The organism is Methylotuvimicrobium sp. (genome assembly GCF_050611805.1).
Classification (GTDB): domain Bacteria; phylum Pseudomonadota; class Gammaproteobacteria; order Methylococcales; family Methylomonadaceae; genus Methylotuvimicrobium.
The window spans coordinates 1-57671 of the sequence record NZ_JBNGHF010000004.1 but is presented as its reverse complement, the minus strand read 5'-3'; the positions used below and the strand labels follow the sequence as shown (position 1 = coordinate 57671).

Sequence of the window (57671 nt, the reverse complement as noted above, 5' to 3'; positions counted from 1 at the left end):
CGTGGAAGCGATCAATACGGTCAGCCGCTACAACGTGTCCCGCTCGATTTCGGCTTTCATCCTGAACGGCGTATTCAACCGCCTGCCCACGCGCGGTAATCGAAAATTTCACCAAGCGCTCGATGACATCGATCGGACCCTGACGAATTTACGGCTCAAGGCCGAGCAGGCCGGCGATGACGGCAGTTTGATCGCCCAATTGGCGCCGCATTTCGATGCTCAAGAACTGCGTGATCATTTATTCACGTTGTTTTTCGGCGGACAAGATACCACCGTCAACGCCATTGCCTTTACGCTCTATTATTTGGGTAAGCATCCGATGATACAGCAACGGGCTGCGGCCGAGGTCGAGTCCGTCTTGGGAGCAACGGGGCCATTGGCCTATCAAGACTTGAAACGGCTTCCCTATACCGATAGCGTCATCAATGAATCGATGCGATTGGCGCCGCCGGCCTATGCCGCCTACCGCGATGTCATCGGCGACCGGCAACTGAGGGATGCGCGAATCCGCGACCGGTCACTGGTCGTATTCTCGCCCTATCTGACCCATCGCCACCCGGAATTCTGGCCGGATCCGGAGCGCTTCGACCCGGAACGCTTCATGAGCGGTTCCGCGCAGGAACGATTCGCCTTTATGCCCTACGGCGGCGGCATGCGCACCTGTCTGGGCATGAACCTGGCGCGCGTGGAAATTCTGACCGTGGTGGCTTTATTGCTGCAACATTTTCAATGGACCTTGCCGGAAAACTACCCGGTGAAGTTCGTTCCGCACATGACACTGAAAGCCCGCAAGGGCATCACGATCCAATGCTCAAAAAGAACATGAATCTCCTGGTAGCCTCCGCTTTCGGTGACCTCACGGCGCAACTCGAACGACAGCTCCGCACTGACGGCATAGTCGCCGATCTGACGCCGGCCCAATCGGCCGATGAGTTGGTGGAGGCCTTGTTGGAACAGCGCTTCGACGGCTTGATAGCCGATTATACGCTCCACGACATCGATATCTGGAAACTGACGACCCTGGTTCGTTCCGGCCGATTCGCCGATCCAGCGGTGCCGATCTATCTGATTCAAGAAAGCTGCGAGACCGAAATCCCCCGCATCTTGGCCAATGAATACCGATTCAAGGTCGTGGCTTTGGAGCAATTGACGCGGATGCTCAAAACCCCGCCGGACCTCGATGCGTTCAAGCCGACCCTGTTGATCATCGAAGACGAGCCGGATGCCGCCAATATCGCTTTTCATGCATTGGGGGATGATTATCGGATCGATGTGGCGAAAGAGGGACGACAAGGTTTTGATCTGTGGCTACAGCAACGGCATGATCTGATTCTGTTGGATTTGATGTTACCCGGGCTTTCCGGCGACCGCTTGCTGACCGAAATACTGGCGGTCGACTGCGAGCAGCCGGTCATCATCGTGACCGCCTTTTCCGGCCTGGAAAATCACAAGAATCTAATGATCAATGGCGCCAGCGAGTTTCTCGGCAAGCCGTATTCGTTGATCGAGCTGCGTCACATGTGCCGAACGGTCCATCATCGGGCGCGCTTGGTCACAGAAATTCATTACCGGGAAGACCAATTCAAACTGATCGGCCATCAGCTCTGGCTGTTGGACCGGTGTCTAGCCAAAAACGATCATGTCAACAGTCATCGCGTCATACAACGCATGCAAGCGATCATTCCTGCCCTCTCGCCGAGCGACGACGAACAATTCAAGCTTTTGCAATCGGTAGCGTCACGGTAAAGACGCTCCCCGGATTGTTGCTTGTAACGTCGATTTCACCCGTCAGCAATTCGCAATACAATTTGGTGATGGCCAGTCCCAGGCCGGTGCCGCCGGCCGGGCGGCTGAGACTCATGTCCGCCTGCCAGAAAGGCTCGAAGATTTTATCGCGGTCGGCTTCGGCGATACCGCAGCCGGTATCGCTGACCCGGATAGTCAACTGCGCTCGGTGAATCGACCAGGCGATCTCAATGCGTCCTTGTTGGGTGAATTTATTGGCATTGCTCAACAGGTTCATCACGATGTGCGTCAACTTGTCTTGATCAGTGTCGATCTCGGCCGCCTCGCCGGTCATCCGGATGCGATTGCCGCTGTCTTTCGTAAGCGGCTCGATTTTTTCGACGCATCGCAGTACCAGGTTTCGAAAATTGAACTTCGCGATATAAAGTTGGGCTTTACCCGACTCTAGCCGGGCGTAATCGAGGATTTGATTGATCTGATGTTCGAGATTCCGAGCGCAGTCCAAACCCATCTGCAAACAATCTTCAGCAGTGAGTTGGCTCGATCCGTTCAACGCTTCGAGCGCAAGCTGCGAATAGCCCATGAAGGCGTGCAGCGGAGACTTCATCTCATGCGAGACTGTCGAGATGATCGTGGATTTATAGCGCGAAGCCGACAGCGCGCTGTTCAGCGCCGTTTGTAATTCGGCGGTGCGGGCAGCTACTGTATCTTCGAGTTCTTCTTCCTGCGCTTCGAGCTGATCCAGCATCCGATTCAGACGCTGCTTCAGTTCAATGATCTCTGCAGGACCTTCGAGCGATGTGCGAACGCCGCGACTTCCTTCGCCGGTTTTTTTCATGACCTCGGCCAAGTCCAGTAAGGCTCGGGTCCAGACGTCTGAAAAATGTTGCACGGAAACGAATATCAATAGCTCGAATACGATCACGCTGGCGATGCTGAGCCAAAGTATCTTCTGGATGACGTTTTCCATTCCTCGTTTTGAAACCACCAGTTCGACGAAACCGATCGGAGTTTTGTTGGTATTTTCGCTGGGCTCGGGATCGAGAAAATCATGAGTCTCGGGTAAATAATGGATTGGTGCATAAAAGCACCAGGTCCGGGGCAGTTCGAAGACGAAGGGATGTTCGACGCGATTCGCGTCGAAGCGGTTAGTCGCAGTAATCGGGCATTCGATGGCTCCTTCGGTCGAAGCCAAGCGCTCGCCGGAGCGCAAATAAATGCCGGTTTTTTCGATTACCGGATCCTTTTTGAAATGATCGACGATTTCGTTTGCTTTGACCGGGGAGGCGAGCGTGACGCTGAATTTGGCCGAATGGGCGAAAGTTTCTGCGTATTCCTGCCAATAATGAATAGTGTATTGGCGAGTATAGTTCGAGACGGCCCAGTAAATGGAGAGCAGCATGACCGTCGAAGCCAGCGCAATCGCGAACAAGACCGTTAGACTGAAGCGTTGGCGAAGATTGAATGAACGGGTCACGTCATTTGACCTGTAACTGGATGCGGCTCAAGACATCGGGCGCAAAGGAGAGCCCTAGATGTTTGGCGACGGTGGGATTCAAGGCGATATGGATGTGGGTCAGGCTTTCAAAGCCCGGTCCTGGGTGTTGGATCGTGAAATTGCCGACTTGCCGGCCCATCCCGATGTTGTCAGGATAAAAAACCATCAGCACACCTTGATTCAAATGAGCCAGGTTGGTGGATAAAAGGATGATTTTTTTTTGCCAAGCCAATTGCGCCAGTTCGTACAGAATATCTCGATCCAGTTGACTTGGAACAAGGACGGCATCGGTTTTTTGATCGGCTTGTTCCAGCAACTGCCATAATCGACGGGAATGGGTTAACGGGTCTTGATGAAGCTCTGGGACGATTGACGGTTGGCTGTTTAGGCTGTCTGGGTAGATTCTGATATGCAGTTGCCGAGGTGAGCCAACGATAAATACCCGTCGCAGGGAAGGGAGGATGGTTTTGATCTCTTGAAGCAGTCTACGGCTGTCGATGGCAAGGGTGACGCCGGCAAATTCATCGGGTTCGAATAAGGCGCCGGCCACGACCATTTTGTCGCGATGGCTGGTCGAGGCGATTCTGTCGGCTGTCGTTCTACCCAGGACGATAATGCGTTCGGGATTGGCTGCGCTCAGCACGCTATCGAGTTGGTCCGGTTGCATCCGTTTATCGACAGTTAAGAACGTGCTGTCCGGTAGTATCTGCCCGATGCCTTCGATGATGGCGTCGAAAATCCGTTGAGCGGGTGCTTTCGCTTGGGGTAATAGGATGAGCGTACGGGTGGGTTCCGCCTGGCAAGCGGAAGCGATGATCGGCAAAATCATCAAGGCGGCAACGATGGCACGCCTATAAATCTCTGGCCTCATGAATCGCTTTGATCCTTTTCAGTTCCCTGATGAAAGGCTGATAGTCCGCGACGCGCAGGGCATTCTTGATCCAATACTTGGGAGAGTCTACGCCGTGGTTCCAAAGCATGACCGCTTTGACGGTTTTGCCGCAGAGCTCGACTTGCATGCGTGCCTGGGGTATGCGCTTGTTTTTATAGCTATCGATGACGGTCAGTAAGGCTTCTACTGGATCGAAGGATCCGTCGGCGGAGACCTTTCCTTCCAGTGTATTCAGTCGCCGAAAAAATTCAAGGGTGTTGGGATCGTTCGCGACCATGATCAGCGCGGCCGCCAATACGCCGGTCACAAACAATTCCGGTTTTAGATCTAGCCGGTCCAAGGCCGTCAATTCCTCTTTTAAAGAATCAATCGCCTTTTTGATGTCGATTTCCTGTTTTTCCCGAACCGACCGTTTGTCTTGTTGTGCCCGAGGCTTGCCGCGCAACGCGATATTCAACGCTTCCGTGATGAAGCCTTGATTGAGGCGTTCCGAGCTAAAGTTCAGGCCTAATTCCTTATAGGTCGTAATCACCAGCTCATGTGGCGGTAATAACTCTAACCGTTCGTTGTATAGGCGCTGGCGCAGTTTGTCGAATTCCGCTTGGGAGACATCGTAGATATCCGCCGTGACCGTCTCGGGTTTTTGGATTGCGCCCGATTTCCATAACTGCAAGCGTTGCCTGCCGTTTAATTTACACAGCCGATCACCGTCTATCCGGATCAAGGCGACCGAGCGGAGAAGGGGTGATAGCGACGCAAGGGTATCCATGATCTCCCAATGCTTCGGAATGGCAGCGTCTGCTTGTGAAAAAAACAGAGGCTCTTCAATCTTCAACCAGTGGTCGAATGGCAGGGTGATGCGCTCGACATTACCAGAAATTGAGTCCTTCGTGGGTTTCATTATTGTTTTTTTATAAAATATAAACTATGATCATAAGCAATTGTTAGTAAATGGATTAACTATCTATACTTTTTATAATTTATTAACAATAAAATATGATCAAAATCACTATTGTCAGTACCAAGGGCGGTGTCGGTAAGACGACACTGACCGCCAATCTGGGCGGCATCCTGGCCGATTCCGGTTATCGCGTGCTGTTGATCGACGCGGACCCTCAGCCGACTTTGTCCAGTTACTATAAGATAAAATACCGGGCAAATCACGGGTTAACTCATCTGCTCGTCAACTCGTCGATCGAGTCGGTGATCAGTCAAACCGACGTCGAACAGCTCGACATCGTCCTGTCCGACGACCCTCAAGGCAAGTTGCGCGATTGGATTCGGGATACGGTCGATGGCCGGGTAAGACTCAAATATATTTTGAGCAAATGCGATGTGCATTATGATTTCGTGCTGATCGATACGCAAGGTGCCGTCGGCCCTTTACAAGATGCCGCTGTCGCTGCCGCCGATTTCATGCTCTCGCCGATTCCGCCGGAAATTCTATCGGCGCGGGAATTCGTTCGCGGCACAGTCGCGATGATTCAACGTTTGGAGCCGATGGCTCGATTGGGCGCTCCGATCGGCCCTTTACGCGGTGTCATCTACCGACAAGACCGCACCATTGATGCGCGCACGATCGCCGAAGAATTGCGGAAAGCCTCATTTTTGCCCAGCAAAGGAGCGATCACGATTCTCGATACGGTCGTTCCGAATGCGGTCGCCTATAGGGAAGCCGCAACCCATAAAATGCCGGTGCATCGGTTTGAACGAAAGCGCAAAGGCCCAACCGTCAGCGCTTTTGACACGATGCAAGCGCTGGCCCGCGAATTGATCCCCAATCTACCTAATTTGGATGCCAGTATGGAGGACGAGTAATGGCTTCCCGGCAGAAACGTCTTTCGCAAGATGAAGTCCAAGGTCTGTTGCTGGAGGGGCATTTCGGTTCCAACGACTCCGGGGAGGCGCTGCCGATATCTGACCCGATCACACCGGTACAATTGGTATTGGCATTGAACGAAATCAAAGCCTACGATCGAAATCCCAGGCGCGAGCACAATCCCGCCTATGAGGATATCAAAGCGTCGATCCGCGAACAGCGCGGTTTGAACAATCCTTTCAATGTGACTCGCCGTCCGGGCGAAACCCGTTACATGGTGCAGTCGGGCGGCAATACCCGCTTGGCCATTCTCAATGAACTGTACCGAGAGACGGGCGATGAAAGCTTCAATCGGGTGCATTGTCTGTTTGTGCCCTGGCAATCGGAATCCTCCGTATTGTGTTCTCATCTCATCGAAAATGAAATACGCGGGGAGATGGTCTTGATCGACAAGGCCTATGCGATCAGGGAGTTACAGAACCAGATGGAAGCGGAAGCCGGAACGAACTTTTCGCGCAGTGAATTCTGTAAACTCGTCAAAGAAAAGGGCTATGCCTTATCGCGGAGGCATCTGATCCGTTTCGATTATGCGCTGGAGTTGGATCAATCGATTCCCGTTGCGTTACGTAACGGACTCGGGGCCAACCGAATCGATGCAATTAAGAATACCGAAAAGGCGTACCGACAATACTGCCAGGATAAGACCGATCACTTTGCGCCGTTGTTTGCCGATGTCATGTCGGCTCATGACGGCGAACATTGGGATTTTGATGCGGTACGTCGGGCATTGGATAAAAAGCTGGCGGGTTATCTAAATACCACCGCCCAGCGCTTGCGGTTAGAGGTCGACGCACTGTTGTTCAAGCAATCAGCCGCCGATACTGAATACCAGCCAAATTCAATACAACAGCCAGTCGATGCAGATGACGCCAGGCACCCGCATGCAGCCATCGCCAATGCAAATTCGACATCCGACAATCCGCCAACGCATTCCGTCGATAATCAACAGCAAAAACCGACGCATAAACCCGACATCACAGCGAAACACGATGCGAATGGCGAGGCAGCCGGTTCTTTTGAGGAAAGGGGGACGGCAGAGGCCGAACGACTCGATGATTTCCTGGTTCCCGATTTGAGCGAAGCCGATCCAATGCGCGACGATGCCGGATTGGAATCGCTGCAGGACCGTTCTTATGCATTGGCCAAGCGTATCGCCAAATCCATCGACAAGGAACACCTGGTCTTGCCGATCGAACAGGGCATGGGGTTCGTCATCGAAAAACCCGACCAGGCGTTTACGTCCCATGACAGTTGGGGGCTTTGGTGGTTATTGCTGGGGATCGCCGAACAGAGCGTCAGTGAAGAGCGCATGTCGCTTTGGGAGCATACCGCCTTGTATCGTCTCTTTACCGCCGATAAGGCGGAACAATTGCATCAATTAGTCGGACCGGCACCCAGTTTGGCGATGTATCCGCATGAAGTGCTTCAGAATCCGGAGGTGATCGGGGACCCGGTTTTCATCGATATCGTTAAATTGATGGAAACTTGCCGTCTGATCCGTCATCGTTTCTCATCCACACGGCTATGGCCCACCAGGCGTTCAGCATAGCATCGAGGTCACTATGAACTTACAAGCCGAATTAGCCTTGCATACATTGATGTGCGTATCCCGTATGGCGGCGGAAGGAGATTATGAAACACCCCACCGCTTGGGACTGCGCAACGATCAAATCGAAAAGATCCTGGCACTCAGTGCGCAGGAAATCCATGAAATGGCGGCAACCACCAAGGCCGCCTACATGCAGATCCGCTTCGATTCCGACGCCTTGGATGCCGCAATGATGTTGTGCGGCCGGCGCATCCGGCAGCGCGAATTGATCCTGCAACTGTTGACGGCAGGAGCTTCCTTGCCTGTGATGCGCGCCTTGTTCGGCTTGACCAGCACCGATACCGCCGGTTACCGGAAATATCTGAACCTGCCCAAAGCTGACGGCCGACCGAGTATCCCTTCGGAAGACGAACAAGCCCGAATTTGGGAGCATTGGCGGGAGACCGAACAGGCATCGCTCTCTATCGCCGAGCGGCTGCTGTATGTCCATCAGCAAACCCAAATCAAAATCAGCGCGATCTGGCCATTGATCCAGGAATGGTTCGCCGGCTGTCTCGAAGGCGCCTATAACGGCGGACCGAATTGATGTTCGGTGGCATGCGGCATGACGGTTGTTCCCACGGCTTCCATTTCCGAATCGGTCAGGCGACTTGCGCAGCGGATTGCCGGTGAACTCGAATCGATCAAGCCGGCGACTTCGGAGCAGTCGTCGACCGATTCGCTGCTCTATCTCGGTCACTGGCAAGACGCGATACCGCGATCCATCTGGGTGGATCCCGATTTGGATGCGATCGATGTTCGCTGTTGGGGCATCATTCGAACTCAAGCGCTGGCCGGTTCGGCCGTCATCTTGTCATTGCACCGGTTATTACAAGCGCAATTGGGCTACTCCAAGCCAACCGTATCGAAGGTGCTGTTCGTCTTGCGCTTGACCCGCTGGATTTCGATGTGTTCGGAACTGCGTCACGAGACCGGGCGGTTCAAGGGACATATCTATGCGATCCACGACAGCCCCATTTCCATCACCGATGCGATGTATCTGGATACCGATTATATAACCTTCGTGAAACAACAACGTGAGCATCAACACAAGCAAATCAGACGTATTGCCAGTGCGATCTGGCAAGGGATTCATGATTCGATCGCCAGTCATCACAGTTTTATCGACGACCAACCCGGTTCAACATCGGCCATTGATGATTTCTTTTGTCGAGTCAACGGCCAAGACCGGGTTAATCTGCTTAACTCGGGACACCGGGTCAATTTAATTGACCTGGTTCAAACGCCCCGGGTCAATACGATTAACCCGGCTCGAGAACAAAAAGAAACACAGGAAAATCAATCGGATAAGAGCGCGGTTAAGCAAATTGACCGCGCTCGCCTATATACTACTACAACTACTACAAGTAGTAGTTGTAGTAGTTTTATTAAAAAAACTACTACTACAAATTCGCCGGAATCGAAAAATCGAACAGACGATGAGCAAACGAGCGCGCTGATTTTTCCGCCCGACTTCAACGCCAGCGAACGGGAATTGGCTTGCCTGTACCTGAAAGCCATCGATCCGGAACATCGGCAGAGCTTTCTCGATGAAACCGCAGCGCAGATCGAAGCCAAACGCCAAAGCAGCAAACCGATCCGTAATCCCGTGGCTTATCTGGCCTGGCTCTGTAACGAACAGGCGAAGGGCAACACCTTGCTGACCAGTCTGAGCATTCGTTATCGGGAAAACCGCGAACGAAAACGTAACGCAGAAGCGCAAGTCAGGCAAAAACAACAGGAACTCGCCCAGATGAGCCAGACTGGACAGGAAGCGGTCGCAGACGGTAAGGCGAAATCCGGCCAATCCAGGAAAACTAATCCCACGCAACGACTGCGCGACGCATTGAACCGGCGGGGAAAACCGAAATGAGGGTGTGCGACCCGCACACCCTTAAACCAAACGGAAAGATCCGCACAATTGACGAATAATCCGATTGTTATCTGCGAACAAGTATCCGTAGCGCCGAAAATGAAACGAACGGATGCCGGCCAACGAGACGAGAATTGACTTTTTACCCTGTGCGGGTCGCACACCCAGCACCAAGACCGGACGATCCGGCCATGATTGCAATATGTCGAATCGTATGCAATCGGTCATGTTTGGGCTTAGCGTGTTCGGAGAATGAGATTTTACCCCTGTGCGACCCGCACACCCCAGAGTCATATGGAAAGATCTGCACAGTGGGAGAAAAATCCGGATGTTATCTGCGATCACGCATCCGTAGCGCCGACAATGAAACGAAGGAATGCCGGCCAACGAGACGAGAATTGACTTTTTACCCTGTGCGGGTCGCACACCCAGCAACAAGACCGGACGATCCGGCCATGATTGCAATACGTCGAATCGTATGCAATCGGTCATGTTTGGGCTTGGCCTGTTCGAAGAGTAAGAGTTTACCCTGTGCGACCCGCACACCCTTAAACCAAACGAAAACGACCTGTGCGACCCGCACACCCTAAATCGCTTTTTGGACCTGTGCGGGTCGCACAGGTCTTTCACAACAGCAAGAGGACGGAATGATGAATGCTTTCTTTGAAACTGAACCGACACAAGCCGAAACATCCCGATCGCCGCGTTCGATTTTCGAGCAACCGGGCGGCCTTCGGAGTCAGACCCGTATGACGATACAAACCCGGCAAGCCCAAAAGTTAGTCGTCGGGCGAAAGCGCAGTCCGCAGGTCGAGCCGATCATCGGTCTTTTGGATTTCGGCCGCCGTATGAAATTGATCTGGCTGTCGTCGGAAGCCGACGATCCTTTTGCCGATTGGTTTTTATTGCGAATCGAGCAATCCCTGGAGGAAAGCAAAAAGCTGATCCAGGAAAAGACCGTTTGGTTGAACAAGCGCATGACCGAACTCCAAGGTTTCGACATCCAGGTCGCCAACTCGCTGGAACCGCTCCATGTGCCGATATTTTTCCAGAACCCCTATGGCTACATGGGCGCATACTTGGTTGCCGATTACGACGATTTGGCCCGCAGCGTGTTTACGGCCAGGCATATTGCCTTGATCGACCGGGCTTTGTCCGAGCAATTGCTGCAGGCGACCGGAAAAGCCATTCGCCGTACCTTCAACCTGGCCGGTCAATGGAAATTCACCGGCGTCACGCGCGAGGACATGCGAGCGCAAAATCCCAATGCCGTGCGGGCGGTCGAAATCTTCGGCGAATGCCCCGAACCGATCTTATCGACAAGACTTCGCGCGGCATTGGCTCCGGAAATCAGAGTGAGAACACCGAGCAAACCGGTGACCGTTCAGGTGAAACAGAGCGATACTGCCGAAGCGATCCCGCTAACAGAGTCGATCGATAACCGGTTGGTCGAGGCTATCGGTATCGATCCTAAGTCCGAAGAAACGGAATCCGATTCGGTTCCGGGTAGATAACAGCGCTTACAAAAGGTTTTACCTTTTAAGGGTAAGGGGGCGAGCCATGTGTTCGACACTGGATCTTCCATTCAAGCAAATAATCCCTTCCTTTTTGCCGTTTACAACGGAAGCCGGAGCCTGGCGCAGAATTCAGCAACTTGAGACTGAAAACGAGCAAATCCGGCATCTGATGCTCGACTGCGCAAGGGCGTTCAGACAAGTGATTGCCGAACCGCGCGAAATCTATCTGACAGTGCAGCAAGTGCGCTCGTTGACGGTGTATATCCGCTGGCGGCGCAAAGGCGTGCGGGGACGGCAAGGTTATCTGTTACTCGATAGCGAAGCAGGCAAAGCGTTTTTACTGCGCCAATCGGAAGCCGTTCGGCAATGTTACCGGCGATTCGATCGATGGGCCTTGGATTTGAATCTGGCCCACTCCTTGCGGCTGAACGAGATCAAGCGGCTGAAAACCTATCTTCAGCATACCGCCCGGCGTCATGAGATGACGGAATAAAACCCTTGAAATGGTAAACACGGTTTCGACTGGTCTTTGCTGAAAAAAATCGCTAAGGTCACCGTTAGCATAGACGGCAGTGCTTCACCGTTAGCGCCTTCGCTTGTCTTAAATGTAATTAGGAGATCGACATGATCAATGAGTTTAGCGGTATCGGCAATCTCGGTAAAAATCCCACGTTGACGCCTGTCGTCGTCGACGGTGAATCCAGGAAAGTCGCCAACCTGCGGGTGTATTTCGACCGACCAGTCGGCGACGATTTCAAGGACAAAGGCGGATTTTGGTTGAATGTCGATATCTGGGGCTTTCGCGCGGAGGAAGCCATTCGTGTGTTGAAAAAAGGCGCCAGGGCGTATTTTTCCGGAACAATGCGGATGGAGGAATGGACCGATGAAGAAAGCGGCGAGATTCGTTCGGAAATGCGCCTGTCGGCGGATTATTTTTTCATTGATTCGATGTGTGTCGAAAATGTCATCTATCGCGAGAAAAAACAGCAGGTGGAGAGCGATGTGGCGGCATGACGGACAACAACACGCCAGTCGTTTACAAGTACAGCACTTGTTGAAAGGCGATGCGTGTATCAACCCGAGCACAGGGCGTTGGGAATGGGTATGACCGCCGGTCGAAGGTTATCGCATGAATAGACAGACTATTCTCAATCTCGACGGCAAACCGTTCGAAAGAATGGAGACCGCTGAGCAAATGCGGGACCTGTTGAATCGGGAGTCCTCTCGTTTTCAAGAAGGGAACCGTTATCGGGTCGATGAAACGGCAGATGAAAACACCATTCCTAAATTCGTCGTGGTTAGAGCTAGAACGGCGAAATCTAAGCCACGCGCTGCACGAGCCGAAATCAGGGATTATGCCGGCGAGCAACCTGGAGCAACAAAAATTTACCATCAGGCCTTGCGTGTCTATCTCTTTTCGTTGCCGTGGTTTTTGGCAAGCACGGCGATGTATCTCTTCGCGAAACAGTTGTGGGTATTCATTTTGACGGCAATGGGCGTGACGCGATTGCCTGCGTGGATCGATGCGTCGTTGTTGATCGATGTAACCGCTTGGATCGGTCTACTTTGGCTAGCATGGCTGGTGATTGGCGTGTTGACGGCCTATTACGGCACAACCTTGACCGTCGACGAACGGGGAATCACGTATCGACGCGGGATTTTGGTAAGAGACGTGACTCACGTTCGTTTCAATGAAATTCGCAGGGTCGGTTTACGCCAGGGGCTGCTGGACCGCTTGTTGAATACCGGCATTTTGGAATTTGCGTCCTCGGGAACCGATGATGTCGATATCCGCTTTATCGGCATCGCCAACCCTGCGCGGGTCAGGGCGGAAATCGAGGAAAGGATTGAAGTGAATGCGTAGGAAGTTTTATGGGCAGGATTGAATTTAGCGTGATGACCCAGGAGAAATAAAGCGATGACCGCCTTGTATCTCTGCGAAAAACCCAGTCAGGCCAAGGATATCGCACGGGTCTTGGGCGCGAACCAGCGGCGGGACGGTTATTTCGAGGGGCCGCAAACGATCGTGACCTGGTGTTTCGGGCATTTGTTGGAAATGGCGGCGCCCGAAGATTACGATCCGGAACTGAAAACCTGGCGATTCGAGACCTTGCCGATCATCCCTGGTCAATGGGTCTGGAAAGTGCGCAAGGATGCAAAAAAACAGTACAACATTATTGTCGGCTTGTTCAAGAAAGTCGATGAAATCGTCATTTCGACCGACGCCGACCGTGAGGGCGAATCGATCGCGCGGGAAGTCATGGATAGAGGCGGGTGGAAAGGCCCGGTCTCGCGCTTGTGGCTGTCCGCTCTGGACGATCAAAGCATACGGAAGGCCTTGGCCAATAGACTTCCCGGTGAACGAACGGCATCCCTGTACGCGGCGGCCGTGTCGCGTTCCAAAGCCGATTGGCTGGTGGGCATGTCTTTGTCCCGGCTCTATACGCTATCGGCTCGGCAATCCGGATACGAAGGCGGGGTGATGTCGGTCGGCCGGGTGCAGACGCCGACGTTGAAACTGGTGGTGGATCGCGATCGCACGATCGAAAACTTCAAGCCGGTACCGTATTACGACGTCATGGCGACGTTTCAACCCAGTGACCGGGAAAGTTTGACCGGTCAATGGCAAGTTCCCGATGACCTGAGCGACGACGAGGGCCGTTGTCTCAAGCGTGCGGCGGCCCAAGCTGTGGCAGATCGGTGCCGGGGTAAGACGGCAGTGATAAGCAGCGCCGTCACAAAGCGGGTGAAAGAGTCCGCGCCTCTGCCTTATTCACTGTCGGCCTTGCAGCAAGAGGCCTCGAATCGCTTGGGCATGGGCGCTCAGCAAGTGCTCGACACCGCCCAGGCATTGTACGAAACCCATAAACTGACGACTTATCCACGGACGGACTGCGATTATCTGCCGCAAGCGCAATACGAGTCGGCGGCGGACATTATCGAGGTATTGAAAGGCGACGACGAATTCCGAACGATCGCGGAATGCGCCGACTCCTCGATTCGTTCGAAAGCATGGAACGATAACAAGATCACCGCGCACCACGCCATTATCCCGACCGGCGTGAAACGCAAGAGGGCGCTCGATACGAACGAAAGCCGGCTGTATGGCTTGATCGTTCGGCGTTATCTGGCCCAGTTTTATCACGATCATGAATACGACCAAACCATGATCGAGCTCGCCATGGGTGATGATCGATTCAAGTCGACCGGCAAGCGGGTCATTGAAGCCGGCTGGAAACTCGCCCTGCAAACGAGCGATCAACTCCACAAGAACGATCAACAGGACATGAATGACCAAGAAACGGAACTGCCGAAGTTGAGCAAGGATGACAGGGTGAGCGTTGTCGATTGTCGGGTTGACGATAAACAAACCAAGCCGCCGGCGCGGTACACCGAAGGCACCTTGATCCAAGCGATGAAGAATGTCGGCAAGTTCGTCGAAAATCCGGCCCTGAAAAAGCGCTTGAAAGAAACTTCCGGCATCGGCACCGAGGCTACCCGAGCGTCGATCATCGAGCTGCTGTTGAAACGCGGATTCATCGACAAGCAAAAAAAGAACTATCTGGTTAGCTCGGACAAAGCCCGCAGTCTAATCGACGCCTTGCCGGAACCGGTGAAAGATCCGGCGACGACGGCGGTGTGGGAACAGGCGTTAGAAGATATTGCTCAAGGAAACGGGAATCCCGACCGCTTTGTCGAAGACCAGGCCAGGATGGTGACCCGGTTGGTCGAGCAGGTGAGACAAGGCGTGCCGGCGGAGTTGAAAGCGTTAGGGGCGAACACGCCTAGCTATGAATGTCCGGAGTGTGGTCATCCGTTGGTTAGGCGGAATGGGAAAAAGGGATTTTTTTGGGGCTGTCGTCAGTATCCGGAATGTCAGGTGGTGCTACCGGACGACAATGGCAAACCGGGCAAACCCAAGGAAAAGGCAAAGCCGACCGGGCAGAAATGTCCTGAATGCGGGCAAGGGGAACTGGTGCAGCGAACCGTTCGTAACGGGAAAGCGAAAGGGAAAAGTTTTATAGGCTGTAGCAGGTATCCTGAATGCAGTTATACCGAAGGTTAGCGGGTGCGGCCTCGTTCATGCGACCGTTGCGCTAACGATCAGCGGCCATTTTTTTTGCAATGCAAGAACAGGAGTGAATGATATGTCCTCTATCGAAACGAATAACGGTCGCCCGAATAGCTCGCCGGATCGCTTTTGCTTGAGTATTGTGAGCGATTATATCGCGGCGAATTGGGCGGATTTTTCGGATTACGCGAAACACTGCGAAGTTGATCCGGAGGATCTCTATCAAAAGATTTCAGGTGATGGCAATGCGCAGAATGAGTGTGTTGACGGTAAGAGAGCTTTCGATAAGATGCAAAACAGTAGATTAATAACGACCTGAAAAAACTTTCTCGACCTCACCGCTTGTCGGTGAGTCCTTTTGCCGCCGCGAGTCTGCGTATCCGGTGGCCGGTTCCTGCGGGGATCGTGCAGACTATCAAGATACTATCCGGACAGAGGTGCTTTAACCCGTCCGTACCTTTCAATTTTTACCCGCCGGGGGAACCAGTTCCCCGTGGGGTCGAACTGTGTTTTTCCGGTTTTTTTTGTCCTTTCAACGGAGAAACATCATGTCTGAATCAACTCAAAACCAAACCAACTACTTCGACCTTCACATCACTGGCGTCGGCTACGTCAATCGTATTCGCGAAGTGCCTGTGAAACGGGGTGAACACTTTTGGGCCTGCGATATCGCGGCACTCCACGGCGCCGAAGATGCGATCGAATACACCCGTTTCGATTGCCGCGTGAGCGGTTCGGAAGCGGCCAAACTGATCAAACGCCTGGACAAAGCGTGCCGAGACAAGAAAAAAATCCTGATCGGATTCAAACTGGGCGATCTTTACGCTGAGACTTTCGTCTACGAGAAAGGCGATAAAGCCGGCCAGACCGGCGTCAGCCTGAAAGCCAGGTTGCTGTATATTTCTTGGATCAAAGTGGATGGCGAGAGCGTCTATATCGCTCCGCCGAAACAAGAAGGTTCCCAAGAGGATTCCTACGAAGATTCCATAGAAACGGAAGCAGAAACGGAAGCTTCTACAAGCGCCTAATCTCGCATCATTGACATTTCTTTCACTCGAACCACAGGCCGTATTAGGTCTGTGGTTCTTCTTTTTTTTGAGCACGAAAAAAGAGGGCATAACGATGTGTGTGATGCAAAAAGCCGAAGTGGTGATTAGAATGTGGAGCCGGGATATCGCAGATTCCGACCGGTACTTCCAGGATGATATTGTGTCGCTGACGAAAAGCGATCCGGATTGGATTGCCCGGACAACAAAAAAAGACGATATTTTTCTAGGGCCGTTTTGCTACGTCCCTTGGGAGCTGGAGATACCTTTCTGAAATGGAGTGAACCATAATTGGCCGAATACATTTTTTCACCCGTGGCGGCTTCGGTAAAGCCGCGCCCTTAGCGGACTGCGGTTCGCGCTCTTTGACCGGTGCGCCTGCGATTCCCGGTCGATAGCCTGATTGATTCGTCAGGCTGTAGCAGGTTTCATGGAAATAGTCGGGATTTAAAACTACGGCCGTCCTTAACACGGACGATGGAACCAGACAATGGGGCGGTGATTGTTTTACCCCGAATTCCGGCTGTTGTCCGATCAAACGCCAACTGTGAATGGGCGTTGCTCATCTACCCTCGATTGAAGCAATCGGTCGGTCATTGACCTGTTGAGGATCAGGGAGGATCTTCGACCCCTTTTATTTTTTCACTCTTTTTCTGCTCTCATCGTTTGGTTTTCAACTCTCATGGTTTGGTTTTCGCAGAATGTCTTGAAAATAGGGCATTCTGCGAAAGTGCGATAGGCGTTTTTGCGTGACGACACCGGCCGCCATCGTCGGGAAATGATGGAACCCTTTGTGCGGTAGACCGTGCGCAATCGTATGGCTTTGAACACTCGAAGGCGAGTCAGGCAAGCATAATAGTCGGTTTTTTAATGGGGAAACAGGCTTTAGTTTTGTAACGAGTGTGCTGAATAATCTCGATCGAACATTGATCGGATGGGCGGTCGTCATTAACGCGTTTTCACAGTGGCCTGTCTTGGAATCTCATGATGGGCTTTAGATTACACAAATAGCGTGCGCAGAGAGAGTCATCTTTGCGCACCTGATTTTTTTCGAACGTCTTGTTATCGAGACCGAGAGGCATTGGAAAAAAATCAGTTTACCGTGGTCACTGCGTTTCAGTGGCATCCTTTAGCCGTCGCGAGTCTGCCTAACCGGCGGCCGGTTCCTGCGGGAATCGCGCAGACATTTTTTAAACCCAACCGGGAAACGATTTCCCGGTTGGGACGTGGTTTACCCGGTTATTTTTAACTTCAATCGGAGAAACCGCAATGAAACATTCAACACTCGCAGTTCGCATGGCGCCGACTGCCGATCCACAAGCGCCATTGACCGAAGTAGAGGTGGCGTCATGATCAGTTTATCGGGCACGCTGACCGTCAGGATCATCAACGGCCGCAACGGCGAATTCCGAGTCGGGTCTCTGCATACCGAGATCGGCGACTTCGCGGTCAAAGATCCGGTATTGGATCAATACGACGAAGGCTGTTATGAGGGGGTGTTCGGCATCAGCCGGGTATTTTCATCCTCCTATACTGCTACTAGCCGAATCGTGATCGAAACCCGAGCGGTGCTGGAAACCATCGCGCTGGCCAATGTCAATACATTATCAGCGGAGGAATCCGAACCGATCGAGCAAGACCCGATCGATGAGGATGAACCACGGAAAGAGCCCCATTCGACTGAAACGGCTCAGACTAGCGAGTCGTCCTTGCCGGAAGAGCAGGAAGCAGAATCCGGACAAGGCGACGAGGCGAATACCGACCCGGACGCCCAGTTGTTCGGTTTGCTTTGGCCGCTTCAGGATTCGGTAAAACTCGATCCGACCGTGGATCGCGGCCGGTTTCGGCGTCAACGCGACCGGCTGAAAGAACTGGGCTATCAGTTCAAACCGGTCGGCCAGGTTTGGCTGAAAGGATAATGGCTGGATAGTGTTTTAATCTAATACGGACCCGAACAGGGAGCGATCTCCCGTTCGGGGACGCGTCCTGAGGGTCGAGGAGACTGGTGATGTTAGTCATAGATGAACTACACGATGTGTTCTGCGACGCCTTGGTCGATGATGACGGCTGGTTGGTATTCGCGTCCTGTTGGGGGCGTGATACCGCCATTCAGGAATTGTTGGCTCGGCTGACCTTGCCGAGCTGCGAAGGCGGATTAAGCAAACTGACCTTTTTGGACGATGCGATGAATCGTACGGTAGGTATCGGCAATCCGGACCGGCTGGACAAGATGACCGGCAGAATGCCGAAAGCGAATTTGTTCGGCGATATCGTCCATTTATGGTTGTTCGACAAGAAGGCGGTAACGCCCGATTTCGTCAATCGGCGGGCTTATTTGCTGTTGTTGCCGGACCAGGATGACTACGCGGCAACCTGGGCCTTGATTAAATCGGTTTGCCCACTGCCGTTGCTGGATTATTGGCAGGACGCCGTCGTCAATGTCTGCCGCCGAAACGGATGGTTAAAGGGAATCAAAGGCTATCGGATCAACGCGGTTAGCATCGATCTACCCGATGAGGAATTCGGAGCGCAACTCGGCGACATGATCAGGCAAGGATTGTTGGAACTGGATAGCGATGACAATGGGACGATGGCGAAAGCGTATCGCCATCCCGATTTTTAACAATACGCGTATTTATCAACCCAACCGGGGAAATATTTCCCCGATGGGGCGTGTTTCTCCGGTTTTTTTTCATTAATCAATCAGGAGAAACACCATGGCTCTCATGTTTCAAAGAATTGCCCGTAACTATGTTAAAGACGGGTATTTTCCGACCGACAGCGATACCATCGAACGGGTGTTGTCGTTACTCAAGCCCTGTAAAAGCGGCCGTATGCGGATCATCGATCCCTGCGCCGGCGAAGGGGCGGCGCTCGCCGAATGTGGGCAGCATTTACAAGATCCGGAAGCGGACAGAAACGTCGAATCCATCACCGTTGAGACTTTCGGCGTGGAATACCACGTCGATCGCGCTCACCAGGCCAAGCAATTGTTGACGCGTTGCCTGCACGGCGATTTTCAGGACACTCTGATCACGCCGCGAAGTTTCGGTTTAGTGTGGCTGAATCCGCCTTACGGCGATGTGGTCTCCGATAACGGGCAGACAGGGGATAGCCGGCGCAGCGGTAAAAAGCGTCTGGAAAAAATATTTTTTCGGCAGGCGGCCAGGCTGTTGCAGTACGGTGGTGTGATGGTGTTGATCGTGCCGCATTATACGCTGGACCACGAGTTCCGGAAATGGCTCGCGGCCGGTTTCGACCGGGTGCAGGTGTATCTGGCTCCGGAGCAACAGTTTAAACAGATCGTTGTGTTGGGGATTAGAAAACGCACAACGTCGTCCGATCCGGTTTACCGAGAATCCCTCGACCGATTGGAGGCATTCGCTCAGCTTGACGTCGCGGAAAAGCCGGTATTGCCGAGCCGGGAATGGCCTGACGACGACTGTTACCGGGTGCCGCCGTCGACGGGGGAAATTCGCTTCAATGCCGCCCGGATCGACGAGGCGCAGCTGCGCGAGGAAATTGAGAAGTATCCCTGCTTGTGGCCGCAGTTTGGCGTGGCCATGTCTCGACAGCTGGGCAACGCGCAAAGGCGTCCGCTGATGTCTTTATCCGATTGGCACTTGGCGCTGGCGTTGGCCGCGGGGCATGTGTCCGGTATCGTGCAGTCCAATGACGGTCGTAAAACCTACGTCGTCAAAGGCGATACCTTCAAGGACAAAAAACATACGGTCCAGGTCGAGGAGCAGGGCGGCGGCGAGTTTCGGGAAATCCGAATCGCATTGGATGTATTCGTACCGCAAATCAAAGCTATCGACTTTACACCGGATAGCCCGACCTTCGGCGAAGTGTTGACGATTCAATAAGGCGAAAGCCTGGAACTTCCGAACGATCGGGAGTTCTTTCGAGCCGCTTGAATGCAAGGCGGCTGGAAAGAACTCGAAAGCCTGCGCTGTCGCCGGCCATGAATCAGGTGAAAGAGCTTCCAAGAGCTTGACGTGATCACTGCGTTTCAGTGATGACCCTTAGCCGCCGCGAGTCTGCATCATCCGACGGCCGGTTCCTGCGGGAATCGTGCAGACGCCTTAGTCATTATTCATCAACCCAACCGGGGAAACCAATTCCCCGGTGGGATGCGTGTTTCTCCGGTTTTTTATTCACTAATCAGGAGAAACACCATGCTGTATATCAAAAAAGCCAATGGCGAATACACAGTAGCCGATGAGGACGATGTCATCTACGAAGCCATCACCATCTATAACCGTTATTTTGCCAGAGGCGAAAAATTAGACTCACCCGATAAGGCACGGGATTTGATCAAGTTGAAACTGGCATCTTATGAACACGAGGTTTTCCTGTGCCTGTTTCTGGACAATCAGCACAAGGTGATTGCTTGTGAGGAGCTGTTCAGAGGCACGATCGATAGTGCCAGTGTGTATCCGCGCGAAGTCGTCAAGGCCGCATTGCAGCATAATGCGGCAGCGTTGATAGTCGCGCACAATCATCCCTCCGGCGTTGCGGAACCGAGCGTTGCGGATAAGGCGATTACCGAAAAGCTGAAGCAAGCCTTGGGCTTGATTGACGTTCGCGTGCTCGACCATTTTATTGCCGGGGAAACGGTGTATTCGTTTGCCGAACAGGGATTAATTTAATCGACGACAATTCAAGATCTGTAGAGTGGTCAAGATTTGTAGAGTGGTATTTTTTTAACGTTTAACCCGCCGGGGAATCAACTTCCCGGGTGGGTGTTGTTTCCCCAGGCGTTATTTTGAGGTGAAACAGCGATGATTGACACAAACCATGAAGGCGCAGTAACGCTTGAAACAGCAGTGATTGACGCGGTGGACGTCGACGCACAGGAAGCCGACAGAGAACTGGAATCCAACCTAGAACAGGAGTCCAATAGAGAACAGGAATCCAACAGGATTCCCTTAAACGATTTCCTGACCGAATTCGGAGACGGTCTGATGGCATCGGTATCCAAACAATTGCCGCCGGTGTACGACCCAGGCCGTCCCAATCCGCAATGGGACGAAATCATGGATAGCTTAAAACGCCGTCCGTTTGACGCTCAGCGGGAACGGGTACATGCGGCCTGTCAACTGTTGGTTGAACAAGGCGAACCGGCTGCCGTTTTGAACGGTGAAATGGGCTGCGGAAAGACCATGTTGGGGATTGCAGCGGCCGCCGTATTACACGCGGAAGGCTATCGGCGAACCTTGGTGATTTCCCCGCCGCATTTGGTCTACAAATGGCGTCGGGAGATTTTGGAGACCGTTCCGGATGCCAAGGTTTGGGTGCTCAATGGACCGGATACCGTTCGGCAACTGTTGGCAATCCGGGCGAATCGCAGCGTTTCGCCGTCGGCGCCTGAGTTTTACGTGATCGGCCGCGTCCGCATGCGGATGGGCTTCGATTGGCGCCCGGCGGCGCTGGTCAGGCGAGTTCATGAACGGGTCGTCGTTCCGGAAACGGAGACGCAACCCAGGCGGACCTATATGGCCAGCTTTGAATTCGCCGCTTGTCCGGCATGCGGGAGCTTTGTGGTCGATGACGAAGGCGAACGGCTGAGCGCGGCGCGATTTAAACGCGGAGACGATAGTCGCCATGCGTGTTTGCACTGCGGTTCGCCATTGTGGACCTTGAAGCGCAACAATCCGCCCAAGGATTTTCATGAAATCGTTCATGATGCGCTGTGCCAAATTCCAACAATCGGTCCGAAAACAGCCCATAAGCTGCTGCAAAAGTTCGGCACCGACACCTTGTCGGCCATGTTGTCGGATAACGTGTTCGAGTTCATCAATCTGATGGACGAACACGGCGACCTGGTGTTTTCCGATCGTCAGGCAAGACGGATGGAGCGATCGCTGGCCAAGCAAGAGATCGGCTTCGGCCAAGGCGGCTATCAACCGTCTGAGTTCATCAAGCGCTATCTGCCCGATGGATTCTTCGACCTGTTGCTGGTCGACGAAGGCCATGAGTACAAAAACTCGGGGTCTGCGCAGGGGCAGGCGATGGGCGTGTTGGCCGAAAAAGCGCGTAAAACCGTATTGTTGACCGGCACGCTGATGGGCGGCTATGCCGACGACCTGTTTTATTTGTTGTGGCGAATCATGCCGGCGCGAATGATCGAGGACGGGTTTCGCTATAACGGCCGGAACAACCTGGGATCGGCCGCCATGAGCTTCATGCGTCAGCACGGGGTACTCAAAGACGTATTCAAGGAGACCAACGACGGCAACCATCGCACCGCCAAAGGCAAGAAAATGACAGTGCATACCTCGAAAGCGCCGGGATTCGGGCCGAAGGGCGTGCTGCGTTATGTGTTGCCTTATACCGCGTTTTTGAAACTCAAGGACATCGGCGGGAACGTGCTACCGGATTATCACGAATCGTTTGACGAGATCGCGATGAGTCCGGTGCAGAGAGAGGCTTACGACAACTTGAGCGGTGTCTTGACAACCGAAATGCGCAAGGCGCTGGCCAGGGGCGATAAAACGCTGCTGGGCTTGGTGTTGACGGTGTTGCTGTCATGGCCGGATACCTGTTTTCGATTGGAAGAAGTCCGTCATCCGAGGACCCAGCAGTTATTGTTGACGATGCCGCCGGTGTTGGGAGACGAGCCCAGTCCGAAGGAATCAGCGTTGATCGAGCTGTGTAAACAGGAGAAAGCTCAAAACCGGCGGGTGTTGGTATATACCGTTTATACGGGTAAACGCGATACCGCAACCCGTTTGAAGAAGACGCTGGAAAGCGCCGGCTTCAAAACCGCCGTGTTGCGGTCGAGCGTCAGCACCGACCGGCGCGAAGACTGGATCATGGATCAAGTGGACCGGGGCATCGAAGTGCTGGTCTGCAACCCGGAGTTGGTCAAGACCGGCTTGGATTTGCTGGATTTTCCGACGATCTGTTTCATGCAGTCGGGGTATAACGTGTATACCGTCCAGCAAGCCGCCCGACGTTCCTGGAGGATCGGACAGAAACAGCCGGTAAAGGTGCATTACCTCGGCTACGAAAACACCGCGCAAATCGCCTGTTTGGCTCTGATGGCGAAGAAAATAGCGGTCAGCCAATCGACATCGGGCGATATGCCGGATACCGGTCTGGATGTGCTCAACTCCGATGGCGATAGCGTCGAAGTGGCGTTGGCCAAGCAATTGATTGCGGCCTGATATTATTAACTTGCCCCCGTTATGGGGGCTTTTTCCAGGTTTTATGTCTAACAACGAAGGCATCGAACCTGGAAAAAGCGGAACATTTTGACAGTGTTCACTGCGTTTCAGTGATAACCCTTAGCCGCCGCGGTTCTGCTATATCCGGCGGTCGGTTCCTGCGGGAATGGTGCAGACGTTTTCATCAACTCAACCGGGTAGACCTTAAGAGTTCCTTCGTAAATGAGCAACAATCAGGTATGCTTCAAATGAATAGAATGTAGACTAATGTTTACACCTTGCGAATGAAGGAAACGGCCATAACCGGCCATTTAGGGTGCTGGCGAAATTTTCGACCCCTAAGTTCAGCGAATGACAGCTTTTCGGCAAGCAAATCGACATTATGACTGAGTCAGTACGGCCACTTTGCGACATTCAAGTATTTCTGTGTAGGTCGGCTGTAAAACAGAAAGCTGTCGTTAACGTGGAGCGAACCGGGCACCCTGCCGTTGGCGCTCCGGTTGAGCGCAGAGGTAGACAACAATTGCTCTACTTCGTGCTTGGCCAAGATGGCTGGGAATACTGAACAAGCGCGCCGGAGTAGTTGCTTGCCAGAGCTACAAGTCTTATGAAGAGTTCCAAGCAGCCGTGAACATCGTCCAGCAACTTCTGCAGAGTTGAATCATCCATGTTTAGCTCGTCTGCATGCGCAGATTGGTTCCTCAGTCTGTTCCAGATCGGGATCAAGTGTTTTGGAATCGAGCCGGAGGTCTCAAGCGCATGAAGTGCGCTCTTTGATGTTTGGGACAGCGCATTCGAGAGACTGCTTCTGACTCGCTGCTTGACTCTGTCCCCAACCTTTATCTCATCAAGTGCGGATTGAAACTCCTGAACCTGTGCCACAAAGTCTGCGTCTGGTTTCCCCAGATCTTTAAAGTAGGCTTTGAGCAACCCTTCAATTGCAGTTGAAAGTACCAATGCTTGATTCTCAATATTTCCACCGTAGGCCGAGTAAATTCGGTACCAATATCCAGCGGCTAGAGAATGCCTATTTTTCCCAAGTTTAGAGAATGTCCGAACGAAATCGGCGAGGTCATCTGAGTAGGTAAGACTTATCTGAGGTAGTGCAGGCAGAAACCGGTCGGCGCGATGTATGTCTCGCCTCGAGAAAAGCGTTGTACGAATGACACTTCCATCATTCCAAGATTCAAAGAATGGCTGCAGGTAGTAGCCGGTGGCAAATGAAATGGAATCAATGATGCAAGTAGCATAGTCATTCGGATTCTCGATCTCCGGTACGGAGATAGAAATACTTGTGTATCTGTCCAACTTGGTGACAGAGATAGGCCCGTCTTCGACCGCTACTGTGAACCGAGATCGCGAAATACTTTTCTCCGAAACATCACGATCATTCCAAGGTAAATCGACCAAGGTTGAAACGCCGAAGTGAATCTTCCGTTGCTTGCCTGGCGTATGCTCGAGCTTTGTCGTAGATGTGAGGTCGTTTACCTTTGCGCGGATGATTCGCCCCTGCGCAGGCATGCTGAGGTCACCTGAGGCCCAAACTCGATCGGCGAACCACTCTCGTCCATGCATATCCATTCCAGCGAGTGAGAAGTACTTGCTCTCCGGAATGATCTTGCCGGGGGGGAGTTGCGGCCTTGCGAACTCGTCCCTGAAGTCCTGATGAAACTGCTCCGGGCTGTCATACGTTAAGTACAGCTTTAGCCGCAAACCCCCGTTGCTATCCTGCGATATTGAGCCCGGGCCTGAGAAGACCTTCTTTGGTTCATGACTCATCTGCGTGAGTCGAAGGACCGGGAAGTCGATCTCAAACTTGTTGTCGAGCAACTCATCGATGATCTTAGAAGTCAGCAGCATGCGGGGGCTCGCGTATTGTGTTGTCTAAAGTATTATATACGGCATTTGATGTTTCATAATCCGGTTCGTATGTTGAATAACTCAAGTGAAAAATTTTAAGTAATTGATTTGAAGCCAGTCCATGATTTCAACGCCCCAGCTGGTGTTGATTAAAACGACATTCTGACGGAAGCCCAAAAACGACAAGATCTTCCATGATAACCAGACGCTAGGCAATAAAGTCAGGAATATTATTTGGGCTGTCTTCCCTGGGTCTGCAATACGAAACTGAGCAGCCAATCAAAATCAAACATAATCCGGCCGTTTAGGGTCGCCTGGCGACCGTCCGCTCATCAGATTGATCGCCGGAAAGCTGTCATTGATTTCCGATACCTGAAAGCGGCCGTTCGTCACTGAGTTCAATCGACCCATTTTTGCCAGTCGGACTTCTCCAAAGCGGCCGGTCAGCCAAATTCAGTTTTGCGGACTAGAAGTCTACAAAGCGGCCATTGGTGACCTCAACCAAGCGGCCAAAAGCGGACTACAATGTTGTAGTCGTCAGTGGCAGCAGTTGAACCGTTAGCTGCCTGCTAGCTTAAGCTAATGCTTGACTTGGCACCGTTTTCCAATAGCGGTAGGAATGGTTCGAGGTGTCACGGAAAATGTGGCCAGCAGCATCCAGTATGACTGCGGTGCTGGCATGGGTCGCCATCTAGTTGCTGTCCGCTTGGTAAGTGTTGTTTTCGGTGTCTTTAATCAGCACGGCATTTATATCGATCAAGTCTGAATACATATTGCATTGTATGTTCTCATTCACCGCTGCTTTGCCGTCGGCTGCTGTAATTCTTCTGTCACGAAGCAAAGTCACGCCGCGGGGATTGCACGTTGCGCAGAACGCAACGGATTCTGACCGCCAGCTTGGAGACACCTGTCAGGTCGAGATCGGCTGCTAGCAGAGTGCGGTTCATCTTTTCTGCCACAGGAATCATAAACATACCCATCGCGCCTAATTTGCTATTGCCCAGATAAGCAATCAGCCGCAGCGAAACAATCCGCGTGAACTCCAGTTTTGCCGGTTTAATGTCTGAAGTGAACAGCCATTCATCCGTATATCCCGGTCGTATACCCTCGAATCGCGCTGGCCCAAAGGCGCCTTGAGGCAGGTTCTTCTCTTCGGCGAGTAACTGCTCTACGGTCGGGCATTCCTGAGGACCAAAGAGCAGGTCTATCACTGGCTTCATTTCTAAAAGCACATGCCCAAAACCCGAAGGGAAGAAACCGCCATTCGGCAGCCGGACAGAGAAAAGCGCTTTGAAAATTTGCTCTACGACCGTCTGGACGGCGAGAAGCTGGTGCAATACCCGATCATGGTCGCTCAGGCTTCCTGGTCGTAGCGTTCCGCCTCCCGCTGCCTTTGCATGGAATACAGCGCACCGCACAGCCGAGTAATGTGCGTCGATAAAAGACTCAACTGGATCATTGCCTGGTTGCTTCACGAAGGGCACAAAATTTATGCTGTGCTTTTCCGTAGCGTCCCTCACGGCCCGGCGTATCCAGTCCGTCTCACCCTCCCTGTGTTTCTTGGGAGCAATGAGATCGAGCACGGATTCGAGCGCTAGGAACATGTTACGGTAAGCATCGAAAACATTTTGCGACGCCTGCGAATATCGGAAGTACCGATATGCAGGATGGTGCTGCGGCGGCACATATGCAGGACTAGGAACAATATTACCGGCCGCATCCTTGACAACCGCTTGTACATCGCCTGGCTCCGCAGCAAAAACAATGCTGGTCGTCAGTTGCATTTTGAGTCCGTGCGGCCCAGTACGCCAGACGACATTATCGTGTGGCGCGGCGACGAGAAGGGCCGTGCGCTCCTCGACGGCGACGATGTCGAGGAAATCCTCTGCAACGGCGTGCGCTGCCACCGCTACAGTCTCAAGGGGTTTGTTCTGGTCCGGGGTTCCTCCACGCACACACAAATAGGCAACACCCTTGCGAAGCTCCACCTCCCACAATCCGAACGCCTGGATGCGGTCTTTCCGCGCAGGTGCGTTCAAAGCGAAAACCGTGCCCTGTGCAACTGTGCCTGTATCAAACCCGTATGCGTTTGCCATGTTGATCTAATTTCCTGTAACTCAGCAATAAGCTGGGTTTGATTATCATTCAACCCAGCCTACTTCTGCAAACCCAACATCGGCTTAACGTCAATTTGCAGACATTAATAAAACTATAGCGATTGTCGTTTTAGGGTCGGTTGGACTCAGTGACGAATAGCCGCTTTCAGGAATCGGAATTCAATGACAGCTTTCCGGCGATGAATCTGAAGAGCGGACGGTCGCCAGGCGACCCACAAGAGCCATTCGCTCCAGATTTCCAAACGGCAGCTAGCTGCTCCATAGCAGAATGTGATTAAGGTGCCCTGATGAAGGCACAATTAAATCTCAAAATCCGAATTTAAAATCTAAATTTCCATCGATTTAATGGAGGTATTTTCATCAATTCCATTAGATGTTAAAGTTAAAATACTCGAAATATCAATCCATTTTGAATATTTGGTTTCATGGAATGAATCACCACGAATTTGCTTTTCACCCAAGCAAGTCCAAAACATTTTTAGGTTATTTTCAGCTAAAAACCTTAATAACACATCTTTTCGGACTAAAAGCGAATTATCCCCGCCACTGTTAACTGATGGGTCGAAACAAACCACTTCGCCATCAGAATTTAACCACTTACCAATATTATTCGAATACTTAAGCTGCATTTTGTTATACATCAGCTCCCTAGGAGCAAGGTATGACGATTGTTCTTCCCGATCGATTGCTGATTCCCAATTATGCCGCTCTGTCGTTACCATAACTTCTCCTAAAACAGCCCCACTATCATTGTCTTCATAAATATCTTCCCATAGGCTACGACCATAATACGGATTATCAAAAAAACGATATGCAGGTGACCAATAATACTCTCGGGAAAATATCTGATATTGGTCACTGTTTTCAGGCAAGCGTAACTCCCTTAATTCTTGCTTGCTCAGCCAGTCAATAAATTCAACGAGATACCCATCCCGAGCAAAATAACTCTGTATTTGGTATTGAAGATGTTTATGGGGGTATTCATGCTGTTCATAACCAATGGGTACAGGCTCTTCCCATTCTGGAAACATTTCTAATACCAGCCACTCTTGTCTTTGGTTATCGACAAGTTCAATAATCTGTTTTGGATTTGGCAAATTATCTTTGCTAATTAACCACTCTTTATGGCTACCACTCCAGTCGTTATAAGCAACTTTGGTCAGCCAAGTTTTTTCTGTGAGTAATGGAAGTTTAGCGCCTTTAATAAAGGTCGGATCAATATTTCTGATAGACGGCTCCCAAGCACCTTGATACCAGATATATTTTTTATTTTCATTCCATCCGGAAGAAGGATCTTCCATTTGAAAGTTATCAGAAACTCTTGCCAGTACTTCATATAAAGCCAGCCATTGATATTTTTTACCAATTCGCTCCTTTCTATTGCTAAATCTGTCACCGCTACTTGCATAGTTATCGAAATTCCCGTGCTTTTTGATGTCATAACCAAATTTTTCAAATATTAATTGGCATGCATAATTGCTCAAATCATTTGGATCGAATTGATAGCTCCAATCGTGTAATGCTCTTTGAAAAGTATACCTTCCAAAATCACCATAACTGCAAATCCCTCTACCATATTCAGTGACCATAGAACGCAATATTGCATTCTGACTCCAATAAGTTTTTGAGTCGTCTAACTTGTAATCGTATTTATAAGCATCAATTTCATCATTGCTAGGAAAATGATCTGGAAGTGTACTTATATATGGAGGGCGAATAACACCAATATTCTCTAAAGCAATGACTTTCTTGTACAGAGCGTATTCAACGATATTTCTGGCGTAGTCTCTAACCAAAATATTTGGATAAATTTCATCGTTTGCTTGATTATGAAAAATGGTTGCCACGATAAAATTTGATAACTCAGCCAATCCATACAAATTATCTGAGCGTAAAACCCCGCCATAAGCGGCTGCTAAAATTCGTTCATAAACATACGGATCGTTCACATTTTCAAAATCTGTCACTAACCGAGTGGCAATTGGTAGGTGATTCTCTAACAAACATACTAACGCTTTTGTCGCGGCATCCCTAAACCGGATATTGGTGCTTGTGAAAAGCCAGGAAAGCGCTTTACAAGCTAATAAGCGCGAATCATCAGAAACATATTCATTGGCGCCATCCTGTCTAGCCCAATCAATCAGCCTCTGCATTGGTGATTGTTGCTCATCTTGGTCATGCAAATAAGTCGTCCAGATCCCATCTCGTTCAGCCAATGAAAATTTCATCAAAAAGCGATGCAATCTATCGGCGTTGTAAAATTGAGCCGGGTCTGACGCCACTGAGTAGACCATTTGAAAAAACAAATCAAAGGTATGGTCGTTAACCAAAACAGCCTGATTGATATAATCTTTAGTTTTTTCTTTGATGGTCTCCGGTTTGCGCCAGATTAAGCTTTTTATAAACGCTTCAACTACTGGCCTAGTTGATTTCTTATCTTCAGAGATCAGCTCGTACAATTCGAAGTCTATTTTTTCAGGTAGTTGAATTGATAAAGCCTCCAGTATGCCTTGATACCTATAGGCATTTTCAAGGTATGGAACTAAAGCACCATGTTCTTGAAACGTATTCTTGGGATTCGCAACGTCGAGACACTTGGTAAGTAAGTAATCGGCTGTTAAATGATCTTCAAATCGTTCGTAGGCAAAATAAACGATTTCTTCATCGTGATTGCGACCAAAGATGTTTTTCGTCAAAACACCTTCTGAGATTAAGTGGTCTACAAAGTCCTTTTTGTTGCTGTATCGAGTGACGATGCCGTTGGTTATATCAATGGCGTCATCATAGGACACATCACTTACATTATTTTCCAGTTTATGTTTGATTAATGCATCGACTACTTTTTTTACCAGTTTTTTGCTGGAAGCGGGCTGATAGTCAAAAAGTGATGGCGCAGATAACTTTTCGTCAATGCTACTTAGAAAAAAATCTATGATACTGGTAATGCCGCCGTAGCCTTTAGGAATACATTTCTGACTTGAGCGCATTAATCCTTCACAGAACAGTTTTAGAAATAAAGGATTACTGAACTCCGGATGCAATAAAGGGATGCTGGGTTGCTCGATGCCATGTTGGGCAAAAAAGAAACTGGATGCCTGATATTCAACGCCCTCAAAGCCATGATGCTGTATTCTGATGGCTGCATTTTCGGGAATTAACGTTTTTGGCGTTAATAAGGGTTCGTAGGATGTTTTGACACTCAAGACCAAGCCTAACCAGGGATAGCGCGAGAATTCATTGATAAAAGCACAAATATGGTCAGGCCAAAAAGATCGGCCTTTGCCTTCGTTAATTGCATCAACGATAAACAACAATCGTTCACCCTTTGCTTTGGCTCTAGTGTTTAAAGTGCTTAATAGCTTATCTTTGTCAGAATTTATAAGCTGTAAGTTTTTAAGAATTTGAATCCAAGTTGGTTCTTCGGTAGTAAAGTGCTGGCCTAACAAAAGCAGGCAAGCTTTATTTTCCTTCAGTTTATTAGCAGCAACATCCGCTAATAAATGTGATTTGCCAATGCCTGCTTCACCAGCAACTATCAAAACAGGAAGGTTAGCTAAGGCTAGCGTTGGAGTATTTATAAACTCTCGGAAGGCATACAAAGCACTATAGGCTTGATTGAAGTAGAATTTTTTGGAGTCGATTGATTCCTTGGATAGTCCGTGCTCGTGATTCCTCAGCTGCGCTTGGTATTCTGATAGAGAATGCTCAAATGCTTTAAAGCTTTTTCTGATAGCTTCAATGTCAAAATTAGGTAAGTCTTGTTTTCCGCGTAGGTCTACTTGTTGATTGAGCTGCGCGGAAAATTTAATGGCAATGTCTTGATTTAAAAAATCATTATCTAATCGTTTGAAAGCTTTAAATAACGTATGTATTTCATTTTCAAAAGCATCAAAGAATTTGGCATTTCTGCAGAGGGCATCGAAATACTTGGCAATATCTAATTCAAAATTCAGTTCTGGCGTATAGCGAACGCCTAAATTTAACAGGTTGTCATTAACCTGTTTTTTAAACCAATCATCGGAAAATGGCTGCCCATTTTCAACCGAAGCAGACTCTACTAGTGCAAGAATCGAGCTTAATACTTCTGTGGCGAGCTGGTCATTATTTGAAAATTGTATTTCTGGATAACGTTCATATTTTTCTAATAAAGCAAGGTGACTTTCCTGAATTTTGGATTGATCTTCAGAATAGCTGTATTTTTCATCACGCTTTGCATCAAAGTTGGGAGTGGCGATAAGCAATTTATTGCCATGGTAAAGTGCAAGCCATGCTTCCCATTGTGTATAAGAAAGTGCTTGCACGTTAGACTCTAAAAATGGAAACCGAATGAGAAAATCAGGATAACTATTTAAAATAGCGTCAACAGACGGTCGTTGGGCAAATGCTCCGCTCATATCGCCAACTAAATGAATAACAACATCACATTGTTTAATATAGGCATCGAGCTTATCGAGCGTCGGAGTTCCAGCAGCTATAAAATCTTCTTGAACTTTGACCGATTGGTTCGGGCCAGTTAGCTGTTTATTCAACGTGTCACGGTAACTACCAAATTCTGCGGTTACTGCTGATATAAATATTTGCCTGTGTGCTATGGAATAATTCATTTGATTTCAATTGTGCTCATTGCGGCTTAGCTGCTACTCCACAGGTGTTTAGAAAATGTGGCCTTACAAACCTACCACATTTGCTCCTCCAGGTTAAATAATCGAAAACTTCGATTGTAAAAATAACCCACCGAGTTGAAGCTAACTTTAGACATGACGGGTATCGAATGTCAGCATTACAAAGATGACCAGCCGTTCACTGGAAATTAGTGACGGTCAACTTTTGGGCCGGGTCGAGCCAAAGAGGAAGCAAGGTTGTTTGCCGAAAAGCTGCCATTTGCTGAACTTAGGGATTAAAAATTTCGCCAGCATCCTAAGTGGCCGGTTTTGGCCGTTTGGTTGAGGTCGCCAACGGCGGCTTTGTAGCTTTCTAGTTCGCAGGATCTGGTTTTGCCGACTGGCCGCTTTGGAGAAGCGTGAGTGGCAAAAATGGGTCGATACCGGTCACGGCAAGTAAACAGCTTTGTGTCAACCGCCGAATTTCAATGCCGAAAGACCCACATGTCAGCCGTTAAACAACATGCGACTTTTATGACGATGCCGAAATCACATATAACGGACGAATAGACAATACAATCGATGAGGTTTCATAAATGCAAAATCGCTACAAAGTCACCACTTGGAATATCGAATGGCTGGGTCACTTGCTGCGCGATATCGATGACGACCGAAAGTCGGACAATCAACGCGCGCGGCTGCAGCAACGGTTACTGGCAATTTACGAAGCCATTGCCGAGATTGCGCCCGATGTGCTGTGCATCACCGAAGGGCCGGCCGGCGATACGGCTATCGACCGATTCGTCGATGGCATGCCGGGATATACTGCAGTCAAACGTCCGCCCGGTGAGCCCTATCATCAGCGAGGTCAGCAATGGATTTGGTTTTTGGTCAAAGACTCTTTGGCGGCATCGGCCTCACTGCTGCCGATCACGGTCTGGCGCGATTACACGGAACAAGCCTCGCCGGATGCCGAACACCAGGCCAATTGGCCGGTGCATCGTTGGGGCAGTATCGATACCACGGCCCATAACCATTTCCGGCACCCGCAGGTATTGACCGTAACCCTGGGCGACACGAAAGTCGAAATGATCGGCGGCCATTTCAAGAGCAAATTGACCACGGTCGGTAACTACCACAGCGAAGACGCCGAAACGCGCCGAAAATACATCGAGGCGACCTTAGAAAACCGCATCAAACTGGCGACCGAAGCGCAGAACGTGCGGTATTACCTCGATCACCGGTTTCGACAGGAAGTCAATCCGGCGATTATGCTCATGGGCGATTTCAACGACGGCCCCGGCAAAGAACTGTTCGAGCGGCAATTTTTGTTCTTCGATCTGCTCGACAATCTTCAAGGCGACGTCTTCGCAGCCGAGAAATACCTGAATCATGCGCTGTTCGATTATCCGTCCGAGCTTAGATGGTCGGTACGGTTCAACGACCGGATCGAACCGAACCGCGATCCGCACATCCTATTGGACCACATTCTGTTTACGCAAGCCTTCGTCAAAAACCGCATACCGCTCTGCGTCGAAGCCCACGCCGGCAAAATCGAACACGAGTGCTTCGATCGAATCACAGCGCAACTGCCTTCCGGCCTGCGCTTGAGCGATCACAAACCGGTGACCTGCTTGATAACCCAGGCCGCAAACAGTCGGTGCCTGGATGAAACCTCAGTCGTTTCAACTGCTAATGACACACGATGCCGGCCATAGGCCCGACAAGGGCAATTGACTGTTCGGCATAAAAGTCCGGGTTAACTCGACGGTCGGTTGAGTCTAAGGTCCGGAAAGCTAGCCAACGAACGAAGCGAAACCAAAAACAATAGCCGTTTCATTCAGGGTTTTTTCTTGCGCTAGCGGGTTACCGTGTCAGAATCGCTCAAGAGTTAAACGGCAGTCTCAATGTAACGTTAACCGGGTTGTCTTTTTTACACCTGCCTCTACAACAAATTTCGACTTGGCACCTTCATTGAAGAAAAAGGGGGATTGAGGGGGATTTTTTAAGTATTACCCTAATTCCTCTTTTTCCCGGCGGCCTATTTCAGGAATCCGTTATTGATCCTAAAAAGAGCAGTTTAGAGCCTCAAACTACCATTCGCCCTGAGCCCTTCGGCTACGCTCAGGAGAGCCCTGTCGAAGGGTGAACGGTAGTTTGAGGCTTCACCAGGTAGGTGAAAGTGTTGTAGACCCTTCATGCTTCGACTTGGCTCAGCACGAACGGTCTACAACACTTGCCAACTGCTCTTTTTAGGTTGATAGGTGTCGCTGTGTTTTATGACGTGTTCACTGCGTTTCAGTGAAAACCTTTGACCGCCGCGAGTCTGCTTTGCCGGCGGCCGGTTCCTGCGGGAATTGTGCAGACGCTTTATCAACCCAACCGGGGAAAGACTTTCCCGGTGGGATTCGTGTTTCCCTGGTTTTTTATTCATTCATTCATCAGGAGAAACACCATGTCAACTTTAAGTTCACGTTTCAGTTCCGGCTCGCCTGTGATCCGAGCCGATTATCCGTTAACGGACGACGCATTACGGTCGTCAGTGCCTTCGATCTTTGCTGACACCGCGCATGATTCGCGTTCGGATCGGTATGCGTATATCCCGACGATCCAAGTCTTGGAAGCCTTGAGAAAGGAAGGTTTTCAACCGTTCATGGCCTGCCAAGCACGGGTGCGCGATGATTCCCGCGAAGGCTACGCCAAGCACATGTTGCGCTTGCGCCATGCCAGTCAAATCGAAGGGCAGGGCGAGACCAATGAAATCATCCTGCTCAATTCGCATGACGGATCGTCCAGTTATCAAATGCTCGCCGGCTGTTACCGGTTCGTTTGCCAAAACGGCATGGTTTGCGGCGATACCTTTCAGGACGTTCGCGTTCAACATCGCGGCGATGTCGTCGGTAACGTCATCGAAGGCGCTTACGAGGTGCTGCTTAACTTCGAGCGGGTTTCCGAATCCAGAGAGGAGATGGCTGCGATCGACTTGACGTCCGACGAGCAACGCGCATTCGCCAAGGCCTCGTTGCCATTGCGATTCCAGGAAGGGGCGGATAAACCGGCGCCGGATCAGGTCTTGAAACGCCGGCGTAATGCCGATTTCAATGACGATCTTTGGACGACGTTTAACGTGATTCAGGAAAATCTGATCAGAGGCGGAATTCCGGTCAGACGAACGAATGCCAAGGGTCAACGGAAAGTGGTCAACACTCGCCGCATTAACGGGATCGACGGCAATGTTCAACTCAACAAAGCGTTATGGACATTGGCCGAAGAAATGAAATCCATTAAAACGCATCGGCCGGCCGCCTGATTGAGTCTGTTATCTTTCAACCCGACGGGGGAAACCAATTCCCAGGCGGAATTCGTGTTTCCCCGATCTTTTTACCGGAGAAACACGATGACCCATCAAATTCAAACCAAGCAGAACGCATCCCTTCCGTTTTTGGTATGGGATACCTGCGATATCGCCAACCAACAAGCAAGATTCCTGGTCGAAAACGGCGAGGCCGACGATGAAGACGAAGCTTTTCACATCGCCTGCGAAGATCAGGATTTACTGGACTTCGAGTGGGAATCGTTGACCGACTGCCTGACCGAAACCTTGCAAGCAATGAATCCGGACGTCCATTGGCACGCCGACGTCGAAAAGTTCGGCTGGCGAAACCTGAACGGTTACAAGGACTTCGAAGCCGACGACGGCAAAACGTTTTTGGCGAACATTCTGCCGAAAACCGATTGCACGTTTAACGTCTTTCTGGAGCAGGGCATCATCAGGATCCAGAATTTCCATCACGATTCGCCGACCGGCAACGAATGGTACACCGTTCGCCCGGCCAAAGCGCTTGACGACGAATTCGAAGCTGATTTTGACCAAGTAGCGTAACGACGCCTTTTGAAAAACCCAACCGTTATTAATCCACAGGGGAAACTGATTCCCTGGTGGGATGCGTGTTTCTCCTGTTTTTTATATTCATCTACTGGAGCAATACCATGACACAGAAACAAGAAGTCGCGATGAAAGTGAATCCACAAAAATGGGTTGAAAGTTTGAAGTACAGTTTTACCAACAAGACGACCGTCCTGAGTGAACTGATGCAGAACGCCAGACGGGCCGGAGCATCGTTTGTGCGATTCGATTACACGACAGACTCAGCCACGGAGTCCAACACGCTGGTGGTATCGGACGACGGCTGCGGCATCGAGTCTATGCAAACACTGCTCTCGGTCGCGGAGTCAGGATGGAATGCGGACCTTGTTAACCAGGAACATCCGTTCGGGATCGGATTCTTATCCGCTTTGTTCGCCTGTCGCCATATCTTGGTGACAAGCAATGGCAAAGAAATCTCAGCGTATACGCAGGATGTTCTGGCATTCAAGACGATACCGGTGACCCCCTGCGAATGGAAAGGCACCACCGATATCGTGCTGGTCGGTATAGAACTGGATGAACAAACTATCCTCAACACCTTGAGGATCTTAGCCAGAGGCTTTCCGATTCCGGTCTACTTCAACGGAGAATGCCTGGAGCGTTCGGCGGCCGAAGATTCCGATTATTTGGTTTTTATCGATACGGAAATCGGCAAGGTGTATTTACACGGATTGGTTAAACCGTCCCTCAGAAATTCCAGCTACGAGGTTTATCTTCAGGGTTTGCCGATATACCGTACACCCAGCTTTTACTCGGATCGACATCATGTCATTCATCTGAATTCATCGCGTTTCGACGCCCGATTGCCGGATCGTGACAAGTTGATCGACGAGGAGGGCGCAATAGAGCGGATCACGGAGGTGTTGAGACAAGCAATCGAAAAGCGCTTGCGCTCGATGAAGATGACGCTGGCAGCCGAAGAATTCGCCATGTTTTATCAAATAATGCGCGACTGGCAGTTACTCCATCTACTCAACGACGTTCCGGTCGTGCCTTGGCAAGTGTTGCAAAAAATCGTGAGTTATCCGGTGTGTAGCTGCCAGTATGGTGATTTTTTGGAATATCCGCGCAAACCGGTAACGCGTGATGAGATCGAGGCGCGAGGGATTGTGATGATCGATGACGTGATCGAGCAGGATGGCGCTGGGCGTTATTTGTTTGCATGGAAAAAAGGGTATCTTGTCTATGACAAGCGATACCTGGATAGCGAGCATTGGCTACACGATTGGATTGACGATCTTCAAACCAAAGAACTGCGGATCGAGCCGGTCAACGTGACCGATCGATTCGTTTTCGATGGTGAACTGACTTCGATCAATGTACGGTTTTGCGATTGCTACCGAATTCACCTGGACGACGAAACGATTGAAATTCACGATGACGCCGTTTACCTGGGGAGCGATAACGATTGCGAAGCAATCATTCCGAAGCAAGACGTTTCCGGGTTCGTGTTGAAACAGGTGGGACGATACGAAAACGAATATGACGACTTTCAAAAGGCTTTACACGAAGCCGATGTCGAAGCGTTATCGCGGTTTTGTATCGCCAACACGACGACCGAACCGTCGGATGCGGTAGCCTCGTTATTGCCGGATTTTTCCGGCTGTCCGCTGTTGTACGGAAAGTCCTTTCGGATCCGTCTCGACCCGACAGGTAAAGTCGCTAAAGTGGAAGCCGCTTAATCGATAGTATTTCACCCACCCAGCCGGGAAACATCATCCCGGTTGGGGCTTGTTTTCCCGACGCTTTTTCATCACATTGACGATCGCGTCGACAATGACGACTTAAACAAATTCAGACAGGCGAAACTTGATAACGACAACAAGTAACCGCTTCTCATTTTTCGCCCCTTATCAGGGGCTTTTTCGAGTGCCGGTCTGGCCGGTTTTGGAAAAAGCATCTGACTTGGCGAGGCTGACGACTTTTACCGTGGTCACTGCGTTTCAGTGACAGCCTTTAGCCGCCGCGAGTCTGCCATGCCGGCGGCCGGTTCCTCCGGGAATCGTGCGGACGTTTATATCAACCCAACCGGGGAATTTATTCCCCGCGTTGCGGCGGTCTGAATTCTCCGGTTTCTTTAATCCAACTGGAGAAAACCATGAAGACCATGAACACACAGACCGCAAACAACGCACGTCTTGATACCAGTGAATTTGCCTCAGCGCTGGCTCATTTTACCGGCACTGAGCAATGGTATCGCCATCCGTTCATCAAGCGGATGATCTACACCGACGGCGTCAAGTTTTTCGCAGAAAACGGCGGAGAACACGGTGCTTACTGGTTTCTAGATAAAATGGCGCTGGAAGCGTGTCCGGAACTGGACAAACGCAAGGAATATTTTGGATCGGTGGTGATGAAAGTAGCCGATGACAAAACAGCCGTTATCACGGTCACGGACGGCAACGACGGCCTGATTGCGACCTATACTCTCGATTTCACCGAGATGCAAGTTGGTGAATGGCGGTTTTACTTGATCGAAGATGGCGATTATCGCGTGATGCTGTTACCCAGCGAGTATTAGGAGTTAGGCAAATGACAAATTTGGCCGCTCATCAAATCAATGACGAAGTTTACGGTTAAGCATTCGTCATTTTGGATGAAATCAAGAATAAGGCAGGAAGTCTGGACAGGGAAAACGAAAATACCGGAATCAATATTGGTATTCTACCTGACTCTTTGCGAGAGGATCTTCGCTGAGCCAAACAGATCAAAGTCGTAGGTTTGTTTTAATTAATTGGAGAGAAACACTGACTCTTTATAGATGCGTTGTTTCTCCAAATTTCTATCACCAAATGTTTCGGGGTAATGGGGTTTAGGGTGGAATTGACTGGCAACGGCCAATTTCAGTCATACAGTAGGCGCTGACCAATGGCTGGCAGAAAAACAGCTGTATCCCGTCAATGATTTGGGTTGTCTCATATCCAATTGTAGGTTACGCACTATGTACCCTACTGGGCGCGCCACTACCTTATTGTAAGTTTCAATTGTTTACTGATTTGTAAGCCAATAAAAACAAAGTTTATAATTAGTCAGACACACAAAGGCCATAAATTTCACATTTATTTTATTCAGAATGATCGTTTGACTTAAAAGTATTAATAGTAATAAAGTCAGGCTTTTCTTTGATTGAAGAGATAAAACCCTTTGTTGCTAAAATATTTGCGAGCTCTAGATTTTCAGTATTCAGCTCGAGCTTAGGCCGCTTTCCATATGCAGATATTTCACAAAATGGCTCTGGAAGAGATTGAATAATTTTGAAAGTTTGTTCTTCATTCCAATTAGGAATACATTTGATAAGAATCTTAACTGCATCTGAAGTCGATTGAGAATTAATGATGACTGAAGACAGAACGACATCATCAAATCTTGAATAATCCACTTCATTCGATACAAGCACATTGGAGATCAATTGTGACAAAGCTTGACTATTCTCCACGCTGTTTGGTGTAATGTCGTAAGAAATATTAACCTTACTTTCTTCGCTGATTTCACTTGAAAGCAGTAACTCTCGAGCCTCATCATTTAATGGATATTTTTCCTTTTCTTTCAGATAAATATCAATGTTCCTACTAATCAATAGAGCTAAAAGCTGAATATTATCACCGATAAAATTAAATGAATTATCAGTAAGCTTCACTTTATTGGCATTAACTAAGTGCTTGTGTTTGGTTTCTGAAATGCTGTCAGGAAAGTTTGAGTAAACCCATGGAATACAAGTTATCAGCTTACAATAATCAGAGTCATTGATGTCATTGTTGTTAATTAAAAACCGCGATAGTAATTTACTATCTTCCTCGCTTAAACCTTCTTTTGATATATTAATGCTTGAAAGGTTTTTAACAATATGTTCTCGTCTCAACAATTCATTAACGACATTGCTATCACATCCATCACATTTCAGATAAGTTGAAATATTTTTCCACGAAATAGTGACTTTTTCTTCCAAGAAGGCGTGAGACCAAATAGATTCAGGTAAGCCATCGAAGGTATCAAACACAAGTTTTTGTTTCGAAATAATGCTTTTTTTGAGCTCAACATCGATTGAATTATTATTGATAAGTGTTTTTATTGAGGCTTCACTCTCATCGCAGTTGCTCGGAAGCGTAAGAAAAATATTATTAATGTAGGTCAATATATTATTTTCGATATATTCCGTTAGTCTATCGCTACCAGCTTTTTTAATAGATGTGTAATTTTCTGTTTCAGGGTTGATAGTCGATTTAAGACTTGGGTCGGAGAACTTCTGGAGAACAAAACTCACGTTATCAATCGTAATCTCATACAGGCTTTCATCATGACAGAACTCAATAACAGAATTATTATTTTCCAGCGAACTTAAATTATGGAAGCGTACATTTAACTTTTTGAGAACATCATATTTATCAGGTAACTGAAGATCAGAGGCAAGAACAAGATAGCCATGTTCAGATAGATAATCACCAAGAATATTATCGCTGTTCATATTATTGCTTATGTATTTTGAATCAACGAATCTAATAATATATGAAATAATTTCAGCTGCATGTTTTGAAGAAATGGCTGCCGAAGCTAGTTCAGGCCATTTTTTACTTAAGTGGTGAATAAGATCATCAACATATCTACCCTTATTAAAATATGCTATGAGAAACTCTTCACAGAACTCAAAATTTATTGACATGTAACTAAGTGCAGAGTCAAGGTATTTAGAGCATAAACTATGAAACTCAATAAAATAATCAATTAGATCAACATTTAATACATATCCACGACTAAAGTCTTCCTCCCTCATATTAGCGCAAACCTCTTTAGGGGTATCAATCTTCTGGTTCGGCGCTGGATGATTAAAATTACGAATAGTTAGCAAATAATCACGATCGTTTTTGCTTAATCTACCTTCATGAAAATTAGAAATATATAAATAATAGTTTTCATCTATATATCCATTTTTAACTAAATATGTGAGTAGACGACCACCTGTTTCACCGTACTCAAGATTGGATTCATTGATTTCGATATTGCCACTCTGCAATAGTTGCGAAAGCTGTTTTAAAGAAAGATCAGAAATCTCTTTTTCTAGCGATCTGATTTCTTGTTCAATCTGGAGTTTCTTTAATTCTAAGTTATTTTCTATATTTTCCTTTCTACTTAAAAACTTCTCTCCTGGATTGATATCTGCCTCAAATTGTACAAATGATTGATTCGTGCGGAGCCTGCCCTGATTGTAGTGACCCCATAACTGTATATTTTGTTCAGTAAGAAGAGGCTTGAATTGTTCAAAAGTTGTAAGCTGAGAAAACTGTATGTTCTGGTTATTTACCACAATTCCCATTACAGGTTGGTTGGGATGTGCCACTATATAACCAACATAAGAGGCTATAAGCTCACGAATGCTTCTTAACTTTTCTGAATTTAATTTATCTAAATCACGCTCCAAGCTTGTAATCTGATCTTTTAGTTTGTCTTTAATATTTGTTAAATACTCATCCCTCTTATTACAAACATCAAAAAGAACTCCTTTTCCATGATGCAGATTTTCAAAATCATTTGGGTATACATTTTTATAAATCATCATGGCGAGAAGTTTTTTTACATCCAAATTAGCACTTTTTAGGAGCTCGTAGTAGATTTCAAATTCATTAAATATGTTATGAATAAGTCTCAGGTCATCTATATAAAGAGAAACTTCACGCAGAAACTGTGTATCAATATTTTTTGCGAAATCATGTTTTTTTAAACGCTCTTGCATCTTATCCAGTGAATTCGAGCTGTTGATAATTGGAACCACAGGAATAATGAAATCAAAAAACTTTGCCCGATTTTTATGAGCGAACATGTCATCCTTTAATGCATATAAAAACTTTATTTCGCGTGCATTTTGATTGTCATTTATCAGCTTATTGATTTCTCGAAGTTTTACAAAAATCTCAGGATTTCCAAATCTGTCTAAGTCTTCAATCACGACAACGTTATACTTTGTCTGCTCGAAAAAATAGATAATTTCATCAACATGGCGATTCAAAATAGAGTTGTCAGAACTTTCTGCCGTTTCAAATTCTGCATTTTTTAACGAAATTTTCTTTATTGAAATACCAAAAGATGCTTTATAAATATCAGAAATTATCAATACAGGTATAGATACTGTATATGAAAAAAAGAAACACCAAGCATACCAACTCAAGGTATTGTATTCAAATTCGTGAAGCTGGTGCCTATGAAGGTACAAATAAAAAATAACTATTATCCAAAATACAAAAGCCAGAGATTTTAATATTGGATGACGAGGAGTAGAGATCCTTTTAAATCGAGAATATGGTAATTTATTAGCATCTGCCCCATAAAGCATTTGCTGAAGTATGCTTCTTTCAATTAATGAAATATCGACTGCACCATGGTCATCTTCCTTGAAAGATGCTAGTGATATATTCATGAATCTGTATTTGCTATTGTTTTTCTCGTATGTTCTGATAATGCTACTTTTGCCTGATCCATAGGGCCCTGTAAGAGCAATGTTTTTAACTCGAGAGTTTTCGAGTGCAAATGTTATTGCTTTTGAATATGTTCCATCCTTATCAGCTTTATCACTAGGCGTTAAATCGGTAAAACTACTGTGTTCACTATCATCAAATCCACCTTTGAAAGCGCTGATCAATTTATAGCCGAATACTTTTAAATCCATCTTTATCCCTAAAACAATATTTTTTTCATAACCTATAGAAAAGCATAATTACCATAAGCATATCCGCCAGCTTATCAATTTGTTCTCCAAAATACTGCACAACACCCATAGGTAGTTCCGGATTTATTTCCAAATATATGTCTTCGAATGCTTGATCTACACTAAAGCCGTAAACTGGTAGTGCAACAAGAAATCCATCAGATGCCTTGAAATAACCGAGTTTATTTGCATTCAAATTGATCTTTGGATGTGTACTTATCAGCTTTTAAGCTAGGTTCATTATCATTCAACCCAACCTACTACTGCAAACCCAACATCGGCTTAATATCAATTTTCGGACATTTTCAAAACTAGAGCGAATGTCGCTTATGGGTCGAATGTTGACAGAGCAAGTACTGTGCTGCCGATTCGACCTCAATACCTGCTGCTGTAATATTTAACACCACATTTTCAAGATTTTCAGCTTTAGACACCTTCTGGAAGTTTCGATCGCATCATTTCCCGTCGGTCCAACTTGTCGCCATCAACTATAAAGGTCCCATCACCGATCGCGTGAATGGTTCGCTTCTCTTCTCGAAATTTATCAAAGTACGCCTCAACACCTTCAAGGACAATGATATTGTGCTTTTCGACGATATCGATCACCTTGCATTCAATATTTGCCAGGCATTCCTTGATCAATGGCGCCGCGACCTGCTTTGCCTTGAGTGGGGTTAGTCCAAATTTTTCCAATTTATCCGTATCGGCACCGGAACAAGTCCCCACCCCAACCACCTGATCTATTAGATCTACCGTTGGTATGGCAATGACGCATTCTTTGGAATTCCGAAGCGCGTTATACGAATAATTCCAGTATCCCGTCGTTATGGCAAATCTCGGTGAAAAATCCATGACCATCGTCCAAGAGATGGTCATGATGTTATTCTTCTCGCCATCATTTGTCGTAATCAACACAACAGGGCCAGGCTCGATCAGCGTAAACGCTTTGCTAATGGGCATTGTCTTCATCACCGTATACCTCATGCTGTTTGCCAATATATATTCGACAGTACATAGCTCTTATAATGCCGGCTTTCGATTAGGAGAATAGTAAAATACCGTTGCACTGCTTGCGCCATCGTGCGGGCGACGACACTTTCGTCCAACACGATCTATCCGTCTTCAACCTTTGGCCCGGCCTATGTTCAAAATCTACAAGGGGAGTCGCTATTTTTGCGAAAGGTTTTTCCGGGCATCCTGCTTGAAAAATCAGCAAAAATTACGCGACTGCTAATGCCTTCGGCGGCCCCGATTCGCCCTGCGTCCGTGCCACTACGCCACATCCTCGTAAACTCGATGCGGCTCCGTAGCACTCCCACAAATGGCTTGACGCCGTGTCGCGATGCCTTGTATTTTGCCTCCGCCTGCGCTAGTCGCGCAGACTCCGGCAAAACACCCGGCGCTACGGCTATCGGGGACTAAAAATCTTCACTTCGCTAGCGCTCCGTTTCCAAGATTTTCAGCGAGCGAACCATTCATATCAGCACCTCGGAAAATTCTCAGCAGCGACTTGAAAATCAGGTTGAAAAAAGTTCCCATTTTAGCATTTCCAACATCCTGGCAATTCCGGCTATGATTGTCGGAGCTATCGTTGGAACACTAGTCTTTTCCGTGTTTTTTGCCGTTTTGCTGATTCCTCTTGGAATTTTGGGATTCAAAGCATGGCGTATGATGAAATCTGCGCAGAAACAAACCATGCACGGTACAGAGGGTGACAGTATTACCGCCGAATACACGGTGCTTTCAGATAACGAAAAGGAATAAACCATCCACCATAGTGCCCAAATTTAATCCACAGAATCTGTGGATAAGCCTGTGTCGATCCCGTTACAAGTAACGACAAGTCATTGTCTACACTAGCGCCAGTTAAATTGGTTGATTTCGAGCCACCATCATGAATTCGGAAGACTTAAAAAAGCTAGTCACATTTGCTATGCCTTTCGGCAAATACAAGGGGCGAGTCATCGCGGATTTGCCTGGCCATTACCTTAACTGGTTTGCACGCGAGGGCTTTCCAAACGGTGAATTGGGCCGGCTATTGGCCTTGATGCAGGAAATTGATCATAACGGTCTTAAGCCACTGCTAGATCCCCTAAGAAAATGAGTCATTGAATTATTAATATGCCAGGAGAAACTTTTGAAGCAGTCTTTTTATGACCTAAGCTATTCTGATTTAGAGGCGATTATAAATCAAAATAACTTAAACCCGTCAGTATCCGCTATACTTTTCAATTGGCATTATAAGAAAAAAGAAACCACTCAGTGGCGTGATAAAATTTCTAAATTGGCGTTAGCCTTTCTTGAGAACAGTTTCGACTTTTCGCTGCCCGAAATTGATACGGTTTATGAGTCAAAAAAAGATAGAGCGGTAAAATTTCTTTTTAAGCTTAAAGACAATCATAAGGTTGAAACCGTCCTAATCCCGTTTAACAATAAATATTCAATTTGCCTTTCATCACAGGTTGGCTGCGCAATGAATTGTTCGTTTTGTTTTACCGGAGAACAAGGGCTGAAAAGGAATTTGACCACAAATGAAATTGTTGGCCAGTTCCTGCAGGCTTGGCGTTGGTTGGCGACAAATAGACCTGGAGAAGAGCGGATTATAAATATTGTTTTTATGGGGCAAGGCGAGCCTTTACATAATTTTGATGCTGTTAAAAAAGCGTGTGAAATTTTCTTATCTCAACACGGAACGTCAGTGGGTGTCCAAAAAATCACTATTTCAACAGCCGGTTATATTCCTGGACTTAAAAGGTGGAGCCAGGAAATCCCTGGAGTGAACCTTGCATTGTCTCTTCATTCGCCATTTGAAGAAAAGAGAAATGAACTTATTCCCATTAATAAAAAATATCCACTAGATGAGGTATTGACCTATATTGACAAGATACCTTTAAATAAAAAACAATTTATTACTTACGAATACCTACTAATAAAAGATTTTAATGATTCACCAAACGACGCTGAGCAACTCGGGATGTTACTCGCTGGCAAAAGTGCTTATATCAACTTAATTCCTTTCAATCCATACCCGGGATCACATTACAAGCGCCCGAGTTTGGATAAAGTTGAAAAGTTTAAAGAAGTTTTAGATACTTTTAAAATCCCTACTTTAATAAGAAGCGTTAAAGGCGATGACGTATTAGCCGCATGTGGACAACTTAATTCCAATAATTAAATAGCTTTCAAGTGCCAGAGAATGGGGTCGGAACAAGTTGACAATAGGTATTCATGGTTAAAAATTACATAAAGCCTGAAATTTAACCAATAAATTATCGGATGAGCCGGTGATTTTCATGGTACTCCTTTTAGAAGTAGTTTATCGATGACTGCTAAGGGTTCTACTTAGCCATTCGGAAATATGGGTTGAGTGATTCTTGTGAGTCGACGAGCGACTTTACTCCGAGTTTTAAAACATCCACCTCAAAACCCCATCCGTTGTGACCATCCCCGCCGGAAAGTCCAACCTCTTCATCGTATCCCAGAACTTACCCAACATGGCCACGTAATTCGATAGAAGCTGACAACCGAAGGCTGACCGGATTTCTAAAAACTATATGACGGATTTGGGGAAATTGGTGGGTGAATGCTCGCTAATGAAAATTTATCGTACTATTTTCCGAATTCTGAGACACCCGGAAACGAAGGTCAAATGGAATTAACTCGGGCACCATTGCTTATTTTATGCAAATACCCTTACGGCCATCCCTATACACATCCATTCAATAGGATCGGCCCATGATAATTGACGTCAAACCGGCAAAGATAATTGACGCAGGACAAAAAGGCAAAAGGCAGAAAGGCAAGAAGTACGGGAAATAGTTTCAAAAGGAATGGATAAAGGACATAGGGAAGAAGGGAAGGGGACCCTAATGGAAAGGGGCCTATCCGGAAAAGGGTAAACCCTATGCAATCGTAAAAAGGGTTTTTTATTGTTGAAATCCCTGCAAACCCGCAGACTTCTGTGTAACAAAAGCCATCTAGCACAGAGTCGACATGATGAAAACTTCCATAAAAATCCTGTTCCAGTGCTTCGCACTATCGCTGGTCGCCGGTTGTGCCACGCAAGGCGGCAAAGCAGCGAATAACGAACTTAAAACGGTCGCGCCGGCGGAAATACCCACTCCGGAAATCAACGAACCTCGTTATTCACTAATCAGCGAAAAATTCAAACCTGCCGCAGTCGTCCAGACCGGTCGATACTCGTTTGTTCCAGCAATCCCAACGCTCCCGCAACGGGAACCCTTGCAGGTCATCATCACCGTCACTATTCCAAACGACCTGCAAACTGTCGGGGATGCCGTCCATTATCTATTGAGGCGAAGCGGGTATAGCGTGGATAACCCGCCAAAACTGAATCCGCACGCCGTTCGAATGTTCCTGAATCCGTTGCCCGATGTTCAACGGAGTCTTGGACCCATGAACTTGCAGGATGCTCTGACGGTCTTGGTCACGCCCGAGCTTGTGCCCGTCATCGACCCAATTAGTCGAAGGATTAATTACGTGCGAACCGCAGAACCGGACAATCGCAATGCCAACACGAGTATTGCCGCTAACGGAGAATAACCATGCAGGAGAACAACGAAACCATCAACAACGCCGAAACCATAGCCTTGCAACCGATTCCGGACTGGGTGAAATACGGTGGAGCGGCGCTGGCCGCGGTTGTCGTCATAATCCTACTATTATTTTTTACAACAAGAGGTAATGATGAGCCGGCAACCCATCTGGTGGATTTGGAAAGTGAAAGTCGATCTTCTTTTCCTCCACTCCCTGAAAATATCGTTGTACAGCCGATAGGCGTAGCAAAAGAATTGGAACAGACGACTGAAATCGAGACGGAAAAGTTGGCCGAAGCCCGCAACGCCGATCCAGGGCACAGCCTGCCCTTTGCTTCGGATACGAGCGAAACTTTAAAAAAACTGGAACAGCTACAAACCGATCTGAGCGAATTTGAGACAGCCAACGACAGCCGGCAAAATCAACAGGACGCGCTCATCAAGGAGTTGCAAGACCGCCTTATCTCTCAACAACTGCAAATCGATCAAGTCTTAAATCGTCTAAAACCTATAAAGCCCATCCATAAACCTGTAAAGCAATTCAAACCCAAACCCAAACCTCGTCCTGTCATGGCTCCTTTTTCCTTGGTCAGCGTTGACCAATGGGGGAGCGAGTTCTATGCGGTGTTTCGTTATAAAGGACAGTTGGTAGAACTGACGATAGGGCAAGCGATCGACCAATGGACTGTCGAAGCTATGAATAGGGCCATGGGGACCGTAACCATCCAAAATCGGTCCGGAGAACGCAAGGTGCTCTCCCTACAGTCCTAAGTCAAGGTGGATGCTGTTATGGCGAATCAATCGGTTGTTGGTGTGGTGATTTCAATAGTCGCGCTGATTACATTGCCGATTATTCCATCCGTCGCGGAGCAAACGACCGAGTATCGAGATACCCAAATCAAACCGGTCGAAACGGATGACGTGCAACGCAAGCAATGGTCGTTGTCGGTACAAGAATGGAGTAGATATAAAACGCTGATGAAAGGCATACGCGGCAGCATAAGCCCGGCCAATATCTCGCCGATCGAAGTCCTCGGCACCCACGCCAGAAACGATCAGGAGCGAAAAAAATACGCTGAATTGTGGGCGCAAATGCGCTTCGAAGATGCGGAACGCATTTTAGCGTTTCAAGCGGCCTATAACGAGGCATTCAGAAAACTGTACGGTGATGTTCAGCTGATCGACATCAATAAAATACGTCCACACAATAGCGCCCAAACAATATCATCGATCACAGCGGACAGCCGCCTGTTGGTTTTTCTCAAAATCGATAACTGTTATGAATGCAAACAATTGGTTCGGCGAGTGCTGGACACTCGTTCGCTGAACAAAAATCAGATCGATGTGTATTTCGTCGACACAAAGCCGGGGCGGGATGATGAAAAGATCAAAAAATGGGTAATTGACCTGGGTATTGACCCATCACGGTTGAAAAGCGGCAAGATCACAGTGAATCATGATCGTGGCAACCTTTTAAAAATCACTCATAAAATCGATCAAGCAATACCTGTAGTCTTCAAAATGAATGCTGATTCACTCACCGCAATAAAACTATAAGCCAACGATGCCGCAACAAAAAACACTGTCCATCGATACCGCCAGTAGCAACCGATTCAGAATTCGCGAACATCAACGCCTGACGATATCGGAATCGATACTTAAAGAAATTCGTTTAGGAAATGCCATGAAGGATTATCCACCCATAAGCCAATATGAAAACGCCGAAGGTTACGAATTCTCCTGGGGGCATATTCTGGAACGGCGGGCGGGACAATATCTGGTGTGGGATTTTTGTTTCAATCAGCTCTTGAGTCAATACCTCAGCACCGGACGCCGACTAAACGATTTGCAACGGGCTGTTTTTTTGAATTAGAGCGAATAGTCGATTGCACAACGCGCGATATCGTCCAGGTTCTCAGCATGTGCGATGGATGGAAAATCATGCCGTGCTCAACTCTCGGCGTGTTTACCTTGGTCATTCACTTTACCGAAGAAAGCGAAGCCCGGGAATGGGTTGTCGACAAGTTGTTGAACAGCGTCATTCCTGAAGTCATCGGTCAATTATCCGCGAACAAGCCGGATCACAAGTAACAAACGATGATCGCCAAACTATGGGTAGTCGTTCTTGGTATGGGTCTGTCGATGGCGGATCGTCCGCTACATGCGGAGCCCATACCATCGAGTTACCAACAGATTGCGCACGAGTACGACATACCGCCTGGCGTGCTATACAGCGTGGCGCTGCAAGAAAGCCGAATGCGATTGCGTAGCCGGCAGATCCGCCCCTGGCCGTGGACGCTGAATGTTGCGGGTGTCCCGAGGAGATACCCGACCCGAATTGCGGCCTATAAAGGACTGACCTTTTATTTAGAGCGCGGTATCCGGTCGATCGATGTCGGACTGATGCAGGTCAATTGGCGCTATCACCAAGACAAGCTAGGCACGCCGTGGCAGGCGCTCGATCCACACCACAATGTCCGTACCGGGGCTAAAATACTGGCGTCGGAATACCATGAAACCCAAGACTGGTTCGAGGCGATCGGGCGTTATCACTCTCCAGGTCCCAGTGTCCAGCAGAAACGCAGAGCAAAGAAATACGCACGCTCAGTCGCGGGTATTTCAAATAATTTAAGCAAGTGAGGATGATGCAATGATCAGAAAGATACTGTCCGTCATTGTTATGTCCGGCATGTGTATGCACATCGGAAAAGCAGAAACTACCGATCCGGAATTAACCGCGCTGTTCAAGCAACAGCTGGATAGCCGAGAAGAAGTGCAGATCCAACAGAGCATGCCGGTCGAATTAGATGCCGGTAAACCCGGTTTAGAACAGGCGGTGTTGTGGACGATTATCGGGCCGACCTATTGGCGGAACCAATTGAGCATTGTCTCAAAACAACAGAATCAATGGCAGAATCTGGCGACGGTACCGGTTACCGGCATGGTGGAGGGATTCAGGCCCGTGCAAACGACTGGAATGCTCTCGGTCGAAACGAAAGTCCAGGGTCCGAGCGATCCTTTATGCTGTCCAACGCAGACCGAAGTGCTTTACTTTCGTTATCGGGCAGGGCAGTTACAAGAAATCGCACCCGGCTCAGAGTGAAGCGTGATGACGCAAACCAGACAACTGATCATCGGCTTGTTCATGTCAGGCGTGGCGTGGGCGGCTTCCGAATACAACGATTATTTGGCGGCGCTCAGTGCAAGAGAATCCAGCAGCAATCCCACCAGCGTCAACAAATACGGTTATTTAGGCAGTTATCAGATGGGGGAGAGCGCCTTGATCGATGCAGGATATTACCTAAAAGATCACACGCCGAATAACAATGACTGGACAGGCACCTGGACCGGGAAGAATGGGATACACAGTAAAGCCGACTTTTTAGCGAACGCGGCAGTACAAACCCAAGCGATCAAAGATTACAACATCAAGCAGTGGGGCTATATCAGCAATGTAGGCTTGGATCACTATGTTGGCCAAACGATCGCCGGTATCGTCATGACCGAATCGGGTTTATTGGCAGGCGCTCACCTGGTCGGGGTCGGAGGGCTTAAAACGTTTTTACAATCCAACGGTGCCCAAATCCCCAGTGATGGCAATAACACCGCCATTACCCATTACATTTCGGTTTTTAATGGTTATAACCTGGCACCGATTACCGGCAATATTACCACCGGAGGCAGTACCGGTTCCGTCAGTACGGTGGGTAATGGAAATAATGGCGTTCAGTCTCCAGTTACTACTGTCTGGCAACCGTTGATAAATCCATCGGCTGCATTCACAAACAGCGCAGGCGGCGTCAGCTATCAAGAACTTAAAACTGCGATACAGTCGATTATCGCAAGCCTACTGTTTTTATGGATCGCCTTTGTAACCTGGAGCCAATTCAAAATGTGGGGCGAAAACAGTATCTCGATCATGGCGATGAAGTCCAATATCATTCGTGCCACTGCGGTGATGATGCTGTTATTGTATGTTTTTATGCTGTGAGACGCATTGAAATCAACAATCCGTGGTTAATGAGAGCGGCGAAAAAATAGAAAAATCAAATAAAGCCGGCGAAATAAAATTCAAAGATGTATTCATCAAAATTATATCGTCCTCCCCATGCTGTATCCATGATCCCCATTTGCCAGTGGCATAATTGTAGACAAGCCCATCTTCAGCTCATAACACTATTACTCAGCGTTGGTAAAACCCCCCAAAGCAGCCACTGGTAAAGTGAAAAATGGATGTTTCTGGTTATCCGGTTACGGCCATTATGTGAAGTTTCCGTTTATGTATAGCGCTGTTGTCGCGAGCGAGATGCAATCAGGCTTGGAAGCCTAATATCTCGCCACGAGCTTTACATTATTTCCATGATTTCAAGATTGGCAGCAAAGTCTCTGAAGCTCATTTCCGACATGTATTAATATCGAAAATCATCTAATCGCCATTTTTATAGCGTCAATCCGGCTTATTCAAGGAGTAATGGTGCGCGCTGGACCAGCACTTGGTAACAAAAAAGGTGATTAAACGAGTTCATAACAGTCTCCAGGAATAGGCTAAGGAATTTCCTTTTCAGATGACTGCGGAATTTATGTTCAGCCTTACGGACGAGGTGCCTTGCTAAATCCACTGATTGCAAGCTATAAAACAATCGGAGCCAAATTACTATGCATAAAAGGAAACTTCACATAATGGCCGTTATGCAAAGCTTTGCATAACGGCCAAAAGCCGCCTGACGAAACCAAAATGCCAATGATAAATATACAGCCCAAAGCAGTCATAGGTTGTGGTGAGTTTACAAACAGCACCAATAGGGAACGATGTGGTGCATGCAACACATCCTATTGGCTAATCCGCCCAGGGTTGATATTTTCTTTGCATATTAAACGGCACAACTTTTATACGTGATTACATTTTCCCTAAATATGTAAGCATCTGACGAGCCCAAGTCAACCATTCGATTTAAAATCCAGATAAAGTCGTCAATTAGTGATTTATCATTTTTGATTATAGAAATGTGATTGTAAAAAAGTCGTTTAATCATTCTTTCCGCAGAATGTGTTGTCAAAGACATGGAAGTGGTCGCATCAGACTTGAATACTTCTGCTAGCCAACTGATGCCTTCAGGCAAAAACTCTTTTCCTCCAATTGTCGAAAATACATTTATCACTGATGAAGAATTGCTTCTTCCTTTCTCAAGAAACAATCTTTTATAAAACTCTTTTTGCCCATTCAGGACACTCCAATCATTCTCTTTTGGATTGCCTTTAAAGTCCCAGAGTAGGTATCTAATGTCTAACAAAAGAATTGGAATTAATGGGTGGTTGGTATTGGCAGAAATTAAATTAAAAAGAACTTCCCAAAGACTCCAAAAGTTTGCCTGTTGTTGTGCGTATTGCGTTAGGTCAATTTTTAGATTTCCGTTGTCGTAAAGCTTTAATACAAAAAAATCTAAAGAAGTCTTTACAAATTCAACTAAGTCATTCCTGTCAAATCTTTGGTTTTGCGTCGAGTTCGACAATGAATTAACTAATGAGGTTAAAATAGTTTTTGAAAAATCAGAATTCGCTTCCAAAAATAGATTTGCAAGATATTGTTCAATATGAAGAATTGATTCATGATGAAATTGTCTTGATTCTCTGCTTCTGTTATATGAGTAATCTTTCTCTTTGGTTAAATCGCAAAGAACAATAGGTAATACGTGATTTATGAAATCTGAAAAATCTTTATCTGTCGTGTCGTAAGGTGTAATTACAAATGCTCTTGCGAGTAAATAGCCTTCGCTTTTTTCCAAACTTATTTCAGAAAGGTCTAGCTTCAAATTCTTGGCAGAAGAAATTTGTTGAACAAATTTTTCTTCCTTTTCCTGTGCTTTATTTAAACTGTTTTCATCTTGATGTCCATAAAATTTCGAGTTGGCTTTTTTGCAGTTTGAATACATAATTAAACCAAGCCAAACTCTCTTTGCTTCATCTGGATAATGCTTAAAAAATATTTCTCTAACATATTGTGTAATTTTACTAATTTCGTGGTCTGCAATAGGTGCAAATAGCATATAAATCATTGTTGCTATTATTTCGTTTTTATCATCATCTTCTTCTGCATTTTGCATAAGCAAGTGGAAGGAGGATAATGCAGTTTCCTTCTCCATTAAATTGTAGCTTTTGCTTAATTCAAAGTTTCGGCTGAATGTATCTTGTAGTATGGCAATAATAGATTGAAAAAGCGTTTCTAAACACCATTTCTTTTGCTCTTCGGAAAGAGAAATTGAAAATTCATTTAAACCAAGAAAAGCGAGGGTTACGGGTTTACTGTATAAAAAATCTAAATTTTCAGCATTAGAATAATACTTGTGGCACTCGGTCCATTTCTCATAGCTAATCGCTTCTTTTTTTTCGTATGCTTTTGAAATTATTCCTGAATATGATGCTGCTGTTTCTTGTGCTTCACAATAATCTTGATTTGAAACCATATGTTCAACAACATCTTTTTCGTATTTGGGTTGAACAACAAATCCGCCAAGCTTTTCATCAAACGGTTGAACTTCCCACTTCCTGATGTCAATTTCATTAAGTCGTTTTTTCCACACCACATCTTCATCTTTGTTTTTTTCTTGAAGTTTGTCAAAGACATCATGAATTTGTTGATTGATTTTTCCTATGTTGAATTGATAACTCAGAATAAAATCGCTCAAACCTCTGGTATATTGCTTTCTATGTGTAAGTTGATTTGATTCCCAACGCTCGTTTTGTGCAAATGGAATATCATTATCCATTGGGGCAAGCGTTAAGTGTTCTTGATGTGCTCGGTTTAAATCCCACTCATAAAATTCTCGGGCTGATAAAAGCGGCAACATCGCTTCTTCAACTTCTTCAGGATAGGCAATTGCAACACTTGTTAAAACTGCTAATGGGGCTACATTGTTACTGTTTTGTAAAACATATTCAAATATGAATTTCAAATTAGCCTTACTTACGTCTGATCTTATGTTAGCTGTTTCTAATAGAAACTTTTCTAAACTCATTAGTAAAGATTCTATTGTGTTATTTGTAACACTTATACCTCTATATGCTGCCCATAACTCCCACGCTGCCCATTGTTTAATAATCGTTCCGTCATTCAATTCAACTTCAATTTGGGATATTTTGTGTTTATATTCGCAAGTAGCATTTACATAAAATTCAACTGAATAATTTATGAATTCAATGATGAATTTTAATCCAATCAATGGCCTTAATCCTAGTAAATTATATACGGGTGTTTTGTAAATTCCCGAAGGAAAAAATGAAATATCATACTTTATCCCCCAACATTCTTCATCGCGCAAAGAATGTCTTGCTGAGATTCTAAATATATCATCAGGAAAATCTTCTTCTTTGGGAGGCATGTATTTCCAATTTTTCCAAGCCGTTTCAACAATCAGTTCAGGCAATTCTTTTATCAGACTATGATTGCCTATGCCTGAAAGGAATTTTTTAATTACATTCTCATAAAATGAATTTAATCGCCACGAATCCCGAGTCTCCTTATTGACAAATGCTCTTGCTAAGAGTTGCTTTATTTCTTCTTTTGAAATTGAAGCCAAGTCAAACAAAATTGTAATTAAATTTGTTGATTTGCTTTTAGCATTATCTTCTTGCCAAAATTCTTTTTTATCTTCAATTTCTTTCAAGTAAATAAGAACAATAGATTTTACTGTTTCCAATTCTCTTTTTTCAATTTTGATGTATTGAAACAGTAATCTGTAATACCAATCTGCAAGAAAATTTAGTATTGAAAGTTTAATTATTTCTAATTGATCAATGTGGTCTTTAATAAAATACAATGCTTCTTTCCAACCTGAACCAATCGGTAATAGTACATTGCTGTTATTGGTTTTTTGGTCGCTTTCTTTGCAACAAGTTTTTATGATATGCAAACATCTATTGAAGAAAGCAGCATCGTTCGCAAGCAGTTCTTTTTCAAATGCAGTAAACAAATAATTGCTGTTTTCGGATTTAAAAACAGCAATTAATAATTCATCAGCCCAATATTTTTCAATTGTTTGGTCAAAAACCGTTTCCTTAATTAACGCATTTATTTTGCTGCTATTGTCAATTAAATAATCTTCAACCCAAAGCCGAAATGCACGTCTGATAGCAGGTTCGTTTCCTAAATTGCTAAACAAATCTTTTGGTTTTGGAAAATCTTCAACCTTTGAAGAAACGTATTTTACCAATGCCCAATCCTCTAAAATATCATGAGATGGGGAGTACTTTCTGTTTTGATTTTCCTGAAATACTATTTCGTCATTTTCTAAACATACTATCGCTTCCGCATCAGATTTATCGGGCTTGGTAAAGAGTTTCATTTCTTTTGCTCTCTTTAGAGCAATTTCTTTAAATGCTTCTTCTCGTTTAATCGGAAGTCCATTTTTTGTATTGGTTGAATCTACAACCAATGAATTCCACAATTTGTCTTTAAATTCTGTTAGCGAAACATTACCATAATCATCGTTTGTTTTACTGATTGCCAAAATTGAAAAGTCAAGATATTTGGGGCTTTGAAGTAGCTTTTTGACTTTTTCATTATTCAGGACACTGTTTAACTGAGGAAATTTTTCAGATACAAGCTTCAACTCCGCTTCATCAAGCGTTGGAATGTCAAATATGCTAGTATCTTTTTTGTCAATTCCGAATTTTAACGTGATTAAATCAATCGCATATTTCCGGGATGAAGCAATAATCTTTATTTCGGGGTGTTCTTTCAGCAATGCCAATAATTGTTTGAAAGCACATTCGGGTCCTGCTTCCAATAACTTTTCTAAGCTATCAATGAAAATAATTTTTTCAGGAATGAGAGAAATACAAGAGAAAATGTCTTTAATAGTTTCATTTACACCCTGACTTGAAAAGACATTTGCAATCGTAGGTTCACTGAATTGGTCTGCTCTGAAAACAAAAACACATGCATTAGGAAATTCGTTTTGAAGAACTTCTTTTATTTCTGCTGATTTACCAACACCGGGTTTGCCCGTTACAATCGTAATTTGAGAACTGCTCAATGCTCCTAATATTTTTTCAATTACTTCTGTTCTCGGTAATCGAAGTTCATTTTCGTTTTTACCGATTGAAGTTTTTATTGGTCTTAAAATTTCTTTGCTATCTGACTTTAGTTTTTCGACTGCTCTAAAGTATGGGCCTAATTGCGCATTGTCAAAATGCTTATAGAAATCCCTGTCTTTAATACTTTCAAGTGTTGCACTTCCTCCATTTGGGTTAAGCGTTGAAACGAAGGTAAAAATACTATCCCAAATTTCATTTTCGGTTGCTGTTGAATTTTTGCTTCTGCTGAGTTTAATCAAATTAAGAAAATAAGTTTTATCAACGCTCCCTTCGTTTAGGAAGTCATATTCCAAAACATCAACACATTTTAAAAACTCCCAAAGCTCCTTATCTGATAATTCGGTATTATTACTCGCCTCTTTTAATACTTCCCGAAAAACTTCTAATCGATTTTTCTTGCCATTAATTCTATTTACTTCCGATATAAAATCTATTTCTGTAGCCTTATTGGATGCCCAATTAAAAAGTGATTTTAGGTGGTTTCTTTCATCCTTCGTTAAACCATTTTTAACAACTATCAGTTTATCTCTTGTTTTGTCAAAAATTGAAGTATTAACATAATCTTTCCAAAATGCGCTAATTACTTCTTTGAACTTTTCATTGTCAGCGGTAAATGATATGTCGTGTTTTACTTGAATCAATAATCGATGTTCTCCATCTATTGATTTTGCAGTAGCCAAAAAATCATCAGTTTCATAGCCTCTGTTGGTTACTTGTAAAGCAACCTCTGATAGTTCGCCTGAAGCAATACAAGGAACATGCCCACGAATGATAAGCGTTGTGAGAAATGCCGTTTGAACGAGTTGTTCAAAGTTTGTTCCTCCACCTCCTTTTTGAAATACGCTACCCTTGTCTGACATTTCTACTCCACTTTGTTTTCATATGTCCGCTAATGGCCTGATCACCGTCATTAAATCACTTCGTACTACAGACCGTAATGGGTCGGAACCAGATGTTCAGCCGATTTAAAATAAACTATTTCTTTGTGTCCGCTTTAGAATAGTTATCTCATTAAACGCTATCTTAATCCAGGGCTCGATTCAAACGGTGTCGCTAGTGCTGATGTTAAAAAAATAGTACACCGCACAGAGTGCCGTCAAAGCAACTATAAAAAACCCTTCCAAATTGGATTCAGGGTTTTTTATTGTCAACTTCATCCCGCTTATCAACAATGACGACTCCAGCAAAAGGAGTCCGTTATGCGTTGCGTCACTGTCTGTTTCATCCTCATCGCGCTATTCGGCACGGCTGCAAACAGCGAGCCGGTGGTCCTATTCGACGCCGGCAACACGCGGCCAATGCCGTCCGGTTTGCAAATAAACCCCCCGAACTATCAACAATCCTTCCAGCTACCGGATTTCCGGCAACACTTCGATCCGCTGCCGGTCCGCAGTCACGCGCTGACGCCGGGGCCCGTCCAAGTGCGCGTCATCGATCGGCCCGGACTCGATCGCCCGGTGTTCATCGTCGGATATGACGCGCTGTCGCTCGATTGGCTTCGGCATAACCTGGAACAGCTAAAACGGCATCGTGCGACCG

Annotated in this window: 49 protein-coding genes (1 of these 49 running past the window's edge); 37 read left to right on the top strand and 12 right to left on the bottom strand. The window is 47.2% G+C overall.

What is annotated here, in order from left to right:
- Together ACRJJO_RS03375 and ACRJJO_RS03370 are read left to right on the top strand one after the other, a co-directional pair.
- On the top strand, positions 1–826 hold the 3' portion of the coding sequence (locus ACRJJO_RS03375; RefSeq protein ID WP_431064521.1) for a cytochrome P450. The gene continues 527 nt to the left of window position 1, outside the view; only the last 826 of its 1353 coding nucleotides appear in the window; its start codon lies off the left edge, out of view; it ends in the stop codon at positions 824–826.
- Positions 823–1746 carry a response regulator gene (locus tag ACRJJO_RS03370; protein WP_431064520.1) on the top strand — a complete coding sequence of 308 codons (924 nt, stop codon included), beginning with the start codon at positions 823–825 and terminating at the stop codon, positions 1744–1746. The genes ACRJJO_RS03375 and ACRJJO_RS03370 overlap by 4 nt, the downstream gene beginning before the upstream one ends.
- On the opposite strand, the gene ACRJJO_RS03365 is transcribed toward ACRJJO_RS03370, so the two are convergent.
- From ACRJJO_RS03365 to ACRJJO_RS03355, 3 genes are read right to left on the bottom strand one after another with little or no spacing between them, the layout of a single operon-like run.
- Complete coding sequence (locus ACRJJO_RS03365; protein ID WP_431064519.1) at positions 1715–3223, bottom strand: sensor histidine kinase; 1509 nt, start codon at positions 3221–3223, stop codon at positions 1715–1717. The genes ACRJJO_RS03370 and ACRJJO_RS03365 overlap by 32 nt on opposite strands.
- A 1-nt stretch (position 3224) precedes the next feature.
- The gene (locus ACRJJO_RS03360) at positions 3225–4115 is read right to left on the bottom strand and encodes a hypothetical protein (protein WP_431064518.1); all 891 of its coding nucleotides are present in this window, start codon (positions 4113–4115) and stop codon (positions 3225–3227) included.
- On the bottom strand, positions 4096–5037 hold the full coding sequence (locus ACRJJO_RS03355) for a hypothetical protein (protein WP_431064517.1): 942 nt from the start codon (positions 5035–5037) through the stop codon (positions 4096–4098). Before ACRJJO_RS03355 ends, ACRJJO_RS03360 begins: the two co-directional genes overlap by 20 nt.
- A gap of 95 nt (positions 5038–5132) precedes the next feature.
- Here ACRJJO_RS03355 and ACRJJO_RS03350 point away from each other — a divergent pair, with 95 nt between their 5' ends.
- From ACRJJO_RS03350 to ACRJJO_RS03335, 4 genes are read left to right on the top strand one after another with little or no spacing between them, the layout of a single operon-like run.
- Positions 5133–5954 carry a ParA family protein gene (locus tag ACRJJO_RS03350; protein ID WP_431064516.1) on the top strand — a complete coding sequence of 274 codons (822 nt, stop codon included), beginning with the start codon at positions 5133–5135 and terminating at the stop codon, positions 5952–5954.
- Positions 5954–7564: a ParB family protein gene (locus tag ACRJJO_RS03345; protein WP_431064515.1), complete on the top strand. Its 1611-nt coding sequence runs from the start codon at positions 5954–5956 to the stop codon at positions 7562–7564. The genes ACRJJO_RS03350 and ACRJJO_RS03345 overlap by 1 nt, the downstream gene beginning before the upstream one ends.
- A 13-nt stretch (positions 7565–7577) precedes the next feature.
- Positions 7578–8150 carry a DUF2857 domain-containing protein gene (locus tag ACRJJO_RS03340; protein WP_125218639.1) on the top strand — a complete coding sequence of 191 codons (573 nt, stop codon included), beginning with the start codon at positions 7578–7580 and terminating at the stop codon, positions 8148–8150.
- 18 nt (positions 8151–8168) lie between these two features.
- On the top strand, positions 8169–9476 hold the full coding sequence (locus ACRJJO_RS03335) for an STY4528 family pathogenicity island replication protein (RefSeq protein ID WP_431064514.1): 1308 nt from the start codon (positions 8169–8171) through the stop codon (positions 9474–9476).
- 21 nt (positions 9477–9497) lie between these two features.
- On the opposite strand, the gene ACRJJO_RS03330 is transcribed toward ACRJJO_RS03335, so the two are convergent.
- Positions 9498–9968, bottom strand: coding sequence for a hypothetical protein (locus ACRJJO_RS03330; protein ID WP_431064513.1), 471 nt, complete (start codon positions 9966–9968; stop codon positions 9498–9500).
- A gap of 158 nt (positions 9969–10126) precedes the next feature.
- Here ACRJJO_RS03330 and ACRJJO_RS03325 point away from each other — a divergent pair, with 158 nt between their 5' ends.
- The 14 genes from ACRJJO_RS03325 (at position 10127) to ACRJJO_RS03260 (ending at position 23283) form a co-directional block, all read left to right on the top strand.
- A complete protein-coding gene (locus ACRJJO_RS03325) occupies positions 10127–10990 on the top strand; it encodes a PFL_4669 family integrating conjugative element protein (RefSeq protein ID WP_431064512.1) in 864 nt (287 codons plus the stop codon).
- Between the two features lie 46 nt (positions 10991–11036).
- A complete protein-coding gene (locus ACRJJO_RS03320; RefSeq protein WP_431064511.1) occupies positions 11037–11486 on the top strand; it encodes a hypothetical protein in 450 nt (149 codons plus the stop codon).
- 131 nt (positions 11487–11617) lie between these two features.
- Positions 11618–12007, top strand: a complete 390-nt coding sequence (locus tag ACRJJO_RS03315) for a single-stranded DNA-binding protein (RefSeq protein WP_125218643.1) — start codon at positions 11618–11620, stop codon at positions 12005–12007.
- A gap of 115 nt (positions 12008–12122) precedes the next feature.
- Positions 12123–12857, top strand: coding sequence for a PH domain-containing protein (locus tag ACRJJO_RS03310; RefSeq protein ID WP_125218644.1), 735 nt, complete (start codon positions 12123–12125; stop codon positions 12855–12857).
- A 54-nt stretch (positions 12858–12911) separates the two neighbouring features.
- Positions 12912–15059, top strand: a complete 2148-nt coding sequence (locus ACRJJO_RS03305; protein ID WP_431064510.1) for a DNA topoisomerase III — start codon at positions 12912–12914, stop codon at positions 15057–15059.
- Positions 15060–15141: 82 nt separating this feature from the next.
- Complete coding sequence (locus ACRJJO_RS03300) at positions 15142–15384, top strand: hypothetical protein (RefSeq protein WP_431064509.1); 243 nt, start codon at positions 15142–15144, stop codon at positions 15382–15384.
- A gap of 229 nt (positions 15385–15613) precedes the next feature.
- Positions 15614–16093 (top strand): STY4534 family ICE replication protein, encoded by a 480-nt coding sequence (locus ACRJJO_RS03295; protein WP_431064508.1) that lies wholly within the window; start codon positions 15614–15616, stop codon positions 16091–16093.
- 94 nt (positions 16094–16187) lie between these two features.
- Positions 16188–16385 carry a hypothetical protein gene (locus tag ACRJJO_RS03290; protein WP_431064507.1) on the top strand — a complete coding sequence of 66 codons (198 nt, stop codon included), beginning with the start codon at positions 16188–16190 and terminating at the stop codon, positions 16383–16385.
- A gap of 738 nt (positions 16386–17123) precedes the next feature.
- A complete protein-coding gene (locus ACRJJO_RS03285; protein WP_431064506.1) occupies positions 17124–17360 on the top strand; it encodes a hypothetical protein in 237 nt (78 codons plus the stop codon).
- 100 nt (positions 17361–17460) lie between these two features.
- On the top strand, positions 17461–18030 hold the full coding sequence (locus tag ACRJJO_RS03280; protein WP_431064505.1) for a DUF3275 family protein: 570 nt from the start codon (positions 17461–17463) through the stop codon (positions 18028–18030).
- 89 nt (positions 18031–18119) lie between these two features.
- Complete coding sequence (locus tag ACRJJO_RS03275) at positions 18120–18734, top strand: hypothetical protein (RefSeq protein WP_431064504.1); 615 nt, start codon at positions 18120–18122, stop codon at positions 18732–18734.
- 94 nt (positions 18735–18828) lie between these two features.
- Positions 18829–19977: a DUF6094 domain-containing protein gene (locus ACRJJO_RS03270; RefSeq protein ID WP_431064503.1), complete on the top strand. Its 1149-nt coding sequence runs from the start codon at positions 18829–18831 to the stop codon at positions 19975–19977.
- A 312-nt stretch (positions 19978–20289) separates the two neighbouring features.
- Positions 20290–20763 (top strand): RadC family protein, encoded by a 474-nt coding sequence (gene radC, locus ACRJJO_RS03265; RefSeq protein WP_431064502.1) that lies wholly within the window; start codon positions 20290–20292, stop codon positions 20761–20763.
- A gap of 132 nt (positions 20764–20895) precedes the next feature.
- Entirely contained in the window at positions 20896–23283 is a 2388-nt protein-coding gene (locus ACRJJO_RS03260; protein WP_431064501.1) for a helicase-related protein, read from the top strand.
- A 528-nt stretch (positions 23284–23811) separates the two neighbouring features.
- Here the strand turns inward: ACRJJO_RS03260 and ACRJJO_RS03255 are convergent.
- From ACRJJO_RS03255 to ACRJJO_RS03240, 4 genes are all read right to left on the bottom strand, one after another.
- A complete protein-coding gene (locus ACRJJO_RS03255) occupies positions 23812–25143 on the bottom strand; it encodes a hypothetical protein (RefSeq protein ID WP_431064500.1) in 1332 nt (443 codons plus the stop codon).
- A gap of 691 nt (positions 25144–25834) precedes the next feature.
- Entirely contained in the window at positions 25835–25990 is a 156-nt protein-coding gene (locus ACRJJO_RS03250; RefSeq protein ID WP_431064499.1) for a hypothetical protein, read from the bottom strand.
- A complete protein-coding gene (mauJ, locus tag ACRJJO_RS03245) occupies positions 25974–27239 on the bottom strand; it encodes a methylamine utilization protein MauJ (protein ID WP_431064498.1) in 1266 nt (421 codons plus the stop codon). Before mauJ ends, ACRJJO_RS03250 begins: the two co-directional genes overlap by 17 nt.
- Before the next feature lie 347 nt (positions 27240–27586).
- Positions 27587–31864, bottom strand: coding sequence for a DUF4062 domain-containing protein (locus tag ACRJJO_RS03240; RefSeq protein ID WP_431064497.1), 4278 nt, complete (start codon positions 31862–31864; stop codon positions 27587–27589).
- A gap of 593 nt (positions 31865–32457) precedes the next feature.
- On the opposite strand from ACRJJO_RS03240, the gene ACRJJO_RS03235 reads away from it, so the two are divergent.
- The 5 genes from ACRJJO_RS03235 to ACRJJO_RS03215 all read left to right on the top strand — a co-directional run bounded on the left by ACRJJO_RS03235 (position 32458) and on the right by ACRJJO_RS03215 (position 38310).
- Positions 32458–33579, top strand: coding sequence for an endonuclease/exonuclease/phosphatase family protein (locus ACRJJO_RS03235; protein WP_431064496.1), 1122 nt, complete (start codon positions 32458–32460; stop codon positions 33577–33579).
- 737 nt (positions 33580–34316) lie between these two features.
- Positions 34317–35171 (top strand): DUF932 domain-containing protein, encoded by an 855-nt coding sequence (locus ACRJJO_RS03230; protein ID WP_431064495.1) that lies wholly within the window; start codon positions 34317–34319, stop codon positions 35169–35171.
- A gap of 87 nt (positions 35172–35258) precedes the next feature.
- Positions 35259–35744 (top strand): hypothetical protein, encoded by a 486-nt coding sequence (locus tag ACRJJO_RS03225; protein WP_431064494.1) that lies wholly within the window; start codon positions 35259–35261, stop codon positions 35742–35744.
- Positions 35745–35851: 107 nt separating this feature from the next.
- Entirely contained in the window at positions 35852–37471 is a 1620-nt protein-coding gene (locus ACRJJO_RS03220; RefSeq protein WP_431064493.1) for an ATP-binding protein, read from the top strand.
- Between the two features lie 416 nt (positions 37472–37887).
- Positions 37888–38310, top strand: coding sequence for a DUF6876 family protein (locus ACRJJO_RS03215; protein WP_431064492.1), 423 nt, complete (start codon positions 37888–37890; stop codon positions 38308–38310).
- Positions 38311–38853: 543 nt separating this feature from the next.
- Here the strand turns inward: ACRJJO_RS03215 and ACRJJO_RS03210 are convergent.
- From ACRJJO_RS03210 to ACRJJO_RS03200, 3 genes are all read right to left on the bottom strand, one after another.
- Complete coding sequence (locus ACRJJO_RS03210; RefSeq protein ID WP_431064491.1) at positions 38854–42444, bottom strand: hypothetical protein; 3591 nt, start codon at positions 42442–42444, stop codon at positions 38854–38856.
- Positions 42445–42469: 25 nt separating this feature from the next.
- Positions 42470–42679, bottom strand: a complete 210-nt coding sequence (locus ACRJJO_RS03205; protein WP_431064490.1) for a hypothetical protein — start codon at positions 42677–42679, stop codon at positions 42470–42472.
- A gap of 230 nt (positions 42680–42909) precedes the next feature.
- Entirely contained in the window at positions 42910–43452 is a 543-nt protein-coding gene (locus ACRJJO_RS03200) for a flavin reductase family protein (protein WP_431064489.1), read from the bottom strand.
- 603 nt (positions 43453–44055) lie between these two features.
- Here ACRJJO_RS03200 and ACRJJO_RS03195 point away from each other — a divergent pair.
- From ACRJJO_RS03195 to ACRJJO_RS03145, 11 genes are all read left to right on the top strand, one after another.
- Positions 44056–44247 carry a hypothetical protein gene (locus tag ACRJJO_RS03195; protein WP_431064488.1) on the top strand — a complete coding sequence of 64 codons (192 nt, stop codon included), beginning with the start codon at positions 44056–44058 and terminating at the stop codon, positions 44245–44247.
- 130 nt (positions 44248–44377) lie between these two features.
- Entirely contained in the window at positions 44378–44587 is a 210-nt protein-coding gene (locus ACRJJO_RS03190) for a DUF3820 family protein (RefSeq protein ID WP_125217289.1), read from the top strand.
- Positions 44588–44620: 33 nt separating this feature from the next.
- Positions 44621–45658 carry a 23S rRNA (adenine(2503)-C(2))-methyltransferase RlmN gene (rlmN, locus tag ACRJJO_RS03185; protein WP_431064487.1) on the top strand — a complete coding sequence of 346 codons (1038 nt, stop codon included), beginning with the start codon at positions 44621–44623 and terminating at the stop codon, positions 45656–45658.
- Between the two features lie 818 nt (positions 45659–46476).
- Complete coding sequence (locus ACRJJO_RS03180; protein ID WP_431064486.1) at positions 46477–47046, top strand: hypothetical protein; 570 nt, start codon at positions 46477–46479, stop codon at positions 47044–47046.
- A 2-nt stretch (positions 47047–47048) separates the two neighbouring features.
- A complete protein-coding gene (locus ACRJJO_RS03175; RefSeq protein WP_431064485.1) occupies positions 47049–47810 on the top strand; it encodes a hypothetical protein in 762 nt (253 codons plus the stop codon).
- An 18-nt stretch (positions 47811–47828) separates the two neighbouring features.
- Positions 47829–48596, top strand: coding sequence for a TIGR03759 family integrating conjugative element protein (locus ACRJJO_RS03170; RefSeq protein ID WP_431064484.1), 768 nt, complete (start codon positions 47829–47831; stop codon positions 48594–48596).
- A 7-nt stretch (positions 48597–48603) separates the two neighbouring features.
- Complete coding sequence (locus ACRJJO_RS03165; RefSeq protein ID WP_431064483.1) at positions 48604–48912, top strand: hypothetical protein; 309 nt, start codon at positions 48604–48606, stop codon at positions 48910–48912.
- Between the two features lie 68 nt (positions 48913–48980).
- Complete coding sequence (locus ACRJJO_RS03160) at positions 48981–49130, top strand: hypothetical protein (protein ID WP_431064482.1); 150 nt, start codon at positions 48981–48983, stop codon at positions 49128–49130.
- A 6-nt stretch (positions 49131–49136) separates the two neighbouring features.
- Complete coding sequence (locus tag ACRJJO_RS03155; RefSeq protein ID WP_431064481.1) at positions 49137–49679, top strand: transglycosylase SLT domain-containing protein; 543 nt, start codon at positions 49137–49139, stop codon at positions 49677–49679.
- Between the two features lie 10 nt (positions 49680–49689).
- Positions 49690–50142: a hypothetical protein gene (locus ACRJJO_RS03150; RefSeq protein ID WP_431064480.1), complete on the top strand. Its 453-nt coding sequence runs from the start codon at positions 49690–49692 to the stop codon at positions 50140–50142.
- Positions 50143–50148: 6 nt separating this feature from the next.
- A complete protein-coding gene (locus ACRJJO_RS03145; protein WP_431064613.1) occupies positions 50149–51030 on the top strand; it encodes a TIGR03758 family integrating conjugative element protein in 882 nt (293 codons plus the stop codon).
- An 880-nt stretch (positions 51031–51910) separates the two neighbouring features.
- Here the strand turns inward: ACRJJO_RS03145 and ACRJJO_RS03140 are convergent.
- Positions 51911–56992, bottom strand: coding sequence for a hypothetical protein (locus ACRJJO_RS03140; protein WP_431064479.1), 5082 nt, complete (start codon positions 56990–56992; stop codon positions 51911–51913).
- A 339-nt stretch (positions 56993–57331) separates the two neighbouring features.
- Here ACRJJO_RS03140 and ACRJJO_RS03135 point away from each other — a divergent pair.
- The coding region (locus ACRJJO_RS03135) for a DUF2859 domain-containing protein (protein WP_431064478.1) at positions 57332–57671 on the top strand (340 nt) is incomplete at its 3' end.

Bases quoted from the DNA above. Each gene is read 5' to 3' on its own strand.
- radC (WP_431064502.1), top strand. From the start codon at position 20,290: ATGCTGTATATCAAAAAAGCCAATGGCGAATACACAGTAGCCGATGAG.
- ACRJJO_RS03240 (WP_431064497.1), bottom strand. From the start codon at position 31,864: ATGAATTATTCCATAGCACACAGGCAAATATTTATATCAGCAGTAACC.
- ACRJJO_RS03165 (WP_431064483.1), top strand. From the start codon at position 48,604: ATGCCGCAACAAAAAACACTGTCCATCGATACCGCCAGTAGCAACCGA.
- ACRJJO_RS03195 (WP_431064488.1), top strand. From the start codon at position 44,056: ATGATTGTCGGAGCTATCGTTGGAACACTAGTCTTTTCCGTGTTTTTT.
- ACRJJO_RS03355 (WP_431064517.1), bottom strand. From the start codon at position 5,037: ATGAAACCCACGAAGGACTCAATTTCTGGTAATGTCGAGCGCATCACC.
- mauJ (WP_431064498.1), bottom strand. From the start codon at position 27,239: ATGGCAAACGCATACGGGTTTGATACAGGCACAGTTGCACAGGGCACG.
- ACRJJO_RS03370 (WP_431064520.1), top strand. From the start codon at position 823: ATGAATCTCCTGGTAGCCTCCGCTTTCGGTGACCTCACGGCGCAACTC.
- ACRJJO_RS03170 (WP_431064484.1), top strand. From the start codon at position 47,829: ATGGCGAATCAATCGGTTGTTGGTGTGGTGATTTCAATAGTCGCGCTG.
- ACRJJO_RS03320 (WP_431064511.1), top strand. From the start codon at position 11,037: ATGTGTTCGACACTGGATCTTCCATTCAAGCAAATAATCCCTTCCTTT.
- ACRJJO_RS03190 (WP_125217289.1), top strand. From the start codon at position 44,378: ATGAATTCGGAAGACTTAAAAAAGCTAGTCACATTTGCTATGCCTTTC.
- ACRJJO_RS03350 (WP_431064516.1), top strand. From the start codon at position 5,133: ATGATCAAAATCACTATTGTCAGTACCAAGGGCGGTGTCGGTAAGACG.
- ACRJJO_RS03340 (WP_125218639.1), top strand. From the start codon at position 7,578: ATGAACTTACAAGCCGAATTAGCCTTGCATACATTGATGTGCGTATCC.
- ACRJJO_RS03220 (WP_431064493.1), top strand. From the start codon at position 35,852: ATGACACAGAAACAAGAAGTCGCGATGAAAGTGAATCCACAAAAATGG.
- ACRJJO_RS03175 (WP_431064485.1), top strand. From the start codon at position 47,049: ATGCAGGAGAACAACGAAACCATCAACAACGCCGAAACCATAGCCTTG.
- ACRJJO_RS03180 (WP_431064486.1), top strand. From the start codon at position 46,477: ATGATGAAAACTTCCATAAAAATCCTGTTCCAGTGCTTCGCACTATCG.
- ACRJJO_RS03275 (WP_431064504.1), top strand. From the start codon at position 18,120: ATGTTAGTCATAGATGAACTACACGATGTGTTCTGCGACGCCTTGGTC.
- ACRJJO_RS03160 (WP_431064482.1), top strand. From the start codon at position 48,981: ATGCCGTGCTCAACTCTCGGCGTGTTTACCTTGGTCATTCACTTTACC.
- ACRJJO_RS03280 (WP_431064505.1), top strand. From the start codon at position 17,461: ATGATCAGTTTATCGGGCACGCTGACCGTCAGGATCATCAACGGCCGC.
- ACRJJO_RS03290 (WP_431064507.1), top strand. From the start codon at position 16,188: ATGTGTGTGATGCAAAAAGCCGAAGTGGTGATTAGAATGTGGAGCCGG.
- ACRJJO_RS03360 (WP_431064518.1), bottom strand. From the start codon at position 4,115: ATGAGGCCAGAGATTTATAGGCGTGCCATCGTTGCCGCCTTGATGATT.
- ACRJJO_RS03325 (WP_431064512.1), top strand. From the start codon at position 10,127: ATGAATGCTTTCTTTGAAACTGAACCGACACAAGCCGAAACATCCCGA.
- ACRJJO_RS03255 (WP_431064500.1), bottom strand. From the start codon at position 25,143: ATGCTGCTGACTTCTAAGATCATCGATGAGTTGCTCGACAACAAGTTT.
- ACRJJO_RS03225 (WP_431064494.1), top strand. From the start codon at position 35,259: ATGACCCATCAAATTCAAACCAAGCAGAACGCATCCCTTCCGTTTTTG.
- ACRJJO_RS03335 (WP_431064514.1), top strand. From the start codon at position 8,169: ATGACGGTTGTTCCCACGGCTTCCATTTCCGAATCGGTCAGGCGACTT.
- ACRJJO_RS03145 (WP_431064613.1), top strand. From the start codon at position 50,149: ATGACGCAAACCAGACAACTGATCATCGGCTTGTTCATGTCAGGCGTG.
- ACRJJO_RS03295 (WP_431064508.1), top strand. From the start codon at position 15,614: ATGTCTGAATCAACTCAAAACCAAACCAACTACTTCGACCTTCACATC.
- ACRJJO_RS03270 (WP_431064503.1), top strand. From the start codon at position 18,829: ATGGCTCTCATGTTTCAAAGAATTGCCCGTAACTATGTTAAAGACGGG.
- ACRJJO_RS03230 (WP_431064495.1), top strand. From the start codon at position 34,317: ATGTCAACTTTAAGTTCACGTTTCAGTTCCGGCTCGCCTGTGATCCGA.
- ACRJJO_RS03150 (WP_431064480.1), top strand. From the start codon at position 49,690: ATGATCAGAAAGATACTGTCCGTCATTGTTATGTCCGGCATGTGTATG.
- ACRJJO_RS03200 (WP_431064489.1), bottom strand. From the start codon at position 43,452: ATGAAGACAATGCCCATTAGCAAAGCGTTTACGCTGATCGAGCCTGGC.
- ACRJJO_RS03140 (WP_431064479.1), bottom strand. From the start codon at position 56,992: ATGTCAGACAAGGGTAGCGTATTTCAAAAAGGAGGTGGAGGAACAAAC.
- ACRJJO_RS03300 (WP_431064509.1), top strand. From the start codon at position 15,142: ATGTCCTCTATCGAAACGAATAACGGTCGCCCGAATAGCTCGCCGGAT.
- ACRJJO_RS03210 (WP_431064491.1), bottom strand. From the start codon at position 42,444: ATGGATTTAAAAGTATTCGGCTATAAATTGATCAGCGCTTTCAAAGGT.
- ACRJJO_RS03155 (WP_431064481.1), top strand. From the start codon at position 49,137: ATGATCGCCAAACTATGGGTAGTCGTTCTTGGTATGGGTCTGTCGATG.
- ACRJJO_RS03345 (WP_431064515.1), top strand. From the start codon at position 5,954: ATGGCTTCCCGGCAGAAACGTCTTTCGCAAGATGAAGTCCAAGGTCTG.
- ACRJJO_RS03215 (WP_431064492.1), top strand. From the start codon at position 37,888: ATGAAGACCATGAACACACAGACCGCAAACAACGCACGTCTTGATACC.
- ACRJJO_RS03235 (WP_431064496.1), top strand. From the start codon at position 32,458: ATGCAAAATCGCTACAAAGTCACCACTTGGAATATCGAATGGCTGGGT.
- ACRJJO_RS03305 (WP_431064510.1), top strand. From the start codon at position 12,912: ATGACCGCCTTGTATCTCTGCGAAAAACCCAGTCAGGCCAAGGATATC.
- ACRJJO_RS03315 (WP_125218643.1), top strand. From the start codon at position 11,618: ATGATCAATGAGTTTAGCGGTATCGGCAATCTCGGTAAAAATCCCACG.
- ACRJJO_RS03310 (WP_125218644.1), top strand. From the start codon at position 12,123: ATGAATAGACAGACTATTCTCAATCTCGACGGCAAACCGTTCGAAAGA.
- ACRJJO_RS03260 (WP_431064501.1), top strand. From the start codon at position 20,896: ATGATTGACACAAACCATGAAGGCGCAGTAACGCTTGAAACAGCAGTG.
- ACRJJO_RS03330 (WP_431064513.1), bottom strand. From the start codon at position 9,968: ATGACCGATTGCATACGATTCGACGTATTGCAATCATGGCCGGATCGT.